General features: G+C 46.3%; 48 protein-coding genes and 1 riboswitch (2 of these 49 only partly in view). Of the genes, 23 read left to right on the forward strand and 25 right to left on the reverse strand.

Annotated features, from left to right (window positions below; translation table 11 throughout):
- The 8 genes from AAE250_RS03990 to AAE250_RS04025 form a co-directional block, all read left to right on the forward strand.
- Positions 1-1,220 carry the 3' portion of a nucleotide sugar dehydrogenase gene (locus AAE250_RS03990; protein ID WP_342288733.1) on the forward strand. 46 nt of this gene lie to the left of the window's left edge, so the window shows 1,220 of its 1,266 coding nt (coding positions 47-1,266); its start codon lies off the left edge, out of view; it ends in the stop codon at positions 1,218-1,220.
- A 22-nt stretch (positions 1,221-1,242) separates the two neighbouring features.
- Positions 1,243-2,403 (forward strand): glycosyltransferase family 4 protein, encoded by a 1,161-nt coding sequence (locus AAE250_RS03995; RefSeq protein WP_342288734.1) that lies wholly within the window; start codon positions 1,243-1,245, stop codon positions 2,401-2,403.
- A 98-nt stretch (positions 2,404-2,501) separates the two neighbouring features.
- Positions 2,502-3,575: a polysaccharide biosynthesis protein gene (locus AAE250_RS04000; RefSeq protein ID WP_342288735.1), complete on the forward strand. Its 1,074-nt coding sequence runs from the start codon at positions 2,502-2,504 to the stop codon at positions 3,573-3,575.
- Positions 3,576-3,592: 17 nt separating this feature from the next.
- Positions 3,593-4,741, forward strand: a complete 1,149-nt coding sequence (locus AAE250_RS04005) for a capsular polysaccharide biosynthesis protein CapF (protein WP_342288736.1) — start codon at positions 3,593-3,595, stop codon at positions 4,739-4,741.
- A gap of 31 nt (positions 4,742-4,772) precedes the next feature.
- Positions 4,773-5,957 (forward strand): non-hydrolyzing UDP-N-acetylglucosamine 2-epimerase, encoded by a 1,185-nt coding sequence (wecB, locus tag AAE250_RS04010; RefSeq protein WP_342288737.1) that lies wholly within the window; start codon positions 4,773-4,775, stop codon positions 5,955-5,957.
- Positions 5,958-5,960: 3 nt separating this feature from the next.
- Positions 5,961-7,193, forward strand: a complete 1,233-nt coding sequence (locus AAE250_RS04015; protein WP_342288738.1) for a glycosyltransferase family 4 protein — start codon at positions 5,961-5,963, stop codon at positions 7,191-7,193.
- Positions 7,190-8,197 (forward strand): NAD-dependent epimerase/dehydratase family protein, encoded by a 1,008-nt coding sequence (locus AAE250_RS04020; protein ID WP_342288739.1) that lies wholly within the window; start codon positions 7,190-7,192, stop codon positions 8,195-8,197. The genes AAE250_RS04015 and AAE250_RS04020 overlap by 4 nt, the downstream gene beginning before the upstream one ends.
- 30 nt (positions 8,198-8,227) lie before the next feature.
- Positions 8,228-9,178: an MraY family glycosyltransferase gene (locus AAE250_RS04025; RefSeq protein ID WP_294596937.1), complete on the forward strand. Its 951-nt coding sequence runs from the start codon at positions 8,228-8,230 to the stop codon at positions 9,176-9,178.
- Between the two features lie 81 nt (positions 9,179-9,259).
- On the opposite strand, the gene AAE250_RS04030 is transcribed toward AAE250_RS04025, so the two are convergent.
- From AAE250_RS04030 to AAE250_RS04045, 4 genes are all read right to left on the reverse strand, one after another.
- Positions 9,260-11,380: a dipeptidyl-peptidase 5 gene (locus AAE250_RS04030; protein ID WP_294596940.1), complete on the reverse strand. Its 2,121-nt coding sequence runs from the start codon at positions 11,378-11,380 to the stop codon at positions 9,260-9,262.
- A gap of 62 nt (positions 11,381-11,442) precedes the next feature.
- Positions 11,443-12,774: an MATE family efflux transporter gene (locus tag AAE250_RS04035; RefSeq protein WP_294596942.1), complete on the reverse strand. Its 1,332-nt coding sequence runs from the start codon at positions 12,772-12,774 to the stop codon at positions 11,443-11,445.
- 223 nt (positions 12,775-12,997) lie between these two features.
- Positions 12,998-14,851, reverse strand: coding sequence for a membrane protein insertase YidC (gene yidC / locus AAE250_RS04040; protein ID WP_294596944.1), 1,854 nt, complete (start codon positions 14,849-14,851; stop codon positions 12,998-13,000).
- 33 nt (positions 14,852-14,884) lie between these two features.
- Positions 14,885-16,504 carry a CTP synthase gene (locus AAE250_RS04045; RefSeq protein WP_294596947.1) on the reverse strand — a complete coding sequence of 540 codons (1,620 nt, stop codon included), beginning with the start codon at positions 16,502-16,504 and terminating at the stop codon, positions 14,885-14,887.
- Positions 16,505-16,767: 263 nt separating this feature from the next.
- Between AAE250_RS04045 and AAE250_RS04050 the strand changes: the two genes are divergently transcribed.
- From AAE250_RS04050 to galE, 9 genes are all read left to right on the forward strand, one after another.
- On the forward strand, positions 16,768-18,207 hold the full coding sequence (locus AAE250_RS04050) for a DUF3078 domain-containing protein (RefSeq protein ID WP_294596950.1): 1,440 nt from the start codon (positions 16,768-16,770) through the stop codon (positions 18,205-18,207).
- A 203-nt stretch (positions 18,208-18,410) separates the two neighbouring features.
- Entirely contained in the window at positions 18,411-18,830 is a 420-nt protein-coding gene (locus tag AAE250_RS04055; protein ID WP_294596953.1) for a SoxR reducing system RseC family protein, read from the forward strand.
- Between the two features lie 38 nt (positions 18,831-18,868).
- Positions 18,869-19,774 carry a Fe-S cluster domain-containing protein gene (locus tag AAE250_RS04060; RefSeq protein ID WP_294596955.1) on the forward strand — a complete coding sequence of 302 codons (906 nt, stop codon included), beginning with the start codon at positions 18,869-18,871 and terminating at the stop codon, positions 19,772-19,774.
- Between the two features lie 40 nt (positions 19,775-19,814).
- Positions 19,815-21,152 carry an electron transport complex subunit RsxC gene (gene rsxC, locus AAE250_RS04065; protein ID WP_294596958.1) on the forward strand — a complete coding sequence of 446 codons (1,338 nt, stop codon included), beginning with the start codon at positions 19,815-19,817 and terminating at the stop codon, positions 21,150-21,152.
- 6 nt (positions 21,153-21,158) lie between these two features.
- Positions 21,159-22,151 (forward strand): RnfABCDGE type electron transport complex subunit D, encoded by a 993-nt coding sequence (locus tag AAE250_RS04070; protein WP_294596960.1) that lies wholly within the window; start codon positions 21,159-21,161, stop codon positions 22,149-22,151.
- Entirely contained in the window at positions 22,148-22,813 is a 666-nt protein-coding gene (locus tag AAE250_RS04075; protein WP_294596963.1) for an RnfABCDGE type electron transport complex subunit G, read from the forward strand. Before AAE250_RS04070 ends, AAE250_RS04075 begins: the two co-directional genes overlap by 4 nt.
- A gap of 16 nt (positions 22,814-22,829) precedes the next feature.
- Positions 22,830-23,414 (forward strand): electron transport complex subunit RsxE, encoded by a 585-nt coding sequence (gene rsxE / locus AAE250_RS04080; protein WP_294596964.1) that lies wholly within the window; start codon positions 22,830-22,832, stop codon positions 23,412-23,414.
- Positions 23,415-23,424: 10 nt separating this feature from the next.
- Complete coding sequence (rsxA, locus tag AAE250_RS04085) at positions 23,425-24,003, forward strand: electron transport complex subunit RsxA (protein WP_294596965.1); 579 nt, start codon at positions 23,425-23,427, stop codon at positions 24,001-24,003.
- A 134-nt stretch (positions 24,004-24,137) separates the two neighbouring features.
- A complete protein-coding gene (gene galE / locus AAE250_RS04090; RefSeq protein WP_294596968.1) occupies positions 24,138-25,172 on the forward strand; it encodes a UDP-glucose 4-epimerase GalE in 1,035 nt (344 codons plus the stop codon).
- A gap of 232 nt (positions 25,173-25,404) precedes the next feature.
- Here the strand turns inward: galE and AAE250_RS04095 are convergent, their stop codons facing one another.
- The 10 genes from AAE250_RS04095 to fabD all read right to left on the reverse strand — a co-directional run bounded on the left by AAE250_RS04095 (position 25,405) and on the right by fabD (position 34,467).
- Positions 25,405-26,337 (reverse strand): DUF5106 domain-containing protein, encoded by a 933-nt coding sequence (locus AAE250_RS04095; protein ID WP_294596970.1) that lies wholly within the window; start codon positions 26,335-26,337, stop codon positions 25,405-25,407.
- Between the two features lie 91 nt (positions 26,338-26,428).
- Positions 26,429-27,244 carry a bifunctional hydroxymethylpyrimidine kinase/phosphomethylpyrimidine kinase gene (gene thiD / locus AAE250_RS04100; RefSeq protein WP_294596973.1) on the reverse strand — a complete coding sequence of 272 codons (816 nt, stop codon included), beginning with the start codon at positions 27,242-27,244 and terminating at the stop codon, positions 26,429-26,431.
- A 27-nt stretch (positions 27,245-27,271) separates the two neighbouring features.
- Positions 27,272-27,865 carry a thiamine phosphate synthase gene (locus AAE250_RS04105; protein WP_294596976.1) on the reverse strand — a complete coding sequence of 198 codons (594 nt, stop codon included), beginning with the start codon at positions 27,863-27,865 and terminating at the stop codon, positions 27,272-27,274.
- 45 nt (positions 27,866-27,910) lie between these two features.
- A complete protein-coding gene (locus AAE250_RS04110; RefSeq protein WP_294596977.1) occupies positions 27,911-28,606 on the reverse strand; it encodes a HesA/MoeB/ThiF family protein in 696 nt (231 codons plus the stop codon).
- Positions 28,603-29,742, reverse strand: a complete 1,140-nt coding sequence (gene thiH, locus AAE250_RS04115; protein WP_294597380.1) for a 2-iminoacetate synthase ThiH — start codon at positions 29,740-29,742, stop codon at positions 28,603-28,605. The genes AAE250_RS04110 and thiH overlap by 4 nt, the downstream gene beginning before the upstream one ends.
- 41 nt (positions 29,743-29,783) lie before the next feature.
- On the reverse strand, positions 29,784-31,475 hold the full coding sequence (gene thiC, locus AAE250_RS04120; protein ID WP_294596979.1) for a phosphomethylpyrimidine synthase ThiC: 1,692 nt from the start codon (positions 31,473-31,475) through the stop codon (positions 29,784-29,786).
- A gap of 182 nt (positions 31,476-31,657) precedes the next feature.
- Positions 31,658-32,434: a thiazole synthase gene (locus tag AAE250_RS04125; protein ID WP_294596981.1), complete on the reverse strand. Its 777-nt coding sequence runs from the start codon at positions 32,432-32,434 to the stop codon at positions 31,658-31,660.
- Positions 32,435-32,443: 9 nt separating this feature from the next.
- On the reverse strand, positions 32,444-33,064 hold the full coding sequence (locus AAE250_RS04130) for a thiamine phosphate synthase (RefSeq protein ID WP_294596982.1): 621 nt from the start codon (positions 33,062-33,064) through the stop codon (positions 32,444-32,446).
- A 3-nt stretch (positions 33,065-33,067) separates the two neighbouring features.
- The gene (gene thiS, locus AAE250_RS04135; protein WP_294596985.1) at positions 33,068-33,265 is read right to left on the reverse strand and encodes a sulfur carrier protein ThiS; all 198 of its coding nucleotides are present in this window, start codon (positions 33,263-33,265) and stop codon (positions 33,068-33,070) included.
- Positions 33,266-33,333: 68 nt separating this feature from the next.
- A riboswitch (TPP riboswitch) is annotated at positions 33,334-33,425 on the reverse strand.
- A 151-nt stretch (positions 33,426-33,576) separates the two neighbouring features.
- Positions 33,577-34,467 (reverse strand): ACP S-malonyltransferase, encoded by an 891-nt coding sequence (gene fabD / locus AAE250_RS04140; RefSeq protein WP_294596987.1) that lies wholly within the window; start codon positions 34,465-34,467, stop codon positions 33,577-33,579.
- Positions 34,468-34,861: 394 nt separating this feature from the next.
- Here fabD and AAE250_RS04145 point away from each other — a divergent pair, with 394 nt between their 5' ends.
- The 4 genes from AAE250_RS04145 to xylE all read left to right on the forward strand — a co-directional run bounded on the left by AAE250_RS04145 (position 34,862) and on the right by xylE (position 40,081).
- A complete protein-coding gene (locus tag AAE250_RS04145; protein WP_294596990.1) occupies positions 34,862-35,593 on the forward strand; it encodes an NUDIX hydrolase in 732 nt (243 codons plus the stop codon).
- Between the two features lie 48 nt (positions 35,594-35,641).
- Positions 35,642-37,132, forward strand: a complete 1,491-nt coding sequence (locus AAE250_RS04150; RefSeq protein WP_294596993.1) for a xylulokinase — start codon at positions 35,642-35,644, stop codon at positions 37,130-37,132.
- Between the two features lie 42 nt (positions 37,133-37,174).
- A complete protein-coding gene (gene xylA / locus AAE250_RS04155) occupies positions 37,175-38,491 on the forward strand; it encodes a xylose isomerase (RefSeq protein ID WP_294596995.1) in 1,317 nt (438 codons plus the stop codon).
- 114 nt (positions 38,492-38,605) lie between these two features.
- Positions 38,606-40,081: a D-xylose transporter XylE gene (xylE, locus tag AAE250_RS04160; protein ID WP_294596998.1), complete on the forward strand. Its 1,476-nt coding sequence runs from the start codon at positions 38,606-38,608 to the stop codon at positions 40,079-40,081.
- A 77-nt stretch (positions 40,082-40,158) separates the two neighbouring features.
- On the opposite strand, the gene AAE250_RS04165 is transcribed toward xylE, so the two are convergent.
- The 5 genes from AAE250_RS04165 to AAE250_RS04185 all read right to left on the reverse strand — a co-directional run bounded on the left by AAE250_RS04165 (position 40,159) and on the right by AAE250_RS04185 (position 47,383).
- Complete coding sequence (locus AAE250_RS04165; protein ID WP_294597001.1) at positions 40,159-41,355, reverse strand: alkaline phosphatase family protein; 1,197 nt, start codon at positions 41,353-41,355, stop codon at positions 40,159-40,161.
- Between the two features lie 183 nt (positions 41,356-41,538).
- Positions 41,539-42,801: a TolC family protein gene (locus tag AAE250_RS04170; protein WP_294597004.1), complete on the reverse strand. Its 1,263-nt coding sequence runs from the start codon at positions 42,799-42,801 to the stop codon at positions 41,539-41,541.
- The gene (locus AAE250_RS04175) at positions 42,798-45,890 is read right to left on the reverse strand and encodes an efflux RND transporter permease subunit (protein WP_294597006.1); all 3,093 of its coding nucleotides are present in this window, start codon (positions 45,888-45,890) and stop codon (positions 42,798-42,800) included. Before AAE250_RS04175 ends, AAE250_RS04170 begins: the two co-directional genes overlap by 4 nt.
- Before the next feature lie 14 nt (positions 45,891-45,904).
- The gene (locus AAE250_RS04180; protein WP_294597009.1) at positions 45,905-47,011 is read right to left on the reverse strand and encodes an efflux RND transporter periplasmic adaptor subunit; all 1,107 of its coding nucleotides are present in this window, start codon (positions 47,009-47,011) and stop codon (positions 45,905-45,907) included.
- A 54-nt stretch (positions 47,012-47,065) separates the two neighbouring features.
- Entirely contained in the window at positions 47,066-47,383 is a 318-nt protein-coding gene (locus tag AAE250_RS04185) for a hypothetical protein (RefSeq protein WP_294597011.1), read from the reverse strand.
- Positions 47,384-47,557: 174 nt separating this feature from the next.
- On the opposite strand from AAE250_RS04185, the gene AAE250_RS04190 reads away from it, so the two are divergent.
- Entirely contained in the window at positions 47,558-48,436 is an 879-nt protein-coding gene (locus AAE250_RS04190; protein ID WP_294597013.1) for a 3-keto-disaccharide hydrolase, read from the forward strand.
- Positions 48,437-48,622: 186 nt separating this feature from the next.
- Here AAE250_RS04190 and AAE250_RS04195 read toward each other — a convergent pair whose 3' ends face one another.
- The 6 genes from AAE250_RS04195 to AAE250_RS04220 all read right to left on the reverse strand — a co-directional run bounded on the left by AAE250_RS04195 (position 48,623) and on the right by AAE250_RS04220 (position 57,331).
- A complete protein-coding gene (locus AAE250_RS04195) occupies positions 48,623-49,177 on the reverse strand; it encodes a hypothetical protein (RefSeq protein ID WP_294597015.1) in 555 nt (184 codons plus the stop codon).
- A 17-nt stretch (positions 49,178-49,194) separates the two neighbouring features.
- Positions 49,195-50,355, reverse strand: a complete 1,161-nt coding sequence (locus AAE250_RS04200; RefSeq protein WP_342288740.1) for a clostripain-related cysteine peptidase — start codon at positions 50,353-50,355, stop codon at positions 49,195-49,197.
- 111 nt (positions 50,356-50,466) lie between these two features.
- Positions 50,467-54,096 (reverse strand): BACON domain-containing protein, encoded by a 3,630-nt coding sequence (locus AAE250_RS04205; protein ID WP_294597020.1) that lies wholly within the window; start codon positions 54,094-54,096, stop codon positions 50,467-50,469.
- A gap of 25 nt (positions 54,097-54,121) precedes the next feature.
- Positions 54,122-55,033 (reverse strand): FimB/Mfa2 family fimbrial subunit, encoded by a 912-nt coding sequence (locus AAE250_RS04210; protein ID WP_294597023.1) that lies wholly within the window; start codon positions 55,031-55,033, stop codon positions 54,122-54,124.
- Between the two features lie 97 nt (positions 55,034-55,130).
- Positions 55,131-56,516 carry an Mfa1 family fimbria major subunit gene (locus tag AAE250_RS04215; protein WP_294597025.1) on the reverse strand — a complete coding sequence of 462 codons (1,386 nt, stop codon included), beginning with the start codon at positions 56,514-56,516 and terminating at the stop codon, positions 55,131-55,133.
- A 221-nt stretch (positions 56,517-56,737) separates the two neighbouring features.
- Positions 56,738-57,331, reverse strand: coding sequence for a DUF3575 domain-containing protein (locus AAE250_RS04220; RefSeq protein WP_294597027.1), 594 nt, complete (start codon positions 57,329-57,331; stop codon positions 56,738-56,740).
- Positions 57,332-57,615: 284 nt separating this feature from the next.
- On the opposite strand from AAE250_RS04220, the gene AAE250_RS04225 reads away from it, so the two are divergent.
- Positions 57,616-57,671 carry the beginning of a helix-turn-helix domain-containing protein gene (locus tag AAE250_RS04225; protein ID WP_294597029.1) on the forward strand. Its footprint extends 838 nt past the window's final position, so 56 of the gene's 894 nt are visible here — the first part of the coding sequence; it begins with the start codon at positions 57,616-57,618; its stop codon lies off the right edge, out of view.

Genomic DNA, 57,671 nt, shown 5'->3' on the forward strand with positions numbered 1-57,671 from the left:
TTCCTTTGGCTCGTTTATTCTCTACTAAGTATGAAACAGTAGGTTTTGATATGAATAAGACGCGAGTGGATACTTTGATGGCAGGCCATGATACCACACTTGAAGTATCAGATGAATTGTTACAATCTGCAATTGCAAATGGGTTTAAATGTACAACTAATATTGAAGATATTTGTAACTGCAATTTTTATATTATAGCTGTTCCTACTCCTGTAGATGGTAATCATAATCCAGATTTAACTCCTTTGTATAGTGCAAGTACTACTGTAGGAAAAGTGATAACCAAAGGCGATATTGTGGTGTATGAATCGACTGTATATCCGGGTGTAACAGAGGATGAATGCATTCCTGTAGTAGAAAAAGTTTCAGGCCTAAAATTCAATATAGACTTTTTTGCTGGCTATTCTCCTGAACGCATAAATCCGGGTGATAAGCAGCATACAGTGGAGAGAATCAAGAAAGTAACTTCTGGCTCTACTCCCGAAATAGGTAAGAAAGTGAATGAGATTTATGCTTCTGTAATAACAGCAGGTACACATTTAGCACCTACAATGAAAGTGGCAGAAGCAGCGAAGGTTATTGAAAATTCACAGCGGGATATAAATATTGCTTTTGTTAATGAACTATCTAAAATATTTACTCGTATGAATATTGATACCCAGGATGTACTGGAGGCTGCAAGTACCAAGTGGAACTTTCTCCCTTTTAAACCGGGATTGGTTGGTGGACATTGTATCGGTGTAGATCCTTACTATTTGGCTCAGTGTGCACAGAACTATGGCTATAATCCTGAGATAATTTTGGCAGGTAGAAGAATGAATGATGGCATGGGAGAATATGTTGCTAATCAAGTGGTGAAGTTGATGCTGAAAAAAGGACTTCAAGTTTTAAATTCCAGTATACTGATACTTGGGTTTACTTTCAAGGAAAATTGTCCAGATGTTCGTAATACGAAAGTGATAGATATCTATAGAGCTTTGAAAGAATACAATCTGAATATAACTGTTTATGATCCTTGGGCAAACGTTGAAATTGTTAATCGAGAGTATAACTTAAACATAGAGTCTCAATTGTCCACACAAAATTTTGATACGGTTATTTTCGCTGTAGCTCATGATTGTTTTAAAAAAATAAATGTAAAAGAGATAGTTAAAAGTAAGCATGTTATATTTGATGTAAAAGGTTTTTGTGATAAAGGTTTGATAGACGGAAGACTATAAATATTTAGTTTTAATTACTACTATGAAGCTTGGCGTATACTTAGAAGCCAATTACCAATTTAAGAATGGCGATTTATATTGTAGTGATATATACACATTACTACTAAATCAATTATCCTTTGAATATAATTTATCTTTTCTGGGTCGTATTACAGATGACATAGAAGCTTCTTTATATAGCTATAAAATTGTGAAATATGATAAGTTTTACAAAGTGTCTACCTATCGAAATTTGGTGTGTTTGTGCTGTAAATATTTGATATATAGATATTTTAATAAAAAAATATTGGAGGAGTTTGTGGAAAGTTCAGACTGTTTATTGATAATGACTCCATCTCCGATTAGTATAGACTTAATTCATATCGCACAAAAATATGAAAAACCAATGAGACTCCTTGTTAGACAAGATACAAGAGCTGTTATTCCTCAGCGATTTAATGGAATAAAGAAAATTTTGGCTACTTGTGTTGCGAATTACTTAGAGCATTCAGTTGAGATGTTGACTCAAAAAAATGATTTAACAATTCTAGCTCTTGGACCTAGTATAGCTAAAAGGTATTGCAACTTTACTTCTAAATGTTCAATATTTATAAGTTCTAGATATAAAATCAATGATATTGTTCCTCTTTCGAGAATAGGTAATTTAAGCTTTAATAATACTGTAAATTTATTATTTGTTGGACGGATAGAAATAAATAAAGGATTATATGAATTGATTATTGCTTTATCGGAACAAGACTATTTTAACTATCATTTAACTATAGTTGGTGATGGAACATACAAAAAAGAAATGATAAATTTAGTAAAAAGAATAAATCTTGATAATAAGGTTACTTTGGTTGGTTATAAGACTTACGGAGAGGAATTATTGAATATATATCGTGCTAATGACATTTTTATTTTACCTAGTTACAGTGAAGGATTACCTCAAGTTATTTTAGAGGCAATGGCTAGTGGTTGTTTGGTCCTGTCAACATCTGTAGGGAGCATTCCGTATATAATTAATAATAGGAAGAACGGAGTTTTATTTAATCCTCATAGCATCTCGTCCTTGATCTCTGTATTTAAGGAATTAGTTACTATTGATGAGTGTGAACTATATAGAATGAGAAAATTAGGGCTTGAAACAGCAAGGCAGTATGCTTATGAAAATCAGATTGATGTGTTGAAATATACTCTCTAATATATTATTTATAGTAGTGTGGATTTAGCTAAAAAGAATAATTAGCTTAAAGTTGTACTTTTTCCATTTTATAGATTTTATAATTATAAAATATTATTATGTCCATTTTTAAAGATAAAGTTTTATTAATTACCGGTGGAACAGGTTCCTTCGGTAATGCTGTATTGCGTCGTTTTCTTGATTCTGATATCAAGGAAATCCGCATATTTAGCCGTGATGAAAAGAAGCAAGATGACATGCGTCATCACCTGCAAAATCCTAAAGTGAAATTTTACATCGGCAATGTGCGTGACCGTCAATCTATTGATAGTGCAATGGTGGGAGTGGATTACGTTTTTTCCGCTGCTGCCTTGAAGCAAGTGCCTAGTTGTGAATTCTTTCCCTTGCAGGCTGTACAGACCAATGTAATCGGTACAGATAACGTATTGGAATCGGCCATAGCCCATGGCGTAAAAAATGTAGTCGTACTTTCTACCGACAAAGCTGCCTATCCCATCAATGCCATGGGTATTAGCAAAGCGATGATGGAGAAGGTTGCAATAGCCAAAGGACGTGCTCTCGGCGATGGAGTTGGAACTACTATTTGTTGTACCCGTTACGGTAATGTGATGGCAAGCCGTGGTTCGGTAATTCCCCTTTGGGTGGAGCAGATAAAGAATGGTAAGCCCGTTACGATAACGGATCCCAACATGACCCGTTTCATGATGACCTTGGATGATGCCGTAGATTTGGTAATCTACGCATTTGAACATGGTCATAACGGGGACTTGTTCGTGCAGAAAGCTCCTGCCGCCACGCTGGATGTATTGGCCCAAGCTCTGAAAGAAACTTACGCGCAGATAAATCCAAAATATGGTGAGACGGAAGTGAAAACTATCGGTACCCGCCATGGTGAGAAACTGTACGAGACACTGGTGACCCGCGAGGAAATGGCTAAAGCCATTGATATGGGAGAATATTACCGTATCCCTTGTGATACCCGCGATTTGAATTATGACAAGTTCTTTACGGAGGGTAATGAGGATGTCGCTAAAATAGAAGACTACCACAGTCATAACACTGCCCGTCTGGATGTAGAAGGTATGAAAAAGCTTCTCTTGAAACTTCGTTTTATCCGTGAAGATCTTGGATTGGAGGAGAAAGCGAAAAGTACAGAGATCAAGAGTGAATAAATAACCCATTTGTCTTTATGAAAGTTTTAATAACCGGTGCCAAAGGGTTTATCGGCCGGAATCTTGTATCCCAATTGCATAATATTCAAAGCGGGAAAGCAAGGAACTATGGGCTATCAGGAGCTGAGTTGACAATCTATGCATATGATGTAGACAGTGATCCTTCGGAGCTGGATGTTTATTGTAAACAAGCAGATTTTGTTTTTAACCTGGCTGGTGTAAACCGTCCCAAAGAGCAGACAGAGTTTATGCAAGGTAATTTCGGCTTTGCTTCCACACTTCTTGCTACCTTGAAGAAATATGGAAATACGTGTCCGGTAATGATCTCCTCCTCTATACAAGCTACATTGGATAACCCCTACGGTGAATCGAAGCGTGCAGGCGAAGAGTTGATGTTTGATTACAGCAGGGAAACGGGTGCAAAGGTACTGGTTTATCGTTTTCCGAATGTCTTCGGTAAATGGTGTCGTCCCAACTATAACAGTGCGGTAGCTACGTTCTGCCATAACATTGCCCACGATTTGCCTATCCAGGTAAATGACCCTTCGGTTATGATGAGCCTGGTGTATATAGATGATGTAGTGGATGAGCTGATTGCTGCATTGGCTGGCAAGGAACATAGCGTAAGGAATTATTGTGAAGTTCCTACTGTGCATGCTGTCACCTTGGGAGAAATCGTTGACTTGATTTATTCATTCAAGGCGATGCCCGTTACTTTGTCCGTACCAGATTTGAGTAATGCCTTTACTAAGAAACTTTATTCCACCTATCTGTCCTATCTGCCCAAGGAAAAGTTTGTCTATCCTTTGAAGATGAATGTGGATGGTCGTGGAAGTTTTACAGAAATAATACGTACTACAGACCGTGGTCAGTTTTCAGTAAATATTTCCAAGCCGGGCATTACCAAAGGCCAGCACTGGCATCATACTAAAAATGAAAAGTTTGTAGTAGTAAGCGGCCATGGTTTGATTCAACTCCGCAAGATCGGCACTGAAGAGGTTGTTGACTTTGAAGTTTGTGGCGAAAAGATGGAAGTGGTGGAAATGATTCCCGGATATACGCATAATATCATCAATCTCTCTGAAACGGAAGATCTGGTGACGTTCATGTGGTGTAACGAGTGTTTTGACCCGGATAGGCCGGATACATATTTTGAAGAGGTTTGAAGACATAAGAACAAAAGGAAGAAAATAGAAAATGGAGATTCGATTGGATTATTCTGATATAAAGTTCCAGGAGAACGGTAAGCTGAAACTTTTGATAATCGTGGGTACCCGCCCGGAGATTATCCGCCTGGCTGCCGTGATTAATAAATGTCGCAAGTATTTTGACTGTATACTTGCCCATACGGGCCAGAATTATGATTATAACCTGAACGGGATTTTCTTTCGTGACTTGAAGCTGAAAGATCCTGATGTGTATATGAATGCAGTGGGTGATGATCTTGGTGCCACGATGGGAAATATTATCAATGCCAGCTATAAATTGATGGCGGAGACAAATCCTGATGCAGTGTTGGTGCTTGGTGATACCAATTCTTGTCTGAGCGTGATAGGTGCCAAACGGCTTCATATTCCTATTTTCCACATGGAGGCTGGTAACCGCTGTTTTGATGAATGCCTGCCGGAAGAAACCAACCGCAGGATAGTGGATATAATTTCTGATGTGAACCTTTGCTATTCGGAACATGCCCGTAGATATCTGAACGCTTCGGGTGTTGCCAAAGAACGTACTTATGTAACGGGTTCCCCGATGGCTGAAGTGCTGCATGAGAATTTAGCTGAGATAATGGCTTCGGATATTCACGCAAGATTGAATCTGCAGAAAGGACGTTATATCTTGCTTTCCGCGCATCGGGAGGAAAATATAGATACTGAAAAGAATTTCCTTTCATTGTTCAAGGCCATTAATACCTTGGCTGAGAGATATGACATGCCTATACTGTATAGTTGCCATCCCCGTAGTAGGAACCGCCTGGAAACAAGCTGTTTTCAATTAGACAAACGGGTTATCCGTCATGAACCTTTGGGCTTTCACGATTACAACTGTTTGCAAATGAACGCTTATGCCGTTGTAAGTGACAGCGGTACATTGCCTGAAGAGAGTAGTTTCTTTACTTCGGTAGGTTATTCATTCCCTGCCGTATGCATTCGTACTAGCACGGAACGTCCGGAAGCATTGGATAAGGGTTGTTTTATTTTGGCAGGCATTGATGAAAGATCTTTGTTGCAGGCAGTCGATACAGCTGTGGAAATGAACAATAACGGTGATAATGGCATTCCGGTTCCCAACTACACGGATGAGAATGTATCGACTAAGGTTGTGAAGTTGATACAAAGCTATACGGGGGTGGTAAATAAGATGGTTTGGAGGAAGTTATAGGATATGCCTAAGAGAATCTTGATACATAGCTTGATTTTTAGCCCTGATGGGGTTTCAACAGCATATCTTTATGATGATATTGCGTTGAAGTTCAAAGAGAGTAGTTATGAAGTAATAGTACTAACTACCACACCTCATTACAATGTAGTAGAATCGCAGTTGTCAGCACAACCGCTGAAATGGAAAATCTGGGGGATTTGTAAGGAAAGCTGTTTTCAAGGCATTAGAGTTGTTCATGTGCCGCAGAAAAAGTTTAAAAATACTTTTCTTCGGGTACTGGGATTTTTGTATTGGCATATAGTATCTTTTTTAGTAGGGTTATCTCTGAAAAATATAGGTGTCATCCTGTCACCTTCTCCTCCATTGACTATCGGTGTGATCAACCTTTGGTTGGCAAAAATCAAGGGTTGTAAGACTATATATAATGTTCAGGAGATATATCCGGATATACTGAAACGGAAAGACGGTTTTATTATATCCTTATTGCGTAAAATGGAACGGTATGTTTATAATCATTCAACAGCTGTTACGACGATAGATCAAGTCTTCTATAATACAATAGTCGGAAGGTTTAAGGATAAATCCAAACTCCATATAATACCTAACTTCGTAGACACAGAATTATATAATCCTCGAAAAGGAAACACGAAGTTCTTGGATGCTAATCTTTTTCCTGCAACGACTTCCTTGAAATTGCTTTATGCCGGAAACATAGGCTTTGCACAAGACTGGGAGCCTTTGATCTATTTAGCGGAAAAGACTCGTGGATGTCCTATTGAATATTTTATCATCGGTGAAGGGGTTATGAAACCTCTTCTGGAAAAAAGGGTTTGTGAGTTGGGATTGGGTAGCATACATATTTTGCCCTATCAGTCCAGAGATTTGATGCCGTCCATTCTTGCCTATTCGGATATTCAATTCATTTTTATGAATCCTGAAATGGAAATGCAAGGATTTCCTTCTAAGGTTTATACCATTATGGCCTGTGGCAAACCTTTGTTGGTTTGTTCGGGAAAAGATACTCCTATAGTTAACTTTTTGCAGGAATATAACTGTGCAAAGTTGATAACAGAAAAGGATATAGCAGAGAAAGTGGGAGAAATGGTGAATTGGTTGAATGAGGTTTCAAAAGATGAATTGGTTTCTTTGGGCCGGAATGGTGTAAATGTGATTGAACGGTTATATGCCAAGGATGTGGTGACTAAACAATATGTAGACTTGGTTAAATCTTTATGAATATACTTATTACCGGAGTTCATGGTTTTGTGGGCTCCAATCTTGTGGTTGCCTTAAAGGCACATCATAGCCTTTATGGGCTGGATATTGTTGCGCCTGAAAAGGTGGGTGTGATACAGACTTTTTCTTGGAAGGATATTGAGCCTGCTTCTTTTCCGGTGCAGAATCTTCCGAAGTTTGATGCTATTATTCATTTGGCAGGCAAGGCACATGATACGAAGAACCAGTCTGCTGCTCAGGCTTATTTTGATATCAATACTGGCTTAACACGAAAGATCTTTGATTTCTTTTTGGAATCATCTGCGAAGAAGTTTATTTTCTTTAGTTCTGTGAAGGCAGCGGCAGATAGTGTAGTGGGGGATGTACTGACGGAGGAGGTGATACCGACACCGGTTGGACCTTATGGGGAGAGTAAGATTGCTGCGGAAGAGTATATAAAGGAACATTTTATTTTACCTACCACCTCCCCCTGCGGGTACTCCTCCTCCCTAGAGGAGGAGAATAGAATACACTCGGATAAACAGGTGTATATCTTGCGTCCTTGTATGATTCATGGTCCCGGAAATAAAGGGAATCTGAATTTGCTTTATAATGTTGTGAAGAAAGGTATTCCTTGGCCTCTGGGAGACTTTGAGAACAGGAGGTCCTTTACTTCGATTGATAATCTTTGCTATGTGGTGGAGGGATTGTTGACGAAGGATGTTTCGAGTGGCATTTATCACATGGGTGATGATGAAGCTTTGTCTACGAATGAGTTGATAGCTTTGATGTGTGAGGTGTTGGGGCGTAAGCCGCATATCTGGAAGATGAATAAGCGTATGATGGAAGGTTGTGCCGGATTGGGCACCTTACTCCATTTGCCTTTGAATACGGAACGTTTGCGTAAGTTGACGGAAAACTATGTGGTGAGTAATGCAAAGATTAAGGCAGCTTTGGGAATTGATAGGATGCCGGTTAGGGCAGAGGAGGGGATAGTAAGAACGATAAAATCATTCATAAATTAACAATTAAAGATTAAAGAGGAAAATACTGTTATGTATTATCTGATTATATTAGTTCTGCTCTTTTTAGCAGAACTTTTTTATTTTAGGATAGCCGATAAGTGTAATATCATTGACAAACCCAATGAACGTAGTTCTCATACGAAAGTGACTTTGCGTGGTGGTGGAATTATCTTCTATTTCGGTGCATTGGCCTATTTCCTGACGAGTGGCTTTGAATATCCCTGGTTCCTGCTGGCCTTGACACTGGTGACGTTCATCAGTTTTGTGGATGACATAAAATCTACCCGACAAATGACAAGACTGCTTTTTCATTTCTCGGCTATGGCTTTGATGTTTTATCAGTGGGGACTGTTTTCCTTGTCGTGGTGGTGGATACTCATTGCCTTGATAGTCTGCACGGGCATTATCAATGCTTACAACTTTATGGATGGCATCAATGGAATAACTGGCGGTTATTCTCTGGTTATTCTTACTGCATTGGCTTATGTCAATAAGGAGGTGGTGACTTTTGTGGAAGCGGATTTCATCTATACCGTTATTTGTTCCGTTCTTGTCTTCTGCTTCTTCAATTTCCGTAAGAAGGCGAAGTGCTTTGCCGGTGATGTGGGTTCTGTGAGCATTGCCTTCATCCTTCTTTTCCTGATAGGCAGACTAATCATTCAGACTGGTGATTTCAGTTGGATTGTCTTATTGTCCGTTTATGGTGTAGATAGTGTTCTGACTATCATTCATCGGCTGATGCTCCATGAGAATATCGGTTTGCCGCATCGGAAGCATTTGTATCAGATTATGGCGAATGAGTTGAAATTACCTCATGTGCTGGTTTCCTCCATTTATATGCTGGTGCAAGCTATTATTATCATAGGATATATTTACTATCAAGAATATGCATATACGTATTTAATAGGTTGCGTTCTACTATTAAGTTTGGTTTACATTCTGTTTATGAAGAAATACTTCCGCCTTCATCTGAATAAGTAAACCTATAAAACATAACAGAACAGTCCCCGATTCTTAATGAAAGAATCGGGGACTGTCAGTTTATACCCTTTGAGAGTCTTTTTATTTACCCGGCTTCAGCCATTTATCCAACCACTCAAAGAAAGTGCGTTGCCACAGTACGCCATTCTGAGGTTTCAGCACCCAGTGATTTTCATCGGGATAGATCAGCAATTCGGCAGGAACACCACGCATCACGGCAGCATCGAAGGCAGCCATTGCCTGGTTGGCAAGGATACGGAAGTCCTTTTCGCCATGGATACAGAGGATAGGAGTATCCCATTTGTCGACGAAGAGATGCGGAGAGTTGGTAAAAGTACGTTGAGCCGTAGCGTTGTTCTTTTCCCAGTAAGCGCCGCCCATATCCCAGTTGGCAAACCATTTCTCTTCTGTTTCCAGATATTGCATTTCCATATTGAAGATACCATCGTGAGCGATGAAAGCCTTGAAACGTTTGTCGTGATGTCCGGCAAGCCAATATACGGAGAAACCTCCGAAGCTGGCGCCGACACAACCCAGACGGTCTTTATCCACAAAAGGCTCTTTGGCAACTTCGTCGATTGCAGTGAAATAATCCTTCATGCATTGACCACCATAATCGCCGCTGATAGCTTCGTTCCATTCTACACCAAAGCCCGGAAGACCGCGACGGTTGGGAGCTACGATAATATAATCGTTTGCCGCCATGATCTGGAAATTCCAACGATAGCTCCAGAACTGACTGACGGGGCTTTGAGGACCACCCTCGCAGAAGAGCAGGGTAGGATACTTCTTGTTCGGGTCGAACTGAGGCGGATAGATTACCCATGTTAGCATCTGCTTGCCGTCGGTAGTCTTCATCCAGCGGGCTTCCACTTTACCCATTTCCAGTTGGTCGTAGATTTGCTTGTTCTCGAAAGTCAACTGTGTAGCTTCGGCAAAAGCATCGCCGTTGCGGGAATTGGCTACGGCGTAGATTTCATCACCCATGCTCATGGAGTGACGTTTGGCAATCACTTTGTCGCCGCAGAGGGCAAGAGAAGCGTAGTCGTACATGCCATCGGTAAGCTGAGTCAGCTTATCGCTGTCGGTAAGGTTGATGTTGTAGATCTGTGTCTCACCGTGCCATACGCCGATGAAATAGATGCTTTGAGAGTCTTTATTCCACAAGAAAGCGTCTACATTTGATTCGAACGCCTTGCTGACGAAACGCTTTTCACCGGTCTCGAGGTTCATGATGAACAGACGGTTCAGATCGGCTTCGTAACCGTCGTGCTCCATACTCTGCCATGCAATGTATTTACCGTCGGGAGAATACTGCGGGTTGGTGTCGTAACCCTTGTTTTCTTCGGTGATATTTACGGTTTTCTTGCTGGCAAGGTCGTAGATGTAGATGTCGGAGTTCGTGGAGATGGCATACGCCAGCCCGGTCTTCTTACGACAAGTATAGGCTACTTTATCAGAAGACGGACTCCATGCCAGCTGCTCGATACCACCCCAAGGTTTCATCGGACTTTCGTAAGGTTCGCCTTCCAGAATATCGGTTACGTTATTGATGCCGTTATCGTCGAAGTCGGCAACGAAGGGGTGGGGGGCAGTCGTCACCCACTCGTCCCAATGTTTGTACATAAGGTCGGTTACGATGATACCGGTTGCCTTTGGCAGATCAGGATGTTTATCGGCAGTGCTCTTCACGGTCTTCACCTGGGCGATGAAGAGCAATTTCTTGCCGTCGGGAGAGAAGGAGAAGCCTTCGATATCTCCGTCATATTCGGTCAACTGTTTACGTCCGCTGCCGTCGGGATTCATTTCCCATACCTGACTGCTGCCGCTTTCGTTGCAAAGGAAAGCAATCTTCTTGCCGTCTTTAATCCAGGTAGGTTCTCCTTCTTGCCAGGCATCACGGGTAATTTGCGTATTACTGCTGCCGTCGGCATTCATAACGAATACTTCGCTGTTGCTTTTGTTCTGCGGTACACTGTAATAAGATACGGTGTAGGCAATCTGTTTCTCGTCGGGAGATACGGCTACGCTGCCAATGCGTCCCATCGCCCAAAGGGCTTCGGGTGTCATACTCTTGCCTTCGATCTTGATGTCCGAACGCTGGATAAGCGCTGCTGCATCCGGTTGCCCGGCATCTTTCGCTCCTCCGCAGGAGGCCAATGTCATTGCTGCTGACATAAACAATAGGTTTACTTGTTTCATATAATTAGTGTTTGATGAATATCCGTCGTATATTTATTATGTTGCGAAGATACAGAAATATTTTAAATCTTCTTCTGACTCCATTTCCCTTTCTTCATGTAGAAATAACAAAGCGTTAAAATACCGATGGAATATACATGCTCCGACGTCCATGCAAACGCAACATCGAGCTTCAGATAAGAGACGATGTACGTGATGTAACAGACGTAGATGGCAAGCGTTATCATTTCCAGCGCCAAGGCGGTACGTGTATTTCCGGTTCCCGATACCGACTGGAAGTAAACATTGGCAGGAACCAGGAACAGATATGCCGAACAAAGTACCCAGAGCGAGGGTACAGCAGCTTCCCTCAGTGCAGGAATGTCGGTATACACACTCAGAATCAGATTCGGGAACAATGCAAAGAACAGGGCAAACGGAAGTACAAACACATAAGCGATGCGTATGTGCTGGCGTATGGTGCCTTGAACATAGCGTATGTCTCCCGCACCGATAAGGTTACTTACCAACGAACCGCAGGTTGAAGCAAAGGCCATCATCACCATGAAAAGAATACCCGAAACATTACGGATGATATTGGTAATGGCCAGCGAACGTTCTCCCAGATGTTCTATATATAGGAAGAGCAGGAACCAGGTGGAGAGGGAGAAGAAGTTCTGTACCATCGTCCACAATGAAACGTTCAGCATTCGTTTCAGAATCTCCGGGCGGATGCCCGGTATCTTGTCTAGTCCATACTTTCGGATATCGATGCGATAACGGGTATACAGGATGAAGAATACCAGTGAAATCAACTCGGACAATGAAGAACCGATGGCTGCTCCGGCAATGCCGAGGGCAGGTACTCCGAACTTACCGAAGATAAGGATATAGTTGAGTACGACATTGCTCAATACCATCACGATAGAGTTCAGCGTCAAAGTCTTGGTCTGCGTGGTGCCCAGGAAGAATGCGCGGAACATAACTGCTGCAAAGGTAAAGAAGAAGCCGAAGATACGCCAGTTCAGGTAACTGATGGCGGCTTCGTAAATATGGTCGGACGAGACGATGCGTCGCAGTATCATCGGTGCAAGGCAATAGCATAGCAGGAACATGACTGTGGCCAGTCCCAGCTGGAAGTAGGTGCCTTGATAGAACAGATTACCGATTTCGCGGTATTGCTGCTCACCGTTGCGCCTTGCCATAAGTATCTGTGCCCCGATGCTGAAGCCGAATGCCACCATGAAGATGACTACGTAGAAGATGCCGGCAATAGCGGATGCTCCCAGCTCCACTTCGCCTACGCGCCCCAAAAAGGCGGTGTCTGTCATACCTATCATTTGCTCCATAAGCAGACTGATAAGGATAGGGTAGGCGATAAGCCAGATTTGTTTGTAGGTGTATTTAGTTTGCATAATCTATAAATCTTATATTATAATGAATGTAATTCAAGTGCTTTAAAAATAGATGATGTATCCGTTTCAAACAGATAATGCGTTTGACCCTAACAGATGATGCGTTTGACCTCAATAGACCATGCGTTTCAGCTCAACAGACCATCTGTTTTCTCCTTCAGATTAAAAAAGCCGAACAACATACATTGTCCGGCTTTCAGCAAAAGAATATATTGAATAGAGATTATCTCTTATTCTGTTTTTCTTTCATCATCTGCTCTTGCTGCTTTTGCATCGCTTCGAGGCGGGCAGCAAAACCGGTTTTCTTCATCTTCTTCGGGTCCTTCTTGTTGGCCTCCATTTGGGCAAGAAGTTTCTCTTCGTTGGTGGTTCGCCGCATGATGAGCGTTGTTACCACACTGATCAATGTAGAGATGAAGTAGTAATAGTTCAATCCCGAAGGATAGTCGTTCAAGATGAACAAGAACATAACGGGCATCAGGTACGACATCCACTTCATGGCTGCCATCTGAGGATTGGCTCCCGTATCTTGCTGTTGCATCATGTACTTCGTGTTCAATATATTGGTTGCCGTCATCAGCAAGCAGAACAAGCTGAGGTGGTTGCCCAAGAACGGGATATGGAACGGGAAGTTGATGAACGCATCGTATGTGGAGAGGTCATCCGCCCACAAGAAACTCTGCTGACGGAGTTCGATTGCACTCGGCACGAACATAAACAACGCCATCAGGATAGGGAACTGCAACAACATCGGAAGGCATCCTCCCATCGGACTGACACCGTACTGGCTGTATAGCCCCATCACTTCCTGTTGCTTCTTCATCGCATCCTCCTGCTTGGGATATTTCTTGCCAATCTCATCGATTTTCGGCTTCAGTACACGCATCTTGGCCGATGACATGTACGTCTTCCATGTTGCGGGGAATACTACAGCCTTTACAATCAGCGTCATCAGCAACAGCACGATACCCATGCTCAGACCCCAGCTGGACAACCAGTCGAAGATGTTGATAGTGAGCCATTTGTTTATCCAGCGGATAAGCGGCCAGCCCAGGTAAACCAAGCGGTTCAGCTCCCATTTCTCTGTGCGACCTTTATCGAGAGCAGTCAGCGTCTTGTAGTGATTCGGGCCAAAGTAGAAGAACAACTGTGTGGGTTCTTTGCCGGTCGGATCGAACTTTGTACTCATTTCTGCCGAGTAGTCCTTGATGTAACCGCTGCCTTGAGCCTCCATCTTTGAAGTCAGCTTGGTCTTTTCAAAATCGGCGTCGGCCAAGAATACCGTAGAGAAGAACTGGTTCTTGAAAGCAATCCAGTCCAAGCGTTCGGGAACTTCTTTCTCGTCGTTCTTGTTGGCGGACAAGTAGTCGGTGCCTTCTCCGGTCTTCTTATAGGTCAGTTCGGACAGACGGTTTTCGTACGTATAACCTTTCTCTATCTGGCGGGCTCGTTGTGCCCATTCAATGTCGACATAATTGTTGCTGGCTGCCAGCTTGCCTTCCATGTTGACTGCCTGGATGGTGAAGTCTATCAGGTAGGTGCCGTTGCGCATGGCATACGTAAAGTCGATGTAGCTGTTGCTGTCTGCCGACAGGCGCATGGTGACAGTGCTGTCCGTGCGGTTCACTGCGGTGAAGTAGTAGTCTTCCGTCTGAATGGTTTCCTTCTTATTATAGAAGAGAAAGTTCATGGAAGCATCGTCACCGCTGAATAATGTGACGGGAGTCTTCTTGTCTTGTCCCATATACTCTTTCAGCGTGGCCGAAGCAATGCGTCCGCCCTTTGTATCTACCGTAATCTCTGCCAGGTTGTTCTGGATGGTCACTTGCGAGTTGGTTCCTTGACGGGCGTCGAAGAAGAGGGTGGTGGAGTCAACTGCTACTTCTGTTCCTTTTTCGTTGGCCAGGGCTGCTTCCGATTTAGCTTTTAAGGCTTCTTCGCGTTGCTGCACCTGGGCAATGGAGTCATAGTAGTGCTGTTGGGCTTCCAGTTGCTCCTGGCTGGGACGGCTCAGAAAACTGAAACCTACTAACAAGATAGCTATTAAAACAAGACCTGTGATGGTGTTTTTGTCCATTCTCTGTTAATTACAAATTACTAATTACAAATTTTATTTATTATCGTTTTCGTTTTCGATGGCGGCTTTTACAAATGCTACGAACAACGGATGCGGGTTCAATACCGTACTGCTGTATTCGGGATGGAACTGCGTACCGATGAACCATTTCAATTCAGGTATCTCAACGATTTCTACCAGATCCGATTCGGGGTTGGTACCCACACACTTCATGCCGGCTGCTTCGTATTCGTCCTTATAGGCATTGTTGAACTCATAACGATGGCGGTGGCGTTCCTGAATGTGTTCGGTTCCGTATGCTTTGTATACTTTACTGCCTTTTTGCAATACGCATTCGTAAGCACCCAGACGCATGGTTCCACCCATGTTGGTGATAGACTTCTGCTCTTCCATGATGTCGATGACGTTATGGGGAGTCTTTTCATCCATTTCGCGTGAGTTGGCATCGGCATAGCCCAGCACGTTGCGGGCAAATTCGATAGCCATGCATTGCATACCCAGGCAAATGCCAAAAGTAGGAATGTTGTGCGTACGTGCATACTTGATGGCTACAAACTTGCCAGGAATACCGCGTTCGCCGAAGCCCGGTCCTATCAGTACGCCTGCCATGCCTTTCAATGCTTCTTCTACATTCTCTTCCGTCAGCTTTTCGCTGTTCACAAAGTCTACCGACACTTTGCGGTCGTTGTAAGTTCCGGCCTGCGACAGGGATTCGCGGATAGACTTGTATGCATCTTGCAGATCGTATTTACCTACCAGGGCAATGTGCAGTGGTTCTGTACTTTCTGCTTTATGACGACGTTCGAGGAAGGCACGCCATGGGCCCAAGCCCGGAGTATCGCCTACCGGAAGTCCCATTTTCTTCAGGATGGTAACATCCAGTCCTTGTTCCTGCATCATAATGGGCACCTCGTAAATGGTCGGGGCGTCATAGCTCTGCACAACTGCACTCTCGTCTACATTACAGAAGAGGGCTACTTTCTTGCGCAAATTGGTACTCAGATGGTGTTCTGCACGGAGTACCAGGACATCGGGCTGAACACCGGCACTTTGCAACTCTTTAACAGAATGCTGGGTAGGCTTGGTCTTCAACTCACCGGCAGCGGCAAGGTAGGGTACATAAGTAAGGTGTACGCACAGTGCATCTTTACCCAGTTCCCACTTCAACTGACGGATGCTTTCCAAGTACGGAAGGGACTCGATATCACCTACCGTACCACCGATTTCGGTAATAACAAAATCGAATTTATATTTGTTTCCCAGCAGCTTTACATTCCGCTTTATTTCATCCGTGATATGAGGGATAACCTGGATGGTCTTTCCCAGATAGTCACCCCGGCGCTCTTTGTCGATGACGCTTTTGTAGATACGTCCGGTTGTAATATTATTGGCCTTAGTGGTTTGAATACCTAAAAAACGTTCGTAGTGTCCTAAGTCGAGATCGGCTTCATGGCCATCTACCGTTACGTAGCATTCACCGTGTTCATAAGGGTTCAGCGTGCCCGGGTCGATGTTGATATACGGGTCAAACTTCTGGATGGTTACTTTATAACCTCTTGCTTGCAGCAACTTACCGATGGAGGATGAGATGATACCTTTACCTAATGAAGAGGCAACGCCACCGGTGACGAAAATATACTTTGTTTCTCCCACAACTATATTGTTTTATTAATTGTTACTCATTGTAAATGTACCCGTTGGTACACAACAGACTTAAAAAGCGCAAAATTATAAAAAAAAGAGGAAGTACAGAAAGTTTCGGTAAAACAATTATTAAAAAATACGATTTCATCGAAGAAGCACTCTTCCGTTTTTCATTTAGTTTTCGATACGTTTCTTCGGTTTTCTAATTGTTTTTCTATGTATTCTAAACATTTTCAGCTAAATTTGCACTCAAATCATAGGTTTTAGGAATTATGAAGAATAGACACATCTCAATTTGGGTGATTGCCGCAATGATTTCTTCGTCGATGATGGCGCAGGATGTGGCGGAGCCCGCCATAAAGAATGTAAAACAGAAAACAACCGCTAAGGCTGATACTTTATCAGGGATAATGAGTGAATATATGATCTTGAAACTGAAGCCGGAAGGTACTCGTTATAGGCTGGATACAGTTTCGGTGTTGTATGAAAAACATATTGGCGTTTTGGATTATCTGAACGATCCTACTACACCGGAGCGTTATATAACTCTCAGTCCTGATTACTATCGCTTATTCCTTCCCCTTACTTATTATTATGCTCCCATGAGGCGCTATTCCAAGCTGAGATGGAGCTTTCAGAAGCCTGATACGGTTCCGGCTCTGACACGTGAGTTGTTACCGATAGATACGTTGAGCTTCACCTCGAAGAAAAGGGCCAATAAGATTGTGGATCGTACTTTGCTGGGCACTTATGTAGATTATCCTAATCTGGTGGTAAGAACCGAAAGAGAGATAATGAAGCGCCGCAGCTATAGGGATAATATAGAGAAAGAGGTTTCTTCTAAACCATCCGTCGTAAAATTGTTTGGAAAAGAAGACATGATAAGGGTAAAAGAGGACGCGGAAGTCATAATCCACAAACCCAACTGGTGGGTGACGGGTGGAAACGGTTCGCTGCAATTTACTCAGAACTACATTTCCGACAACTGGTATAAGGGTGGGGAGAGCACGAATGCTCTGCTTGCCAATCTGCAGTTGTTTGCCAATTACAACGACCAGGAGAAGATTCAATGGGAGAATTTGCTGGATGCCAAGTTAGGTTTCAGTTCGGCACCGTCGGATGAGTACCATAACTATTTGGTAAGTACCGACCAACTCCGGTTGTATAGTAAGATAGGTATTCAGGCTGCATCGAAGTGGTACTATACAATTACTACGGAATTTAAGACTCAGTTCGTTAACGGTTACAAAGCGAATAGCGAAGAACTGGTTTCTGCTTTCTTTGCTCCGGCCGACTGGACAAGCAGTATCGGTATGGACTACAAGTTGAAGAAGAAGAAATTCAGTTTGTCTGTTTTCATGGCTCCCTTGACGTATATGATGCGCTATATAGGAAACAAGGATGTAAACGAAGTCAGTTTTGGTCTGGACGAAGGTAAGAGTGTGAAGCATAACTTCGGTTCGCAGGTGCAACCGACGCTTTCGTGGACCATCATTCCTACTATTGTGTTGGATTCTCGCCTGGATTTCCAGACCAGTTATGAATGGACGCGCATCGAGTGGGAAAATACTGTAAACTTTGTGCTGAACCGTTATCTTTCTACCAAGCTCTACGTACATGCCCGCTATGATGATAGTTCCCGCCCGACAGAAGGAGATAGCTATTTTCAGGTAAAAGAATTATTAAGCTTCGGCATCAATTACAAATGGTAACTATACAGGTCGTTAATAAATAAAAAGAACGCTCCGTTGGATGACAATGGGGCGTTTTTTATGTCTTTTAATAGAAAAAATGAAGAAAAACCTCATAAAAAAGGGAAAAAGAACGTTTACGTGCACATAAAAAGTATTCGAAAGGTTTGCAGTTCATAAATAATGCGTAAATTTGCCGCGATTTGTAATGCTCACTTTGCAAAATGGCGAATACTATAAGACATCAAGGTATTGTGGAAAACATAAATGGTTCTCATCTGAAGGTGAGAATAATCCAAACTTCAGCATGCGCTTCATGTAGTGTAAAGGGGCATTGTAGCTCTGCTGATACCAAAGAAAAACTTATTGATATAACAGATGCTGATGCTGCTTCGTATCAACCCGGCGACCGCGTATGGGTGGTAGGAGAACTCTCGATGGGGGCAATGGCGGTATTGTTGGCTTTCGTATTTCCTTTCCTCGTTTTAATTGTCTCTTTATTCATTTTTATGGTTATTTGGAATGACGAGTTGCGTTCTGCGCTTTGCTCGTTGGCGCTTCTTATACCTTATTATTATATATTGTGGCTGAACAAGTCACGATTGGGAAAGAAGTTCTCATTTTCAATACAACCGATGAACTAGCTAATACATAAAACAAATAATTAATAAACAACTAATTTATGAATGTAATTCTGATTGCAGTGATTTCATTGGGAGTTATAGCGCTGGTAGCTGCCGCTATCCTTTATATGGCTTCCAAGAAATTTGCCGTGTATGAAGATCCGCGAATTGCGCAGGTGGCAGAAGTCTTGCCCCAGGCAAACTGCGGAGGATGTGGTTACCCCGGTTGTGGCGGATTTGCAGACGCTTGTGTGAAGGCGGGTTCGCTGGAAGGCAAGTTTTGTCCGGTAGGCGGGCAGGCTGTCATGACGCAGGTTGCTGAAATCCTGGGTTTGGATGCTGCTGCTTCCGAGCCTATGGTTGCAGTGGTGAGATGTAATGGAACTTGTGCTAATCGCCCTCGTGTGAATCAATACGATGGAGCAAAGAGTTGCGCTATTGCCGCTTCTCTTTATGGTGGTGAGACAGGTTGTAGTTTTGGTTGCTTAGGCTGTGGTGACTGTGTGGCTGCCTGCCAGTTCGATGCTATCCACATGAACCCCGAAACCGGTCTTCCTGAAGTGGACGAAGCAAAGTGTACGGCTTGTGGAGCATGCGTCAAGGCTTGTCCGAAGTCTATTATCGAAATTCGTCCGCAAGGCAAGAAGTCACGTCGCGTATATGTGCAGTGTGTAAATAAGGATAAGGGTGCTGTAGCACGCAAGGCTTGTACCGTGGCTTGTATCGGTTGTGGCAAGTGTGTGAAGGTATGTCCGTTCGAAGCTATTACGCTGGAAAACAATCTGGCTTATATTGATCCCAACAAGTGTAAATCTTGTCGCAAGTGCGAGGAGGTTTGTCCGCAAAACACAATCATTGCGCTCAATTTCCCGCCACGCAAACCGAAGGCTGATGATGCTGCTCCGGCTGCAAAGAAAGTAGAAGCAACTCCGAAGGTAGCAGAAGCTCCGAAAGCAGAGGCATAAATTAATAAGTAAATAAAACGACTATAAAATACAGAATTGTATGTTGAAGACATTTTCAATTGGTGGAGTTCATCCACACGAAAATAAACTTTCAGCACATCAGCCTATCATTAAGGCAGAGGTTCCGGCAAAGGCCGTTATCCTGTTGGGGCAGCATATCGGTGCTCCAGCCAAGCCTGTTGTAGCCAAAGGTGATGTAGTGAAAGTGGGTACAAAGCTTGCCGAACCCGGTGGTTTTGTATCAGCAGCTATCCATTCGTCTGTCAGCGGAAAGGTCGCTAAGATTGACACGATTGTCGATGCCAGCGGTTATGCCAAACCCGCTATCTTCATTGACGTGGAAGGTGATGAATGGGAAGAAAGTATTGACCGCACCGATACACTGGTGAAGGAATGCAATCTGACAGCCGAGGAGATTGTGAAGAAGATAGCCGATGCCGGTATCGTAGGTTTGGGTGGCGCTTGTTTCCCTACACAGGTGAAGTTGTGTCCTCCTCCCGCATTTAAGGCCGAGTGTGTTATTATCAATGCTGTAGAGTGCGAACCCTATCTGACTGCCGACCATCAGTTGATGTTGGAACATGCCGAAGAAATCATGGTAGGCATATCCATTCTGATGAAAGCTGTAAAGGTGAACAAGGCATTTATCGGTATCGAAAATAATAAGCCTGATGCTATTCAGTTGATGACGAAAGTCGCTTCCAGCTATGCAGGCATCGAGGTGGTTCCTTTGAAAGTACAATATCCGCAGGGGGGTGAAAAGCAGTTGATCGATGCTGTTATCAGTCGCCAGGTAGCTGCCGGTGCACTTCCTATCTCTACCGGAGCTGTTGTTCAGAATGTAGGTACGGCGTTTGCGGTTTATGAAGCAGTTCAGAAGAACAAACCTTTGTTCGAGCGCGTCATTACCGTGACGGGCAAGTCACTGGCAAAACCTTCTAACTTCCTGGCACGTATCGGTACGCCGATGAAACAGTTGATTGATGCTTGCGGTGGTCTGCCCGAAGATACGGGTAAGATTATCGGCGGTGGTCCGATGATGGGTAAGGCCTTGGTTAATACGGATGTGCCGACTGCTAAAGGTAGTTCCGGTATTCTCATCATGAACGACAAGGAAGCCAAGCGCGGTGAAATACAGCCTTGCATCCGTTGTGCCAAGTGTGTGGGAGCCTGCCCGATGGGATTGGAACCTTACCTGCTTGCCACGGTTTCGGCTCATGGAGATTTTGAAAGAGTAGAGAAAGAAGACATTATGTCGTGTATCGAATGCGGCTCATGCCAGTTCACTTGTCCTTCCAACCGCCCGATGCTGGATTACATCCGTTTGGGCAAGGGTAAAGTGGGAGCAATGATCCGTGCACGTCAAGCTAAAAAATAACGAAGTATGAATAAATTAATCGTATCCCTTTCACCCCACGTTCATGGTGGTGACAGCGTGAAGAAGAATATGTACGGCGTGCTTATTGCATTGATTCCGGCATTCCTTGTATCGCTTTACTTTTTCGGACTGGGTGCGCTGATTGTTACGGCTACCTCCGTACTGGCCTGCTTGTTCTTTGAATGGGCCATCGGCAAATTCCTGCTGAAGAAAGCAACCACGACCATCTGCGATGGCTCTGCCATCATTACCGGTGTGTTGTTGGCATTCAATTTACCTTCCAACCTGCCTATCTGGATTATTATCCTGGGCGCCTTGTTTGCTATCGGTGTGGGCAAGATGTCATTCGGTGGTTTAGGTTGCAATCCTTTTAATCCTGCATTGCTGGGACGTGTGTTCCTGCTGCTCTCTTTCCCTGTGCAGATGACGACTTGGCCGGCTGTGGGCCAGTTGACTGCCTACACAGATGCCACTACGGCTGCTACGCCGCTGGCTATTATGAAGGGGGTTATCAATGGTGCTCCGGGTGTGTCGCTGAGTGACCTTCCGGGAGCCTTCGACTTGTTGATAGGCAACAACGGCGGATGTCTTGGTGAAGTCAGCGCACTGGCTCTGCTGCTGGGACTGGCTTATATGTTATGGAAGAAGATTATTACCTGGCATGTTCCTGTATCCATCTTGGCTACAGTGTTTATATTCTCCGGCATCATGTATCTGGTTAATCCGGCACTTTATGTATCTCCGGTGGTACAGTTGCTTTCCGGTGGTCTGATGCTGGGCGCCATCTTCATGGCTACGGATTATGTTACTTCTCCGATGAGTCATCGAGGTATGCTGATCTATGGTGTCTGCATCGGTATCCTGACGGTGGTTATCCGTCTGTTCGGTGCATATCCCGAAGGTATGTCGTTCGCTATTCTGATAATGAATGCGTTCACTCCGCTGATTAATACGTATGTCAAACCTAAACGCTTTGGGGAGGTAGCGAAGAAGAAATGAAAAAGTTAGAATCATCCTTAAAGAATATGTTGCTGGTGCTTACGGGAGTCACGGCTATCTCCGTAGCATTGCTGGCTTTTGTGAATGAACTGACGAAGGAACCCATTGCGCAAGCCAATGCCAAGACATTGAGCGATGCCGTCAGTGCGGTGGTTCCGGGCTTCGATAACGACCCGATTGCAGAAAAGAAGGTGCAGGAGGTGAACGGTATCGAGTATTCCGTATATCCTGCTACCAAAGGCGGTGAGTATATCGGTGCAGCCGTAGAAGCTACTTCAATGGGTTTTGGCGGTGAACTGAAGGTGCTGGTAGGCTTCGATGCCAATGGCAAGATTATAGATTATTCCCTGTTGTCTCATGCTGAGACTCCGGGATTGGGCTCCAAAGCTGCCGATTGGTTTAAGAAAGGTAGTAAGGGCGACATTACGGGTATGAATCCGGGTGAAGCTGCTTTGACAGTAAGTAAGGATGGCGGTCAGGTAGATGCCATTACTGCTTCTACCATTACTTCACGTGCTTTTTTGAATGCTGTGAATGCAGCTTATGCCGCTTATGCCGGTCAGGAAACTTCCGACGGCAATACGGGCGCTTCTCAAAAGATTGTTGAACAACCTGCTGATGCCACAGCTGCCGAAGCTGCGGATACACTCAGTGTTAATTAAGAAAGGAGTAGAAGATATGAATAATTTTAAAGTTATGATGAATGGGATTATCAAAGAGAATCCTACATTTGTGCTTCTGCTTGGTATGTGTCCTACATTGGGTACCACTTCTTCTGCTGTCAACGGTATGGGGATGGGATTGGCTACGATGTTTGTGTTGATTTGTTCTAATGTAGTGATCTCTGCTATTAAGAACTTGATTCCTGATATGGTGCGTATTCCTTCGTTCATCGTGGTGATTGCATCGTTCGTAACGCTGTTGCAGATGGTGATGCAGGCTTATGTACCTTCGCTGTATGCTACGTTGGGACTGTTCATTCCGTTGATTGTTGTAAACTGTATCGTGCTGGGGCGTGCCGAGGCATTTGCTGCTAAGAACAGTCCGATTTCCTCTTTCTTTGACGGTCTGGGCATGGGCTTAGGTTTTACTATCGCCTTGACACTGCTGGGTGCTGTACGCGAATTCCTGGGAACAGGCAAAATCTTCAATCTGACGATTCTTCCCGAAGAATACGGTATGTTGGTCTTCGTCCTCGCCCCGGGTGCATTTATCGCTTTGGGTTACCTCATTGCTTTGATTAACAGCTTCAAGAAAGCATAATTTGTAAACTATGGAATATATATTGATATTTATCTCGGCAATCTTTGTAAACAACATCGTATTGTCGCAATTCTTGGGAATCTGTCCGTTCCTTGGGGTTTCCAAGAAAGTGGAGACGGCGTTGGGTATGTCTGCTGCAGTGGCATTCGTACTTACCATCGCTACTATTGTGACGTTCCTCATACAGAAGTTCGTGCTCGATGCTTTCGACTTGGGTTACTTGCAGACTATTACCTTCATTCTGGTGATTGCTGCTCTGGTGCAGATGGTAGAAATCGTTCTGAAGAAAGTTTCTCCTTCTTTATATCAGGCTTTAGGTGTATTCCTGCCGTTGATTACTACCAACTGTTGTATTCTCGGTGTGGCTATCCTTGTCATCCAGAAAGATTATGATTTGCTGACGGGAGTTGTTTACGCATTCTCTACTGCTATTGGTTTTGGTCTGGCATTGACTCTGTTTGCCGGCTTGCGCGAGCAAATGAGCCTGGTTAACATCCCGAAAGGTATGCGCGGAACTCCGATCGCTCTGATTACTGCCGGCCTGCTTGCTATGGCATTCATGGGCTTCTCAGGGGTAGTGAAAATCTAAATAAGGAAAAGCTCCAAAAAAAAAGTGAAAGGGAATAAGCTAATTTTTATTCCCTTTTTCTGTTTTTCTTAATTTATTTCCTTACATTTGTAGCGTATTGATAACCTAAAAGCTAAATTGTCTATATTTTTAACATGAAAGAGAAAATCTTAGTTACTGGCGGAACCGGCTATATAGGTTCTCATACAGTAGTCGAACTTCAAAACGCAGGTTATGAAGTTGTTATTATTGATAATTTGTCAAACTCCAGCGCAGACGTTGTAGATAACATTGAAAAAGTATCTGGCATCCGTCCTGCTTTCGAGAAAATAGATTGCTTGGATTTTGCCGGTCTTGACGCTGTGTTTACCAAATATGAAGGCATTAAAGCTATCATTCACTTTGCAGCGAGCAAAGCTGTAGGTGAGTCGGTTCAGAAACCGTTGCTTTACTATCGTAACAATCTGGTTTCACTGATCAACTTACTTGAATTGATGCCGAAGCATGGAGTAGAGGGAATTGTATTCTCATCTTCTTGTACCGTATACGGTCAGCCGGACGAACTTCCGGTAACGGAGCAAGCTCCTATCAAGAAGGCGGAATCACCTTATGGAAACACGAAGCAGATCAACGAAGAAATCGTTCGTGATACAGTTGCTTCCGGTGCTCCGATAAATGCCATCTTATTGCGTTACTTCAATCCGATTGGCGCACATCCCACTGCATTGCTGGGTGAGTTGCCTAACGGTGTACCGCAGAACCTTATACCATACCTCACTCAGACTGCAATCGGTATCCGTGAGAAACTGAGTGTCTTTGGTGATGATTATGATACGCCCGACGGTTCTTGTATCCGCGACTTCATTAATGTAGTCGATCTGGCGAAAGCGCACGTAGTTGCTATCAACCGTATTCTGGAGAAGAAACAGAAAGAAAAAGTAGAAGTCTTCAACATCGGTACGGGTCGTGGTCTTTCCGTTTTGGAGTTGATCAGTGCTTTTGAAAAAGCTACAGGTGTGAAGCTGAACTATCAGATTGTAGGTCGTCGTGCCGGTGATATCGAAAAGGTATGGGCTAACCCTGAATTGGCAAACAATGAATTGGGTTGGAAAGCTGAAACCAGCATTGAAGAAACACTGCTTTCTGCATGGAAGTGGCAGTTGAAGCTTCGTGAGAGAGGCATTCAATAACAAATGAATTTGTGTTTTTTAACAAATAGGAAATAAACAAATGCCTCCCCGCATTTGTTTATAAATTGCAAATCAGCCTGACGCTGTTTATGTATATGTGAATATCCGTAATATGGTACTTATGCCTCCCCGGCATAGACAGGTAAGATTGCATAGTAGTTTTGTCGTGTTTTATTTTGTGTTTGTGTTGTGAATAAGCCCTGTCGAGAGACAGGGCTTATTTTTTTGTTCGCTACTTCAAAAGATATTGGTCAATCTCTGTGGCTGTAACATCTTTCAGTAATACCTTTTTGTCTTTATCCAGCAGGTAAAGGGTAGGGATAGCTTTTAGGTCGTACAGGTTCTTTTCTTTGATGACCTGCTTGGCATCGTAGCCGTTGATCCATTCGGCAGGAAAGTCGGAGAGGTGTCTTTTCCATTCATCCAGTTCCTCGTCAGGGTAAAGGGAGAGTATTTTCAGTTTATTGTCCGAGATGGCACGGTTGATGGCAGGAGCATGTTTCATAGCTTCGATTGTTTCTGCGCAGGCATGGCAGCCGGGGTTGTTGATGAACAGTAATGTGTAGGGAGCATTCAAGGCATATAGTGTACTTTGTTTTCCGGAGGATAGCGTGTAAGTGAAGTCGAGAGCTTGCGTTCCTATGCGGTTTTTCTGTGCCAGTTCGCGGCGTGCTTGCGGACGTATCTTTTCAGTATCATCCAGAATGGGAGAGGCGATAAGGGCATCCAGTACGGAGATGTACAGTTCCTCGTTGCGCATTGGGGAGTTGGGATCGTACAGATACTTGTCTGCCAGTTCCGCCATATAGAGATAACAGACTTTTTCTTTTTCCGCTTTGGCAAACATCTCCTTTATGGCAGTTTCGGCAGTCTTTGCCGGAACAAGTTTCAGTATGTCGATGTAATCTACCCAAGCCTGTTCCGTGATTTCCGGATGGTGCACATAGTTGCTGTCGGCAAAGTTTATGTTTTCCCAGTAATGCCGCACCAGGTAGTCGGCACGCAGTTCGGGAGTATTCAGCATAGGGGGAATGGATGGCAGGACAAATGTGGTGATGGTATCGGCAGGAGTTTCTACTGCCTGTATACTACTTTTGGCTTTGCTGTTGTTGCATGCTGTGCAGAGGCATAAAAGCAATAGGAGGGGAGAGGATTTGTATCTCATGATTTTTACTGGTATATTTGAGTTAGACATATTTGTTTCAATTCATACTTTGTGCAAAAATAGCATCTTTTCGCAAGATATTGTGTATCTCTTATTGAGAGAAATGCCACAAAGGTCCGTTTCCGTGTCCTATTCTCAAATTACTTCCGTTACTGATGGCTGTGCTGATGTATGCTTTAGCTCGTCGGATGGCTTCGTCAAGATTGTGGCCATAAGCCAGGAAGGTGGCGATGGCAGAGGAAAGGGTACAACCGGTGCCGTGCAGGTTTGTACTTTCTATCTTGGGAGAAGTATGGAATGTACAGTTCGATAACGAAGCTGTGTTTTGCAGGGAAAAATGGTTGAAAAGCACATCGCACATTTCGTTTCCCGATAGATGTCCGCCTTTTATGAGGATGGAAGTATGATATCGGCGGGACAACTCTTGGGCGGCTTGCTCCATATCTGTAATGGTGGCGATATTCTGTTCGCTCAGCAGGGTAGCTTCGCTCAGATTGGGGGTTATTAATGTGCATAGAGGGAAGAGTTCTTCCTTGATGGCAAGAATAGTTTCTTCCGTCATCAACCGTCGCCCGCTGGTAGAAATCATTACGGGGTCGTAGACGATGAATTCGGGACGATATTTTTGCAGGCATTCTGCAATCGTATGTACGATGTCGGCATTGTGGACCATGCCTATTTTTATGGCGGCAGGTTGCAGGTCGTCCATGACAGAGGCTATCTGGGTGCGGACTATGTCGGCAGGGAGGGGATGCACGGCTTGTACGCCCAGCGTGTTCTGTGCAGTGACAGCAGTAATGACAGAGGCGGCGTAGCCACCTAAGGCGGATATAGTCTTGATGTCGGCTTGGATGCCGGCACCGCCGGAACAGTCGGAACCGGCAATGGAGAGGATGATGGGAGGCATAAATAATGAATAATTAATAATGAAAAGTTAGAGGGGGGAGGTGAGGGCTTGGAGTTGCCGGAAGTGGGGGATGAGGTCGCTTTCGGAGCACTGCCAGATGTCTCCTAAGAGGGCGGCACCGCCGAAGCCGAGGGCTTTGACTTCCGGAAGATGCCGGGAAGAGATACCGCCCAAGGCAATGACACGGGAGTCGATGATACCGGCTTGCCGGGCTTGTTGCAGGCTCTCGCGGGAATGGGCGGAGGGATAGCCTTCTTTGGAAATACTGTCGTAGATGGGACTGAGAAAGACGTAATTGCAGGCAGGCTTGTGCTCCATCACTTCGCTGAGGTAGTGGCAGGAGCAACTGATGTGTCCTTGGTAATCGTTAGAAGCATGCGGATTGCGCCCGTTCAGGTGAATGCCTTTCAGACCAAAAGCGGATACCAGCTGGAAATGTTCGTGGGTAACGATGCGGGACAGATATTCGGCAGGTAGTTGGCGGAGCAAGTGAGACAGTTCTTCAGCAGAAGCTCCCGGCTTGCGGAGGTGAAGGATTTCGAGTCCGGCACGGAAGAGGGAGGTGATGGCCGCGGCTTCGCCTTCGAAGAACTGAGGGGTGGTGATGACTATCAGTTTCATAATCTATTTGTGATAAGATGAATTCATTCGGTAGAATAATATTATTTAGAAAGAAAGGATATACGATTGCATCGTCCTTAAATCAATCGTCCAGAGTTTCCCTGTTAATGGTTCGCCGTAGCCACAGACCAGTTTCAGGGTTTCGTTTGCTTCCACGCTGCCTACGATAGCAGGGGTGACCCCGATCACTGATTTGTCGGGAGGGGGCATGCGGAGTGTTTCTGCCTCGTCGGGATAAAGATCACGATAGGTCTTGGGGCGTTCACCGCAACCGAAGACGGAGACTTGGCCCTCGAAGCCTTGGATAGCACCGTAGACATAAGGTTTGCTAAGTGCACTGCACGTGTCGCTGAGTAGGTAGCGGGTGGCGAAGTTATCGCAGCCGTCTACAATGATATCATACTCCTTTATTACGTCGGAAATGTTTTCGCTATTGAGACGGAAAGGATAGGCTTGCACGTTAATCTCGCTGTTCAGCGCTCGCAGTCGCCGGGCAGCACAGTGCACTTTGGGTTGCCCAACTTCTACCTCGGTGTATAGTACTTGGCGTTGCAGATTGCTGATGCTGACGGTATCATCATCTACAAGTCCCAACGTGCCTATACCGGCACCGGCCAGGTAGAGGGCGATAGGAGAACTGAGTCCTCCTACACCCACTATCAGCACTTTGGCATCGTGCAGTTTCTGTTGTCCTTCTTCTCCTATTTCGGGAAGGGAGAGTTGACGATTGTATCTGTTCATTGTCTTCCTGCATAATGCTTTAAATCAAAACTTGCATCCCAATCTTTCCACACCGGCTCGCGTCCCAAGCGCTTCAACGCAGCATTTACTTCCACCGCCTTGCGCTCATCACTTACATGAAACTGTTCCAGCGTCTGTGGATAACTGTAATACCCGCCCGGTTCCGTTTTGCTTTCGGCGCTCATAGTGGTTACGCCGAGCGTAGCCATGTGGTCGCGTATGGAGGCAGGTTCGCGGGTGGAGTAGGAGATATCCACATCGTGGTCGAAGATGCGCATGGCGAAAGTGACTTGTGCCAGTTCGCGGTCGTTCATGATGACGTTGGGCTGGAAGCCACCATTCTCCGATGGGCGCATACGCGGGAAGTTGACGCTGTACTTTGTCTTCCAATAATGCTTCTGCAGGTAGCGCAGGTGGTGAGCCATCATCGTAATGTCCGTCCGCCATTCTTTTTCCAGACCGATGAGTACACCCATGCCGATGGAATGCACACCGGCCTGTCCCATGCGGTCGAAACCGTTGACACGCCACTCGAACCTGGACTTCATGCCGCGGGGGTGATAAATATTGTAATTCGCCTTGTGGTAGGTTTCCTGAAAACAGATGACACCGTTCATGCCATGCTCTTTCAGTTCGGCATACTCTTCGGCTTTCAGGGGCATTACCTCGATCTTCAGATTGCTGAAATAAGGCTTTGCCAAGTCCAGTGCACGGGCAATGTAAGGAACACCGGCTTTGGCAGGATTCTCTCCCGTCACCAGCAGCAGGTTTTCGAAGGGGGCCAGGCGCTTGATGGCTTTGTATTCATTTACAATTTCTTCTTCCGTCAGGATGGTACGCGGCATGGGGTTGCTGATGTGGAAACCGCAATACACGCAGGAGTTGGTGCAAGAGTTCGTGATGTACAGAGGTACAAACATAGAGATAGTCTTACCGAAGCGTTCCTCGGTGTACTTCTTGCTCAAGCGCGCCATCGTCTCCAAGTAGGGGATGGCGGCAGGGGAGATGAGCGCCATGAAGTCTTCTACATCACAACGCTCGCGGGAGAGGGCACGGCGCACGTCGGCATCGGTCTTAGCATGGATGCGCTCCGTGGTTTCCTCCCAGGATATTTGTTCTAATTCGTCTGAAAACATGTTGTTTAGTTTATAGTTGATAATGAAAAGTTGAGTTTTCATTATTCATTTTTCACTGAATTAAGCTCTCTTGATAACCGCATTGCACAGAAGTTCGGTCCGCACATCGTGCAATACTCTCCGTCCGTATGATGTCCGGCACGGAAATAGCTCAGTGCACGTTCGGGGTCGAGGGAGAGGTCGAACTGGTCTTTCCAGCGGAACTCGTAGCGAGCCTTGCTCAAAGCGTTGTCACGAACCTGTGCACCGGGATGGCCTTTGGCAAGGTCGGCGGCATGGGCGGCTATCTTGTAGGTGATGACGCCTACGCGCACATCCTCCTTGTCCGGCAAACCAAGGTGCTCCTTCGGCGTGACGTAGCATAGCATTGCCGTGCCCAGCCACCCGATTTGTGCGGCACCGATGGCAGAGGTGATGTGATCGTAGCCCGGAGCAATGTCCGTCACCAACGGGCCAAGAGTATAGAAAGGGGCATCGTGGCATTTCTCAATCTGTCGTTCCATATTTTCCTTGATTTTGTGCATAGGTACGTGTCCGGGACCTTCGATGAACGCCTGCACGTTCTTGTCCCAGGCACGCAGCACGAGTTCACCCATCGTATCGAGTTCGGCAAACTGGGCTTTGTCGTTGGCATCGTGCGTAGAGCCGGGACGCAGACCGTCGCCCAGGGAGACGGCTACATCGTATTGTGCCAATATATCGCAGATATCATCGAAATGCTCGTACAAGAAACTTTCGCGGTCGTGCATCAGACACCACTTGCTCATGATGCTGCCGCCACGGCTCACGATGCCGCACAGACGGTCGTCTGCCAAGTGCACGTTGTGCCGGCGGATGCCGGCATGGATGGTGAAGTAATCCACGCCTTGCTCGCACTGCTCTATCAGGGTGTCGCGGTATATCTCCCAAGTAAGGTCTTCCACCTTTCCGTCCACCTTCTCCAATGCCTGGTAGATGGGGACGGTGCCTACGGGGACAGGGCAATTGCGGATAATCCATTCGCGCGTCTCGTGGATGTTCTCTCCGGTAGAAAGATCCATCAGCGTGTCGCCGCCCCACTTGCAGCTCCACACGGCTTTTTCCACTTCTTCGTCAATGCTCGAGGTGGTGGCGGAGTTGCCGATGTTGGTGTTGATCTTCACGAGGAAGTTACGGCCGATAATCATCGGTTCGGCTTCGGGGTGGTTGATGTTGGCAGGCAGTACGGCACGGCCTGCGGCTATCTCTTGGCGGACAAACTCGGGGGTAATATGAGTTTCTATGCCCAGCTCGGCACAATTCATGTTTTCGCGGATGGAGACGTACTCCATTTCGGGGGTGATGATGCCTTGCTTGGCATAGGCCATTTGGGTGATATGCTTTCCCTGCTTAGCCCGGTAAGGCAGAGTGATATGCTCGAAACGCAGCGGGTCGAGGGACTTATCGTCACGACGCATGCGGCCGTATTCGGAAGTGATTTCGGGCAGTTGCTCCACATCGTCGCGACGCAATATCCAAGGTTCGCGCAGGCGGGGAAGTCCTTTCTCCAGATCGATCTCTATATCCGGGTCACTGAACGGACCACTGGTATCATAAATGTAAATCTCCGGGTTGGGAGTGATAACCTTTTCTCCATTGATGAAGTTGGTGCTGGGCACTTGCTCTACTTTACGCATAGCCACGCGCAATTCGGGATGCAGTGTCCCCGGCAGATATACTTTCTGGGAACGGGGGAATTTTATCTTTTGATTCATATTTCAGTTCTTTATTCTAAATTCTGATTGTTAATAGGTAACGGAGAGTTTAGTGCAATTTCATTTCTGTTTTTCCTTTTATCTCATTATTCGAATGATTTCAGAAATCATTGCAGCAATCATTTCAGAAGTCATTAGAGCAATGATTTCTGAAATCATTCAAAACAGCCTATAGCGCTCCTCTATTCATTGAGAAACGCCGTCAGCGGAGAACTTGCTTCTGCCACAAAACTATCTGCCTGCATACCCAAACCAGCTTCGTATGCCATGCGTCCTGCTTCTACCGCTTGCCTGAAGGCAACAGCCATGGCTACGGGATCGCCGGCTACGGCTATTGCCGTATTCACCAAGCATGCCGAAGCTCCCATCTCCATCGCTTCCGCTGCATGGCTCGGGGCACCGATGCCGGCATCTACCACAACGGGGATATTGGCTTGTTCGATGATAATCCGCAGGAAATCGCGGGTTTGCAATCCCTTGTTCGTACCGATAGGTGCACCCAACGGCATGACGGTAGCTGCACCGGCTTCTTCGAGGCGTTTGCACAGCGTAGGATCGGCTTGACAGTAGGGAAGTACGACAAAGCCCAGTTTTACAAGCTCTTCCGTGGCCTTCAATGTCTCAACGGAATCCGGCAACAAGTAACGGGGATCGGGATGTATTTCCAGCTTCAGCCAGTTTGTGCCGAAAGCCTCGCGTGCCATTTGTGCGGCAAAGACAGCTTCTTCGGCATTGCGCACGCCCGAAGTATTCGGCAAGAGCTGGATGTGCGGATGGCGGATATGCACCAACATATCGTCTTCTTTATTATCCAGTTCGATGCGCTTCATCGCTACCGTCACCATCTCCGTTCCGGAGGCCAGGATGGACTGCTCCATCGCTTCATTAGAATTGAACTTTCCCGTTCCCAGGAACAAGCGGGAGTTGAACTCACGTCCCGCAATGACTAATTTTTCCATTGTATATTATTATTTCATTTGATTTATAACTCTTCGCATCTCACTCACCGGATTATCTGCCCGCAGTACTGTGCCGGAGAGAGCTATGCCACTTACGCCGGTCTGAATAATCTTCGGAATGTCTTCTACCGTGATTCCGCCAATAGCCACTATCGGAAGGTGTATATCCGCTTCCTGCATCTGCCGGACGATACGTTCGTATCCTTCCAGTCCCAAAATCGGGCTGAGATTCTTCTTTGTAGTGGTGTAGCGGAAAGGGCCGCATCCTATGTAATCGGCACCTGCCTCGTAGTGCATCCGCACATCTTCGAAGGTATTGGCTGTGCCGCCTATCAGATACTTCTTGCCAAGCAGGCGGCGTGCATCGGCCACGGGCATATCTGTCTTTCCCAGATGTACCCCGTCGGCATGCACCCGCCGTACAAGCTCCACGTGGTCATCGATGATAAAGGTAGCCTTGTATGCGCGGCAAAGGGTGTATACATTCAGTGCCATGGATTCTATTTCCTCTATGGATGCATCTTTCATTCGCAACTGAATCCACCGGCATCCTCCTTCGAGGGCTATGACTACAGAATCCAGATACGAATACTTATCCGTATAATGGGTGATAAACTGAACCTGTGCCATGCTTTATCCTCCGCATGCCGCTTTAATAATAACAATGGACATTCCCGAAGTCAGGGCATAATCGCCCCACTTTGCACGCGGAACCATACTGTTGTTTACAGCGATGGCAACGCCCACGAGTGGCAGGGACAATTCTTCTGCAAGTTGTAAAAGGGTGGTAGAGTAGGTTTCCACTTCTTTGTTGTTGACTGATACTTTCATCTTTCTGTTTTTTAAGATAAAACAATGAGAAGTAAATACAAAGAAGCGCCGATGCGGCAAACTTAGTGAAGAAAACAATATCCAATTCCTACGGCAGTACTAACTGCATCAGGTTCGAGGGTATGATCTCAGCCCGTAGAGGGCACCCCTTTGTCTTTACGGTGACAAAGGTAAGGGAAAATAAGAAATAACAAACAAAAGAGTGTGTTTTTATTTTATACGCAGATAAATTAAAGAAAAAGGTTATATCAAAATAATGCTTTCGCTATCATTTTGATACAACCTTTCAGGTGATTATCTTTAGTCAAAGATTATGCAATGCCGTGAGCAGATACTTCTGCCGGTGCAATCTTCTTTACCAAGCCTTGCAGCACTGCACCGGGACCACATTCGGTAAAGTCGGTAGCACCATCGGCAACCATGTTCTTTACAGTCTGAGTCCAGCGTACTGAAGCCGTCAGCTGGGCAACGAGGTTCTTCTTGATTTCTGCAGGATCGGTATGGGGAAGAGCGTCCACATTCTGATAAACAGGACACTTCGGCGTGTGGATTTCCGTAGCATTGATAGCTGCTTCGAGTTCTACCTTGGCAGGATTCATCAGCGGAGAGTGGAATGCACCGCCTACTTTCAGAGGCAAAGCACGTTTGGCTCCGGCAGCTTTCATCAGTTCGCAAGCCTTGTTGATGCCTTCGATAGAACCGGAAATAACGATTTGTCCCGGGCAGTTATAGTTGGCAGCTACACAAACATCGCCTTCTGCACTTACTTGTGCACAGATTTCTTCTACTTTTTCATCCGGCAGGGCGATGATAGCAGCCATTGTAGAGGGTTGTGCTTCGCAAGCCTTCTGCATAGCCATGGCACGGGCATAAACCAACTTCAAGCCATCTTCAAAGCTCAGTGCACCGGCAGCAACCAATGCAGAGAATTCGCCCAATGAGTGACCGGCAGTCATTTCAGGTTTGAAGTCATCACCCATGCACAGCGCAGAGATAACGGAGTGAAGGAATACGGCAGGCTGGGTAACCTTAGTCTGGCGCAGGTCTTCGTCCGTACCGTTGAACATAATATCTGTAATGCGATATCCAAGGATATCATTTGCCTTCTCAAAAAGCTCTTTGGCTAAAGCCGAACTTTCGTACAAGTCTTTTCCCATTCCTACGAATTGGGCACCTTGACCCGGAAATACAAATGCTTTCATCTTTATTTGTTTTTAGTGTTTAAATAAAAAGTGGTGCAAAGGTAGAGGTTTTTCTGATATTCACCGCACAAATGCACGTTTTTTGTGCAATAGGCTCTTCTCATGCATATCAGGAATACAATATGAACCGGGTTCGCATTACGGACCACTGCAAACTGAATTCCTTAAAAATTAGGCACTTTATAGTTATCGTATCTGATACAATTACTACTTTCTTTCCCATCATTAAATTACATATTGTATTTTATACGATAACATACAAAAGTGATATTGTACAATGTATGATATGTATTTGTTTGAAAAATAATGCTTTATAACATAGTAAAAATATTCTTTTTCTATATTGCATATTAGAAAAACCTCTTTATATTTGCAGCGCTTAAACAAGTATATTATGCAAAACATGGAACAAACAATGCCGTTGGCAAACAATCACATCTCTGTAGACTGTGTTGTGATTGGCTTTGATGGAGAACAACTGAAGGTTCTGTTGATCAGACGTGCGGGCGAGGAGAAAGGAGAAATCTTCCATGATATGAAACTTCCCGGAAGTTTGATTTATATGGACGAGGACCTGGACGAAGCAGCCAAAAGGGTGCTGAATGAATTGACGGGATTGAAGAATGTGAATCTGATGCAATTCAAGGCATTCGGTTCCAAGAACCGTACGAAGGACCCCAAAGACGTTCATTGGTTGGAGCGTGCCATGCAGTCCAAGGTAGAACGTATTGTCACCATAGCCTATCTTTCATTGGTAAAGATAGACCGGGCGTTAAACCGCGACCTGGACGATTATCAGGCCAGCTGGGTGGCTATGCCGGACATCAAGACGTTGGCATTCGACCACAACCTGATAATAAAGGAGGCTATGACTTACGTCCGTCAGTACGTAGAGTTCAATCCTTCGTCCTTATTCGATTTGCTGCCGCGCAAGTTCACCGCTGCACAATTGCGTACATTGTACGAACTGGTGTACGGAAAGCAGTACGATGTGCGCAACTTCCATAAGAAAATAGCCCTTATGGAGTACGTCGTTCCACTGGAAGAAAAGCAGCAGGGCGTAGCCCACCGGGCAGCACGCTATTATCGCTTCGACAAGAAGATATATAATAAGGTGAGACGCTGAGAAGATTAGAATAAAATAAATCATAAATCAAAAATCATAAATTGAACCATGTATCTATTAGGTTATGACATCGGAAGCTCGTCCGTCAAAGCGAGTTTGGTAAACGCAGAAAGCGGTAAGTGCGTATCGTCTGCTTTCTTTCCGAAGACAGAAGCGGCTATCATCGCCGTAAAACCGGGGTGGGCGGAACAGAATCCCGAAACCTGGTGGGAGAACTTGAAACTGGCCACACAAGCTGTCATGGCCGAGTCGGGTGCTAACGCGGCCGAAATCAAGGCAATCGGTATCTCTTATCAGATGCACGGGCTGGTATGTGTAGATAAGGATCAGAATGTACTGCGTCCTTCTATCATCTGGTGCGACTCGCGTGCTGTTCCTTACGGACAGAAAGCATTCGAAACGCTGGGCGAGAAGCATTGTCTTTCACACCTGCTGAACTCTCCGGGTAACTTTACCGCTTCCAAACTGGCATGGATTAAGGAGAACGAACCGGCAATCTTTGAGAAAATCTATAAGATCATGCTTCCGGGTGATTATATCGCCATGAAGTTGAGCGGTGATATCTGCACAACGGTTTCCGGTCTTTCCGAAGGCATGTTCTGGGACTTCAAGAACAATCGTGTAGCCGACTTCCTGATGGATTACTACGGTTTCGACCATTCCCTGATTGCCGATATCAAGCCGACCTTCTCCGAGCAAGGCCGCGTAAATGCTGCTGCTGCAAAAGAACTGGGACTGAAAGAAGACACCCCGATTACTTACCGTGCCGGCGACCAACCGAACAATGCCTTGTCACTGAATGTATTCAATCCGGGTGAAATTGCCTCTACGGCAGGAACTTCCGGTGTGGTCTACGGTGTGAACGGTGAAGTGAACTACGATCCGAAATCGCGTGTCAACACATTTGCCCACGTCAATCATACGGACGAACAGACACGCCTGGGTGTTCTCTTGTGCATCAACGGTACAGGTATTCTTAACTCATGGGTGAAACGTACCATCGCTCCCGAAGGCATCTCTTACAACGAAATGAATGTACTGGCATCGCAAGCTCCTATCGGCAGTGCAGGCATCAGCATCCTGCCCTTCGGCAACGGTGCGGAGCGCATGCTCGAAAATAAAGAAATCAACTGCTCCATCCGTGGCTTGAACTTTAACCTGCACGGCAAGCAGCACATTGTCCGTGCAGCGCAAGAGGGCATCGTGTTCTCGTTCAAATATGGTATAGACATTATGGAAGGTATGGGTATTCCCGTACAGAAAATCCATGCAGGACATGCCAATATGTTCCTCAGTTCCATCTTCCGCGATACGCTGGCAGGGGTTACCGGAGCAGTCATCGAACTGTATGACACCGACGGATCGGTGGGCGCTGCCAAAGGTGCCGGCATCGGTGCAGGTATCTACAAAGACAACAACGAAGCGTTTGCAACACTCGAAAAGCTGGATGTCATTGAACCTAACCAGGCGAAGCGTCAGGAATATGCCGATGCGTATGCACGCTGGAAGCATCGTTTGGAGAAATCAATGGCGAAATAAGATAAACATTAATAATTAACCCTTTAAAAATAAATTAAGATTATGGCAACAAAAGAGTATTTTCCCGGAATAGGAAAGATTAAATTCGAAGGTAAAGAGAGTATGAACCCGATGGCATATCGTTACTACGATGCCGAGAAGGTTATCATGGGTAAGAAGATGAAGGACTGGTTGAAGTTTGCCATGGCATGGTGGCATACACTCTGTGCAGAAGGTGGCGACCAGTTTGGTGGCGGTACCAAGCAATTCCCCTGGAACGGTGATGCCGATGCACTGCAGGCAGCCAAGAACAAGATGGATGCCGGCTTTGAATTCATGCAGAAGATGGGTATCGAATACTACTGCTTCCACGATGTAGACCTTTGCAACGAAGCCGATACCATCGAAGAATATGAAGCTAACCTGAAAGCGATCGTAGCATACGCCAAACAAAAACAAGCTGAAACCGGTATCAAACTGTTGTGGGGTACTGCCAACGTATTCGGTCATGCACGCTACATGAACGGTGCTGCAACCAATCCCGATTTCGACGTAGTGGCACGCGCTGCCGTTCAAATCAAGAACGCTATCGATGCAACCATCGAACTGGGTGGCACGAACTACGTATTCTGGGGTGGCCGCGAAGGCTATATGTCTTTGCTGAACACTGACCAGAAGCGTGAAAAAGACCATCTGGCACAGATGCTGACCATCGCCCGCGACTATGCCCGTGCACGTGGCTTCAAAGGCACATTCCTCATCGAACCGAAACCGATGGAACCGACCAAACATCAATATGACGTAGATACCGAAACCGTTATCGGCTTCCTGAAAGCTCACGGCTTGGACAAGGACTTCAAGGTAAACATCGAAGTAAACCATGCTACCCTCGCAGGCCACACCTTCGAACACGAACTGGCTGTAGCTGTAGACAACGGTATGCTGGGTTCTATCGATGCCAATCGCGGTGACTATCAGAATGGCTGGGATACCGACCAATTCCCTATCGACAACTACGAACTGACCCAGGCTATGATGCAAATCATCCGTAACGGTGGTTTGGGCAATGGTGGTACCAACTTCGACGCCAAGACCCGTCGTAACTCTACTGACTTGGAAGACATCTTCATCGCTCACATTGCAGGTATGGATGCTATGGCACGTGCTTTGGAAAGCGCAGCCAAGTTGTTGGAAGAATCTCCTTACAAAAAGATGCTCGCCGACCGCTACGCTTCCTTCGACAGCGGCAAGGGCAAAGAATTCGAAGAAGGCAAGCTGACCCTGGAAGACGTTGTGGCATACGCAAAAGCCAACGGCGAACCGAAACAAACCAGTGGCAAGCAAGAATTGTACGAGGCAATCGTTAACATGTATTGCTAACATAAAAAGGTGATGGGGTGATAAAGTGATAGGGTGATGGAGTAATATTACTTTAGCACCTTATCACCCTTACCACTTTACCGCACTTATTAATCCTCTTAATCTTATATTATCATGAATTATACAGAAAAAGGTAGCAGAGTCTACCTCTTCTCCATCGTGCTTGTGGCCGTTATCGGTGGCTTGCTGTTCGGATACGACACGGCAGTGATTTCCGGTGCGGAGAAAGGTCTCCAGGCATTCTTCATGGGAGCCGACTTTCAATATACGGACGCGATGCATGGCATTACCTCTTCCAGCGCACTGATCGGATGTATCCTGGGTAGTGCTATTTCAGGATTCTTTGCTTCCAGACTGGGGCGTAAAAATTCTCTTTTTATGGCAGGTATCATGTTTTTCCTGTCGGCACTGGGTTCATACAACCCCGAGTTCCTGTTCTTTGAGCATGGCGTTCCTTCCTATTCATTATTAGTTGCATTCAATCTTTATCGCGTATTGGGCGGTATCGGTGTAGGCTTGGCATCTGCCATCTGTCCGATGTATATTGCCGAGATCGCCCCGAGTAATATCCGCGGAACACTGGTTTCGTGGAATCAGTTTGCCATTATCTTCGGTCAGTTGGTGGTTTACTTCGTGAACTTCATGATCCTGGGCAGCCATGCCAATCCGGTAATCGACCTGGTGAACGGAGTCAATCAGATTATGAATCCGGAAGCTGCTTCCTGGACTATCGAAACCGGTTGGCGCTTGATGTTTGCCAGTGAGGCTGTGCCCGCAGGTCTGTTCACTATATTAGTCTTGTTTGTGCCCGAAACGCCGCGTTACCTCGCCATGTCCGGCAAGGACGAGAAGGCACTGAGCGTATTGAGCCGTATCAACGGTCTGGCTCAGGCCAAGGTTATCCTGGCAGAAATCAAGGAAACTGCCGAAGAAAAGACAGAACGCCTCTTCACTTACGGATGGATGGTTATCTTCATCGGCATCATGCTGAGCGTATTCCAGCAAGCTGTAGGTATCAATGCCGTACTTTATTTTGCTCCTCGTATATTCGAGACGATGGGCATGGGTAACCCGATGGTACAGACAGTACTTATGGGTGTTATCAATATTCTGTTCACCTTGCTGGCTGTGTTCACTGTAGAGAAGTGGGGCCGCAAACCGTTGCTCATTTCTGGTTCCATCGGTATGGCTATAGGAGCATTCGGTGTGGCTATGTGCAACCTCGTGGGCGGTCTTCCTCCTATGGTATCCGTTATCAGCATCATGGTCTACAGTGCATCGTTCATGTTCAGTTGGGGACCGATCTGCTGGGTACTGATTGCCGAAATCTTCCCGAACACTATTCGTGGTACGGCGGTTGCCATTGCAGTGGCTTTCCAATGGATTTTCAACTTTATCGTTTCGTCCACGTTCCTGCCGATGTACAATATGCGACTCGGAGAAATGGGAGATAAGTTCGGACACATGTTTGCTTATGCCCTCTATGGCATTATTTGTGTGGTAGCGGCTATCTTCGTTTGGAAGCTTGTTCCTGAGACGAAGGGCAAGACGCTGGAGGATATGACTAAGCTTTGGAAAAAGAAGAAATAAGTATTCTCTATTAAATAAGAAAGGTGTAGTCGACATTTCATCGGCTACACCTTTCTTATTTAATAGAGGTGACAGAGTTATTTCAGAATATCCTTTATCCGTTCAAACTTCCCATCCGTCTTTTCCGGAACGATTTGCAGAAGGTAGGAGAGAAGGGGATAGATGTCTACATTGACAAAGCCTTCGGAAGTATACCCCTTCTTGAAGTCCGGTCCGATGGCACGGAAAATGACCTGCATTTCGGGGCTTTGCGGGAAGTAACCGTGGGCGCCCTTGTTGTTGCGTGCCACGTCCGTAAACTGCCAGCCCAGTTCGGGGGCAACCACTATGTCGCCAACACGGCTGCTACTACCGTAATTCAGTTCGGCAGGAATCTCTTCTTTCTTCCAGACGTGGATGTGGGCCACATCTTTCAGTGCATTGTAGATGGAATCGCGATAGCCGGCTTTGGAAAAGATGGAAGTCGGTGTACGTCCGTCTACTACTTCACACCATTCAGGCTTTAAATACTTGTTCATATCCACTACACGTTCCGGACTGATTTCGGCCATACCGTGATCTGAAGTTACAATCAGATTGATATCTGCGCCAAAAGGAAGACTTTCTATTCTTGCCCGCAACACTCCCATCAAGCTGTCCATGTGCTGAACCACGGCACCCGTTTCTTTGCTGACAGGTCCGTTGCGATGTCCGCTTCCGTCGGGCTCTTCAAAGTAGAGCATTACCAGCCGGGGGCGTTCGGCTTCGGGCTTCTGTAACCAGGTGAGAACACTGTCTATCCGCTGTTCGAAGGTTAGGAAAGGCTTTGCATTCCACATCCGGTAATGCGTGGGATAGGTGCCTTTGATAGCGATGTCGGAGCCTACCCAGTACATATTTGCCGTCTTCAGGCCTTGTTTCTGTGCAGTCACCCAAATGGGCTCGCCCAAGTAGTAATCGGGATTATAGCGGCTGGCGGAGTCGCCCATCGAGTATTGGCGGTGGTTCTCTGCATCCCAAAAGGTATTGTTGATGATACCGTTATGGTCGGGCACCAATCCCGTAGCAAGGGTGTAATGGTTCGGGAAAGTAGAGGCAGGGAAAGAGGGTAGCATCACTGCTTTTACGCCATCTTGTCCCATCCGGTCCAAATTGGGAGTTTTGTACATCGTGGGGTAATCCCAGCGGAAGCCATCGAGTGAAACGATAACAGTGTAATGCCGGTCGGGTGTTTGGGCATTCAGCGAAACGAGGAAAAGCAAAAGGCTGAATGCGGTCATAATAAGTTTACGCATATTATAATAATGTTTATTGTTTGTTAGATGGAATTTGCGGGTAAAGGTATTCTTTTCTTCTCAAAGCAGGAACATTACGGGACGTATTTTTTCTCTCTTCAAAACGCATCATCCGTTGGGGCAAAACAGATGGTCTGTTAAGGGCAAACAGACCATCTGTTCGGGTCAAACGCATCATCTGTTTCAGGGCAATGGATGATGCATTCCGCAACTGCGTTCCAACTCTACCAGCGCCGCATTGTAATTGAACAGTGTCTCAATGTATTGCGCCTGCACATCGTCGTATGTGCGCTGTGCATTCAGAATCTCAAGCAGGGACACTTCACCGCGGTTGTAGCTGTATATCTTCCCATCGAGTACCGTCTGCGCTTGCTGCAAGATGCCGTGTTCGTAATGCTTTATCTGCTGCGTTTGTGATTGGAACTGCTGATAAGCCTCCATCACTTCGCGTTGCACTTGCAGGCACATCTGGTTGTATTGCAACTCTGCCTGCTTGGCACGGAACCGGGCTGCATTCACTGCTCCCCGGTTCAGGGACGAGAAGTTCAGCGGAATAGCGATGCCCGCACTTACTCCGTCGAATGCCGGTGCGGGGGCTTCTTCGTTATGCACCCTCGTGTTGTGGCTCCATCCTACGGACAGTTCCACGTCGGGACGCTTCTCGCGTTTGGCAAGTGTCAACTCGCGGCGTGCCACTTCGGTATTCTTCAGAGCTGCCCGCAAGTCAGTGCGGCGCTCGATGGCGGACTGCATCAGATCGCCCAGTATAAACTCTTTTTCCGGCTGCTCCAATTCCTCTACGGGGTGGAAAAGGGTGTCGGTCACTGCTGTCCCTATATAGGGAGAAAGCTGTGTATAGGCTTGCTCCAACTCCGTTCCTGCCTGCAACAAGTCGTTGTACATAATGTCCGCTTCCAACTTGCTCTGAACAGCTTCCATCTCCATTATCTTACCCGCTGCCAGGCGGATGCTATCGCTCTTGGCAAGGTCGTACATATTGCTCCAGGCACTCTTCTTGATGTCGTAAAGTTGCTTCTGCTTCATTACTTCCAGGTAGGCGAGGGTGGCATCTGCCTGTAAGTTACGGAAGTAGTCATCCAGTACGATTTCCGCCAACTCACTTTGACTGCGTGCCAGCTTGATGCCCGCCCCGCGTCGGCCCAGCGTGATGTTCTGAGACAGCCCCAGTTCATAACTCTGGCCCATCTGCAACGTATGGTCCTCATTGTTGGAGTAGGTGAAGGAGAGCGACGGATCATCGAACACCTTGGCGGCGATCACGTCTGCACGGGCGGCACTCACGTTCATCTTCTCGGCGGCATATTCCAGGTTGTCCGTACTTACCTTGTGCATATACTGCTTGTAAGTAATTGGTGCCACTGTCTGCGCCTGTATCGGGCAGGCGGCAGCGGCGACAAGTAACAGTGCTATCTTATATCTTTTCATTTTCCAGCGTCTTGTTTTTTATCTTCCATTCTTTTCTCTATCAGATAGTAGATGGCGGGGAGGATGTACAACGTCACCACCGTGGCAAACAGCAATCCGTAAACAATCACTGTGGCCAGCGGGCGCTGCACGTCCGAACCGATGCCTGTGCTCAGCGATGCCGGTAGCAATCCCAGTACGGCAACCGTGGCCGTCATCAGGATGGGGCGGAAACGATGCTTCACACCGGTAATCACCGAGTCGCGCAAGTCGCGTCCACGGCTGCGCAGGTTGTTGATGTGCGAAATCATAATCACTCCGTTCTGTATCGCCACACCGATCAGTGCAATAAATCCCACGGCAGACGATACATTCAGCGTCATCCCCCGCACATTCAGCGCCAGCATACCGCCAAAGAGCGCCAACGGAATGACGCTCATCAGCAATGCCGCCTGACGGAACTTGCCCAGCGCTGCAAACAGCAACACCAGCATGATGCCCAGCGCCAGCGGAACCACCACTCCCAGTCGGCTGTAAGCGCGGTGCTGATTCTCGAATTGTCCCGCCCACTTCAGATGCGTTGTTTCGTGGTCGTACTTCACCTGCTCGTCAATCATCCGGTTGGCCTTCTGCAAGAATGAAGTCAGGTCGATGCCGCGCAAATTGATGTGGATGGTCAGATGCCGCTTGTTCATCTCGCGGGAGATGGTGCTGGCACCGGTCGTCATCTTGATGTCCGCTACCTGGCTCAAAGGTATCTTGGCGCCCGAACCGGAGGTCAGCATCAGGTTGCCGATATTCTCCGGAGTATTGCGTGTCTCCTCGCTGAAGCGGCAGATAACGTCGTAGGACTTGCTGCCTACAAATATCTGCGAAATGGCTTTCCCACCGATGGCAAGCTCTATCAGGTCGGCTACATCCGAGACATTCAGTCCGTATTGGGCAATGCGGTCGCGGTCGGCTACAATCTGTAACTGGGGCAGGGGCGGTTCCTGGTCTACGGCAACGTCCGTGGCACCCGGAATCTGCTTGACTACGTTTACTATCCTGTCGGCAATGTGGCGGGTTTCTGTGATGTCTTCCCCATAGATTTTCAGGGCAAGGTCACTGTGCGCACCGGCTATCTGATCCATCACCATGTCGATGATGGGCTGCGAGAATCCTACGGAGTAGCCCGGCAGTTTCATCAGCGAGTCGTTCATGGCTTCTATCAATCGGGCCTTGTTGCGTCCCGTGGTCCAGGTGTTGTATGGCTTCAGTCCGACGCCGCATTCCACGTGCGAGAGGGAGAAGGCTTCGGCCCCTTCATCATCGCGTCCCACCTGCGTCATGACATAGGACACTTCGGGGAATCCGCTCAACACCTTTCTCAACTCGGCTCCCATCTTCTTGGAACGTTCTATGGAGATGCCCGGAGGCAACTGCACCTGAATCCAGATGGCCCCCTCGTCCAGCGGAGGAAGGAAGTCTTTCCCTACCGTATAACTCAATACGCCCGCCAGCAGCAGGATGCCTGCCAGTACGCCAATCACGGCTTTGGGACAGTCGATGACGCGAACCACCTGGGCGTGATACAACGTTTGCAACTTCTCCAACCAGCGGTTGTGATACGTCTTTCGGGGATTGCGGTAAGCCATATAGGCGAGTCCCGGAATCAATATCAAAGCCACGCACAAAGCACCTATCAACGCATAGCCTACGGTATAGGCCATCGGCGTGAACAGTTTCTTTTCGATATGCTCGAAGGCAAACAGCGGCAGGTAGGCGGTGATAATGATAAGGGTGGAGAAGAAGATGGGACGCGCCACCTCCGTAGTGCGTCGCAGGATGGAGTCCTCGGTCAGCACCTCGTCGGGATGCCGTTCGCGTTTCTTCAAGATGGTCTCCATCATCACGATGGAACCGTCCACCAGTATACCGAAGTCGATGGCACCCAGCGAAAGCAAGTTGGCAGGAATGTCGGTGACGTGCATCAGGATAAAGGCTATCAGTAGGGAGAGGGGAATGGTGAGTGCCACCAGCAGAGCGCCGCGCCAGTTGCCCAGGAAGAGAATCAGTACGAGCACTACCAGTACCATACCCATAAATAAGGTGTGCGAAACCGTGTGCAGCGTCATGTCCACCAGGTTGGTGCGGTCCATAAAGGGATGGATACAGGTGCCTTTGGGCAACACTTCGTTGTTCAGCTCGTCAATAGCAGCATGCACACCTTCGAGCACTTGCGACGGGTTCTGTCCGCGCAGCATCTGCACGATACCTTCCACGCCGTCGGAGTAATTGCGTTTGCCGTCGTAGAAGCCCAGTACGCCCTTGCGTTCCAGATTGCCGTATTTCAGTTTGCCTATGTCGTTCAGGTAAACGGGCACTCCGTTCTCGGTCTTGATGACGATGCGTCCCAGGTCTTCCAGGTCTTTCACCAAGCCGATGCCACGGATTACATAGCTCAGTTCGCCCCGGCTCAGCATGCTGCCGCCGGCATTTACATTGTTCATTTCCACTTTCTCGGTTACGTCAGCAAGGGAAATGCCGTATTCTTCCATCTTGTGCGGGTCCAGTTCAATCTGATATTGCGTGGTGATGCCGCCGTAGTTGCTTACATCTGCCACGCCCGTCACTTGTTTCAGGCGGGGGATGATGACCCACTTGTGCAGGTCGGTGATTTCGCGCAAGTCCAGGTTTTCACTGTCGATGACGTAGCGGTATATCTCTCCGGTAGGAGAGGTCAGCGGATTCAGTCCCGGCACGGCGTCATAAGGCAGCTCTACGTCTACCAGACGCTCCTGCACACGCTGGCGTGCCCAGTAGTCGTCAATTCCGTCATCAAATACCAGCACCACGGTGCTCAGTCCGAAGGTGTTCTTGCTTCGCATCACGTTCAGACCCGGCATGCCGTTCACGGCACGCTCAATGGGGATGGTGATTTGCTGTTCTATTTCCTCGGCTGCCAGTCCGGGCACTTGGGTTACAATCTGTACGGTGGTATCTGCAATGTCGGGATAAGCGTCGATGGCAAGCCTTGTCCACGAATAATAACCCACTGCTGCAATGAAGGCAAACAATACGATCATCAGTCCCCGACGATGTATCGCCAGATAAATAAGTTTCTTCATACGTCGTGCGGTGTTTAGTTAGCATTCAGCAGATAGAAGGCACCGTCGGACACATATTTGTCTCCCGGTTGCAGTCCGGAGGTGATGATGCTTCTGTCGCCATCGGTGGCAGAAGTTTCTATTTTCTGTTTCAGGAACTTGTTATCTCCTAAAGACACCAGTACATACGCCTGGTTTTCTTCCTGTAAGATGGCTGCTGTAGGAATCAGTATCGTTTCGGCGGCTTCGTCAGTCAACTTTACCGAGGCATACATGGCAGGCTTCATCAGCCGTTCTTTGTTGTCGCAGGCTATCAGCACTTCTACCGAGCGCGTGTTTTCGTCCAGCAGTTCGCTGACGTGGTAGATGCTGCCGCTGAAGGTGCGGTTAAGCTGTGATACCAGTGATATCTCCACTTGCTTCAGGGCAGAGAGTAGCGGCATGTCTTTCTCCTTTACGTTGGCGGCTACCCACACTTCGTTCAGATCGGCAATCACGGCAACGGGGTCGGCATCTTCTTTCATAAACTGGCCGATGACGATGTCGTTCTTCACCACTTCGCCCACGATGGGGGAGCGGACAATCATAGGCTGTCCCAGCACCAGTTGGTCCGGTTCTATCTGGAACACTTTCAGGGCGGCCAGCGCATTCTCGTAATCTTTCTTTTTTAGTTCGTAGTTCACTTCTGCCTCTTCCACTTCTTTCTGTGCGCTGACTTTGTGCGCATACAAGTCCTTTTCGCGACGCAGGTTCTTGGAGGCAAGTTCCATTTCTTGCTTGGCCTGATAGTATGCCTTGCCGGTTTCAAAGAAGTCGGGCGAACTGATTTCGAACAGCGGGCTGCCCTTGCTCACTTTCTGTCCCAGGCGGATAAAGGAGCGGGTGACGCGTCCGGCAAAGGGGGATGCTATTTCTGCATAATGGCTTGGGATGGCTTTTACCACGCCCGATACGTTGAAAGTCGTCTGGTGCAGTTCCCGGGCGGCTTCGCTTATTTTCAGTTTTCCGGCTATGGGAGATTGGGGAGATACCAGAATCGTGTCTCCCGAGACAGAAAAATCTTGTGTTTCCTGCTCTTCGCGCTGACCGGCACATGCATAGCACAGCATGCCGACCAGACACAATAAACCTATATGTTTCATTGTTATTGTCGTTATGTATGAATAATCCGGTAATTGTTTGTTTACCAATGCTGGTTATGCACAACGACGGGGAGGGGCACGCAAATAGTATAAGCAAAAACACCTTGCGGCAGTCCTTACTTTGTTTTGCGAATATATGAAACCTAAAAAGAACAGTATGAAAGGCACCACCGGCATGTAGGACGAAGCGTCCATACATATCGCGTTGAACATGGAAACTGTTTCCAAGTTCGTTTCGCTATGCGAATGGTGTGCCCAGGGGAAAAACGGATGCGAGTGGGTGACGAGGTAATCGTCGACGATATGCGTATGGATAAAGGCTGTATTCCCCACATAGTAATATGCGAATACTACTATCAGGAGATACTTCATACTATTGATAAACAGCCTTTTCACATGTATTGCGTTTATTTGGCGGCAAAGTTACTATAAAATTCTCTTTATTCTCCTACAATTCATTTTTTTCATTTACTATCCGCAGAAGTTAAATATAAAATCTTATATTTGTTCGATATCTAATTGTACTATCAAATAACACAGGGACTTATGAAAGGATTTTATTTTATTGTATCAAGTAGTATTCTGTTACTTTTTGCATCGTGTGCACCGAAAAATGAAGGATGGACTTCCTTATTAGACAAAGAGCTCTCACAGTGGCGTATTTACCAGAGTTACGCATTTCCCGAAACTTTCAACGGACAGCGGCCTGTAGATGAAGAAGGCCAGACAATTACTCCCATCGGCTATGACAAGAACGAACAAAATGTGTTCAGCGTTATTGAGGAAGATGGAGAACCGGTGCTTCATATCACCGGAGAAACGTATGGTTGTGTCTTTACAAAACAAGATTATAAGAACTACCATTTCAGACTGAAGACCCGTTTTGGTACAAAGCGCTCGAATCCACGAACTGATAAAGCACTGGACTCCGGTATTCTGTATCATTCGCAAGGCGAGGCAGGCGTGGACTATTGGTACTCATGGATGCGCAGCCTTGAATTCCAAGTGATGGATGGTGGAACCGATGAAGGCGTTTCGGGTGACTTTTGGAGCGTTGCCGGTACGCGTGCGGACATCAGAGCCTCCAAATCGGATAAGGATTATTTCTACAATCCGGAAGGACAAGCCTGTACTTTTGGCGCAAAGGGTGTTGCATCGCAGTGTCGTGCTGCCGATTATACCAGTCCCACACACGAATGGACCACGATGGAACTGATCTGTTATGAAGGAAAGAGTTTGTATATCGTGAACGGCAACGTTGCCATGGCGCTTGAGAACCTCCGCTACTGGGACGGAGAAAAAGATATTCCTCTGGTTGAAGGCAAAATACAGTTGCAGAGCGAAGCTGGTGAGGTGTTCTACAAGGATATAGAAATCAAACAGATAGAAGGAATACCTGCGCAGTACGCGAAATATTTCAACTAAAAAAGAGGTAACTTTGTGTAGGTATTTTTTGCTTTCTCTTTTATACATTATTCATCAATTCCGGTAGTACTAAATCGTCTCTTTTGCAGGGCTACACCCTTTCTTCCGAATGGTGTAGCCATCACCTCCAAAGGGTGTAACCATCCGAAGGAAAGGGTGTAGCCCTATAAAACCCCTATTAATCGGTCATTGCAGCATGGGAGACAACAACGATACCAATTCCTCAGGTGTATATAAAATTCGCAAAATGACAAACAAAGTATCATAAATATCCGGATATTGATACTCATTGCAAGTATAGGTAGCAAAGTTGTACAGTATTGTATCAAGCTGCTCTCGAATAGGTAATGAAGTTACGGACGCAAGGGAGCTGCAGGAGGCATTTCTCAGTTCTTCCATAAAAGACTGATTACCGGTACTGCTCAGACCGGTACAAGTTACAATCAGATAGCGCGACCGGGTCAATGACGCGCAGCTGATCGGGCAGTCCGGTGGAAGCAACGAGAAATTGCCACCATACAGCAAGTATTTCTCCATGCCTTCATTTCTCAAAAACACCTTGCCTTCCATTAGAAAGAGCAGACGGTAGTTGCTGTTGCTTGCCAGGTCTTCGATGCATCCTTGCCGGAGCTCATTATAAAGCACTCCTTTCATAGTCTCCTGATGAGCTTTAAAAGAGGGTAGTAACTGTTGTAGCAACCAAGACAATTCGGCATTGTTATCTGTCATATCTGTATTCATAATGTATTCCTTTCAAATTAATGTTTATGGGTTATTGATTTATACCATTTAAATTCTTTGTAAACGTCGTTTAAACGGTTATAATCTTGCTGTGGAATGTAAGTAGTCAAACCGCAATGCGCCCGTATATTAAAGCCACCGTAGGTTGGCATAAAGGCTGGTGTAGCTGTCTTCCACTTTACACAGTCTTTGATAGCTGTTCGGATTGCGGCTTGTTGTTTCACTGATTTCGAATAGCAATCTTCCAAATCGAAAAACAGAGTACCGCTACCCCTGTCGAAGGTCTGAATGCCAACTCCATTATTGGGAAAAGAGGAACTCGATTCCCGAACGATGGAGGCAAGAGCATCCAATCCTTTGGTATCTATCAAACTCAAAGTGAGCGATGAATAGTCATCCGGGCGGGTGGCATAATCTTTCTCGATAGCTCGACAGAAGCCTTGAAGATCCACCTTCTGCTGATAGAGCAGGGGCAGGGCTTCGGCATAACAGCGGGAGAGCCCCGGCGATACGATCTCGGCTGAAGAGGCAACGATAGAGCGCGCTTTGTCTTTCAGTTCATAAGCAACTTCAACACTTGCCATGTAGCAAGCTTCAAAGACAATGAAATCGAACATACCGTCGGGGATTGCAGCAGCAAAAGCGGGAATCTCCATTTCGGAATTACCATCTAAAAGTATCGAACGACTTTCGAAGTTTCGGGAACTGCTGGAAGGATTATTATAAGTACCTTCCGGTAGCCATCCCGTAGCGTGGGAAAACAATACCAGTCCGTATGAAGAAGACGGGTAATGCTCCCTGATTTCAGACAATACGGAAGAAAAGATTTCTGCATCTGCAGAGTTGCTCTCCGGATATTCACGTAAAGTCTTTAAGATATTACCTCCTGAAGTTGTAGAGATTTCTAAAAGCTGCGGAAAGTCGTCTTTAGTATCTGTGTATATCAATACACGGCTGTAAGGCGAAATCTTTACGCTTTTCAGTTGCTCAATCTTTGAATTTACTTCTGATGAAAGATTGTTGTCACCACCCATATAAAACAAGATTGTTCGTATAGGAGTGTTTTTGGCTTCTAATACGTGATAATTATCGCAGGCTGCCAGCGATAGGTATATCCATAAAAAAAGTATATAGGAAAATGGACAGATTGCTAATGTATATATATTATTTTCCTTCATTCTTATTGTTTTTAAGGAGAGACAAATAAACACTGATCACTTATATTAAGCAGGTTTACACTTGTTTCTTATACTTTGCAATTAAAAAATTTGCTCCATATCATAATGTCGTCATGGCCAACGTACACATCTTACAAAGTATGTCCCGTTTTTGCTAACTCTACCTCCGTTAATTCCGCGTGCACGTGCGGCACCGTCAGAAGGTCCATCTTCAGTACAACTCCAGTATCCCTTGCTTGCAGCTACTGAAGCCCAATTATTCGCAGCTATTTCGTCTACTTCATCAATCGTAGGGAGACGCCAAGTCCCTGCAGGATATCCAGGCTCTGAATAGCTCCCGCAACCAGTTGGCATGTTCGGTGTATAATACATACCCCCTCCAAATAATTTATAAGTATACTCTGCAGGAATTCCCATTGCATCAGTCCATGTCATTGTTGCGCTACCATACATACTGGGAATATCTTGCAAAGCGACTATACGCCCTGTAGTAAGTACATAATTTCCTTCGGGCTGCACAAAAGGACTTCCTAAATTAGTCCACCCATATATCGGATGATAATATTGCACCTGTACCTCACGTGCACCAGGAGGAGGATTGTTTCCTATTGTCAGCGTTTGCGTTCGTAAGTTCGTTGTACCGCCAGCAATTGTCGGTTGAGTTGTACTAACAACAGTACCGCCTGAAATTGCCCTCAATTGAAGGTTGGGAAGATAGGATTGAGCTCTAACAGTTATTACAAACCCACCACCTATAGGCGTTACATTATCACGAGAAAGTCCAGTAGTCGAATATCCCTCTTGAGTCACATCTCCTCCAACAGGAGTCCATCCGTTTACAGGATGTTGGTACTGTATTCGTAGCACACGATTCGCCCAAGTTGCGTTTGCTGCAACAGAAATATTATTTGAAGTCCCCGCACCACTTTCCCGAGCTGCAATAGTTGTAGCCGCAAGTTGGGCATTGGCCGTTACGTTCAAAACTCGCACATTCATTTGTGGATAAGCACCGGTCAATGTGATATTAGCATTTGTAGCTACTGACGGAGAAGGGGCAAAATTTCGTGAAGCTGCAGAAATATAGTATCCTGTTTGTGTCACTGCAAACGAACCTTTGGCTGTGGATATGGACGAAGTGTTGATACCATATTTTGTTGATACCGTAACAGTCCTACTGGCCCAAGTCGTATTAGCCGGAATATTGATATTCACCGATCTGGTGCCATACGCCGCCGGAGCTTGAGCAGCAATCGACGTTCCGGCAGTAGAAGTAGCATTCCATGCCGCATTTGTACTGACATTAACTGCGATATTCTGTCCTGCACGGGCAGCACTCGTATTGCCGGTATTCAGTGTGAAGAATGCAGGAACCGTCCGGTTGATAGTCAAGTTGGCTGTAGATGCCGTGGCAGGGTCGTGGTCCGTAGTCGTAAACTGGAGCCCCACTGCCGTAGTGTTTCCTGACGCAGGCGTACCCGCAGCTGCAGTCCATGCTTTAGGGGTAAATGTCACGGTATTTGTACCGGTAGTAGTCTGATAGGTATGGTTTCCGCTCTCTGTTCCGGCAGCGACAGAGGCAGTAGCTACTGTATTAGCCCAGTTACCCGTACTAACGGCATACTTCCATTTCGCATTGGAGGTCACTGTAACGCTTTTCGAGTCTCCGGAGGTTCCGAAATCAAGTGCATTTACATTTAGTTTGATCGTAGGATTGGCATGCCCTTGGATTATCACAATCTCCTGGCCGGCAAAGTCCGGATCGGAAGAGGCAACCTTAAATATCGCCTTACGGTTGTCCCAGGTCTCGTTAATAGTAAGGTCAAATGAATAGGTCGTCACTCCCTTGTCGTTATTTGTATTGCTCCAGTTACTGACTACACCGGTGCCAAGATCGTCTACGCTGTATACATACCAGTCCGTATCAGAATCTACCGAGAAAGTATTCGTTCCTGCCGTCTCAGGGTAATAATCCTGTTTCGTCACATTGAACAACAAGTCAGTGGCAAGCTGCATGATATCAATTGTCTTCGAAGCTCTCGTACCGTCGGGTCCCATTACATAGACTATGACTGAAGTCGTTTTGGACGAGCCCGATTCATTTTTCGCAGGCTTGAAAACATAAGTCGTGATATTGGCATACCCGCTGTCCGGGAAGCCACCGCTGGCCCAGTCTATCGCATTGCTACCCGGAACCTCGGTGAAGTAGACATTCGCATCATTGGGATAAGTCGTTACAATAATGGATTTACCGCCACTGCTTCCCGATTTGCGGAATACAAGTGAGTTCTTGTTTACATCGATCGTCAGCTCTGGCGTTACCGTCTGAACAACCTTGATCTTCTGTTTGAACCGACCAGCCGTTATATAGAAATAAGACTCACGGTCGTCCATCGGTATCGTATGAGGATCGGCCGTAACTTGGATATCTACCTTATCACCTGCCGCACCACTTGAGGGAGTTACGGTTAGCCAGGATGGCAGGTCTTCGATGGTCCAGCCATCAGGATAGTCCGTATATACTTTCAGCTCCCGGGCCCGGCCTTCGCTATAGAAGTAGAGAGAGTCCTTGTTTACAGTGAGTTGGTAATGTCCGTCGAAAATGGAATTATTCATACCGGAATCATCCCATTCCTGAACTTCGGCTTCCATATTGAAAGATTTGGATTTGAAAGCTTTATCAGGAGTATCGTAACCGCTGCCGGTCACACTCTGAATATTCATCACGTACTTATGATTACGGAGAATATCGCGATAATAGGTATCGGTAGATTCTTTCTTCAAAAAGTCCAGCCGGTAATAGGTTGTCTTACCATCTGTGCCATACGTACCGCCAACAACCACACAAGTAGCCTTCGACGATTCGTTTTCGTCCTTGCCTTTGGCTTCAAACAGGTAGATTGTTCTTTCAAACGCCGTATTCATGGAAGAGGGGACTTCATAAAAGAGCGGAGTATCATTGTTGATGCTTCCGGTTGGTTCGGTGGCTGCTTTCACCTTCGACAAGCTTTCCAAGTTGCCAGGCTCGGGAACAATGCGGCCCTGATTCTTGCTGTTGTAGACATAAACTTCATCCAGCGTGAAATTTCCGGCTGTAACCACGGCATTATCCAGCACCACATCAAAGCGGGCAATGGCTCTCAGTAACTTCACGTCACTGATCCGGGTCACGGCGTCGGTAAGGGTTGCTTCAACTTCGCCCCACATGGGGAAGGAGTCAAAGTTTTTGTCTGACGCATCTTCGTCCTTATCATTATTCGCATTCCAACTGCCAGCTCTGGAGTAGAGGAGTCTGGCAAGCAGTTCGTCCTTGTCGGCGCCTTTACCGATTTCACCCAAAGCCGTAAGTTCCGAACGCACATTGGCAAGGATGACAAAGGTCTGCGGAGCATCACTCTTGATAAGTTTTACAGTAAACTGTTTCTTTGATTTGGTAGGGTTACTCTCTGCTACATCCTGGATAGTATGTCCTTGGGCACTGTACGAGAAGACCCACTTGGAAGGATCGACACCATCCGGTTCAAAAGCCAGGACATCAATCTCTTCGACAAGGTTTTCGTCTACCTCGGATATCGCACGCGTTTTAGGTGAGGCGGCAGGCATCTGGAACAATACCTGCACATCAATCTCTTTACCCGTTCCGGAGGTATGACCGCTGTAATTTTCGTCCTCGGCAGAACACGAGGAAAAGATGGCGGCAGACACTACCAGCCAAAAGAGTAATTTCATTTTAAGACTATTCATATTGCTCTATTTTTATTGTATCTTGTTAATTCAATCCGATTTCGCCATCTTTGACAACCCACCAGCCGTTGATGCTGACGGAAACGTCCAGCCCGAACTTCAAGTGTATATCGTAGACATGGACAGTATCGTAAGTGGCAGTGCCGATTTCATTGATCAGGGCGACAAGGTCGGCACGGTAAAGCGTGGTACCTTGCGTTACATTAGTTATTTCAAATATAGGACTTCTGCCGTCGGCAAGTTTAAGGATATTAAGGCTGGCAGACAGTTGCCCCGTGGCATCCCTAACGCATGGGGCAGTATATATGAGGTCGCCGCAGTCGGCGAAAGTATAGTCAAAGTTGTATGTACCGTTATTGTCGTAAATACGCATACGGTAGGTGTCACCGCTTTGGGATAAGCCTTCCGTAGTTAGGTTGACGGTATTGTAGGCCTGTTCTAACGGCAGGAAAAGGGTTTGGCCCCGCTGGCTGCTTACATGGGCGGGAAGATGGGAATGGAAAATCGGTAAAACACCGTTCAGAACTTCAGTTTCATAGTCGAGATAAAGCAGCGCTTCACTCAGCTTGGTCCGGCCCGGTACCATTTCGGAAGGGCCGAATTTGTAATAGGTGGGAACGCCACACCAGGCAACGAAAGTATAGTCGCCCGAAGGAAGGTCATTGATTGTCATAAAGTAGTCGGAAGACAAGGAGGGGCTTTCATCTGTATATACGGCACGTAAAATACCACCGGCATCGAATACGAAAAGGTCAATCTTCTCCACTTCTGATTCATTGATACCCGTACGGGCATAAGTAGCCGGTTCGTAGGTAAAATAAAGTTTCATCCCTGCAGGACAGTCCGAAAGGTCTTCTTTGATGCAGCCCGACAAAGCAGGAAAGAGCAGGCAGAGAAAGAAAAGCCTGAGCAGGTATTTGCGTATATATAGTTTCATTATTGAATATTTAAGTTGTGGAAGATAAAGGAAGGAAGCAGGGATCGAAATCCCGCTTCCATCCGATTGGTTTTATAACTGGATCTATGAGGCAATTTTACAAATCATAGTTATCTGAAACAACAGCCCAAGGTTCTACCTGAACATCTACCATAAGAGTTGTCTCTTCTGCTACACCACCCTTGTCGGTGGCAGAGCCCGGAGCCTTGATGCTCTTAACAACCATATCGTAGAAATTATTACGCAGTACGTCGAACTTGGCAGCTGTGGAGCCGGAAATATTGCTGTCGGCCGTACCGTTCTTGTTGATGTAGGCACGGAAATAGCAGAGGCCGTCTACATATTCGTCGCTCTTGGTGTAAGTAGGATTGGCAGCCAGGAAAGTGTCGGCATCTGCTTCAACATCAAAATAATAGATGGATCCGTCTGTTGCTACAACAGTCCAGAATGATTTGGCAGCAGCAGTATTCGGGCCTTTGCTGGTTCCATCATCCTCACAGAAAAATTCAGGAGCGTATTGGGCACGCACTGAAACATAAGTCAGGTTGTCACCACTTGCAGGATGAGTTGCGGCAGTATTCTCAGGAGCATAGACGGCCGTGGCATCAAGGGCTGTAGCGGCAACTGATACATTCTCAATGTTATCGTAAGCTGTGGAGCCGGGAGCATAACTGCTAATAGAGAAGAAATCACCGGCTGCAAAACTGGACCAGTTGGGATCCTGAACAACGATAGCAGGAGAAGTACCCACACGCTTCTGCAAAGGATAAATACTCTTGTTGGCGTTGCCAAGGGCAAATTCAAGATTGGTAAGTTCACCGCCTTGGCTCATTATCTTACCGCTGCCATCGCGTGTGATATCCTCACGTACTGTAACCTTGGCTACAAGACGTTTTACGCCTACCGTTATCTGGTTGGCAGCCGGAGTAACACCCGGAGTTGTTTCAGCAACCAGCGTTGCAAGCTTTTCTTCCGCGCTGAACATGGTGAAACCGTTGGAATAAAGCTCATCGGCGCTTGATAACGAATGAGTAAAATTAGCGAGGCTGGTAAGAGGACTGTTAACGGCGGGAAGAGCAGCAGGAGTGGGATAGTTCATTGCCACAAAGATTTTCTTGTTGCCGGTAGTAGTAGCAATCTCTTTGCCTGACTTGAGCTTATAAGTATCAGGCGTACCCGTAACTGCATCAAAGTCGTCCACAACAAGCGAGGCATTCTTCTCAAGAATGTAACTGCCGGGAATGGACGTTTCGGAGTAAATCAATACGTTAATTGTCTTCAGTTCGATCTCGTCGTCAGTGGCATTGCCATCGGTGGAAAGACCATAGGTACGGGGAACTGCCGGAGTAGAAATAGTAAGTCCCATGGCGGTGGGTTGTCCCAATTCAACCGGTTGGCCGGTCATTGCATCGTCATTTGTACAGCTTGTTAAGCCCAAAGTAAGGGCGGCGAAAGCCATAGTCGCAAATTTAAATTTGTTCATTTGTTTAATTTTAAATTAGAAATACTTATTAATTGATTTATATCCTATTGATTCATTATCAATAGATTTACTTGTTATCATTCTTATTTAATACATTATACTTTCTTTTATTCCATAGGCAGCCTTTCATTATCGTTAAAACTATTAATTCACAATCTCTATCGATAAGGGAGAGAGAAACATAGCCGGAAACTATCTCCCATATATTTTATAACTACAGATTATTTAATGATATAGATAAAGGAGACGGCAGCTTTCGTCGGACCGAAATAATGCTTATGCTCATCCCCCTTGTAATCCCCGCAGGTCTTACAGGAATAGCGTTTATAATCGAGATAGGCGTAGCCGACACCGGCGGATAACTCCAGGTTCCAGCTTCGGCCCATATTAAACTGATACCCGTAAGTGAACCCACCGCCAACGAGCCATCCCTGAAAACGGTTAGCTTTCATGTAGTGGTTGCCGATACCTCCGACATTGTAATAACCATAATGTGTATGCAGTCCGAGGAAATGACCGGAGAAAGGAGAACAGAACCATCGGCGGAGTTCAGGTTGAAAAAGAATATGTTTCCATTTCTTATTATCAGAAAAAGAAAAAGGATTGTAACTAACGGGAAGCCCAAGAGTTAGTCTGGAGCCAACCTTGAATTCTACACCGAGGTTAAAACTGGAAGTAGCATCATAAAGAAGGTTGCTGCTGATAGACAGGGAAGGAGTGGCGCTTTTCTGCTCCTGCCCCTTTAGTGAAGGGCACAGAAGGATACTAAACAGAAGAACGGCAAAGAGCCGGGATGTTTCATTAATCATTCTCATTCGATCTATTTTTACGTGGGTTTAGTAAATGGTTTCAAATCCGACACTTGCAAAGTGCCGGATGGACGAAAAAAAGATTTCTTTTTCGCTGATTTTCTTGAAGTTAGAAGCATATCGTTCGTGAACAAAACAGTCTTGTAGAACATTTGTAAAACAAGGGGAAGGAGCAGAAAAGAATAAATGACGTGGAAAAGGATGATTTACAAGAAATTGAAAGAGAAGACAAAGACAAGAAGAAAAGAGAAATGTAGAACATTTGTAAAACGGTTGAATAACAATATATTATGGAATTGACATACAAAGGTGAGCACGAGAGATGCCAACACTCGGAGCAGACAGC

Origin of the sequence: Bacteroides sp. GD17 (assembly GCF_038448625.1) — a bacterium.
GTDB lineage: Bacteria > Bacteroidota > Bacteroidia > Bacteroidales > Bacteroidaceae > Bacteroides.

What these genes read in the sequence shown, in the direction of transcription:
- AAE250_RS04145 (WP_294596990.1), top strand. Translation starts at nt 34,862, where the DNA reads ATGCAAAACATGGAACAAACAATGCCGTTGGCAAACAATCACATCTCT.
- AAE250_RS04170 (WP_294597004.1), bottom strand. Translation starts at nt 42,801, where the DNA reads ATGAAAAGATATAAGATAGCACTGTTACTTGTCGCCGCTGCCGCCTGC.
- AAE250_RS04165 (WP_294597001.1), bottom strand. Translation starts at nt 41,355, where the DNA reads ATGCGTAAACTTATTATGACCGCATTCAGCCTTTTGCTTTTCCTCGTT.
- AAE250_RS04150 (WP_294596993.1), top strand. Translation starts at nt 35,642, where the DNA reads ATGTATCTATTAGGTTATGACATCGGAAGCTCGTCCGTCAAAGCGAGT.
- AAE250_RS04125 (WP_294596981.1), bottom strand. Translation starts at nt 32,434, where the DNA reads ATGGAAAAATTAGTCATTGCGGGACGTGAGTTCAACTCCCGCTTGTTC.
- xylE (WP_294596998.1), top strand. Translation starts at nt 38,606, where the DNA reads ATGAATTATACAGAAAAAGGTAGCAGAGTCTACCTCTTCTCCATCGTG.
- thiC (WP_294596979.1), bottom strand. Translation starts at nt 31,475, where the DNA reads ATGAATCAAAAGATAAAATTCCCCCGTTCCCAGAAAGTATATCTGCCG.
- AAE250_RS04180 (WP_294597009.1), bottom strand. Translation starts at nt 47,011, where the DNA reads ATGAAACATATAGGTTTATTGTGTCTGGTCGGCATGCTGTGCTATGCA.
- AAE250_RS04095 (WP_294596970.1), bottom strand. Translation starts at nt 26,337, where the DNA reads ATGAGATACAAATCCTCTCCCCTCCTATTGCTTTTATGCCTCTGCACA.
- rsxA (WP_294596965.1), top strand. Translation starts at nt 23,425, where the DNA reads ATGGAATATATATTGATATTTATCTCGGCAATCTTTGTAAACAACATC.
- wecB (WP_342288737.1), top strand. Translation starts at nt 4,773, where the DNA reads ATGGAGATTCGATTGGATTATTCTGATATAAAGTTCCAGGAGAACGGT.
- xylA (WP_294596995.1), top strand. Translation starts at nt 37,175, where the DNA reads ATGGCAACAAAAGAGTATTTTCCCGGAATAGGAAAGATTAAATTCGAA.
- AAE250_RS04055 (WP_294596953.1), top strand. Translation starts at nt 18,411, where the DNA reads ATGGCGAATACTATAAGACATCAAGGTATTGTGGAAAACATAAATGGT.
- thiH (WP_294597380.1), bottom strand. Translation starts at nt 29,742, where the DNA reads ATGTTTTCAGACGAATTAGAACAAATATCCTGGGAGGAAACCACGGAG.
- rsxE (WP_294596964.1), top strand. Translation starts at nt 22,830, where the DNA reads ATGAATAATTTTAAAGTTATGATGAATGGGATTATCAAAGAGAATCCT.
- AAE250_RS04025 (WP_294596937.1), top strand. Translation starts at nt 8,228, where the DNA reads ATGTATTATCTGATTATATTAGTTCTGCTCTTTTTAGCAGAACTTTTT.
- AAE250_RS04105 (WP_294596976.1), bottom strand. Translation starts at nt 27,865, where the DNA reads ATGAAACTGATAGTCATCACCACCCCTCAGTTCTTCGAAGGCGAAGCC.
- rsxC (WP_294596958.1), top strand. Translation starts at nt 19,815, where the DNA reads ATGTTGAAGACATTTTCAATTGGTGGAGTTCATCCACACGAAAATAAA.
- AAE250_RS04210 (WP_294597023.1), bottom strand. Translation starts at nt 55,033, where the DNA reads ATGAAACTATATATACGCAAATACCTGCTCAGGCTTTTCTTTCTCTGC.
- AAE250_RS04190 (WP_294597013.1), top strand. Translation starts at nt 47,558, where the DNA reads ATGAAAGGATTTTATTTTATTGTATCAAGTAGTATTCTGTTACTTTTT.
- yidC (WP_294596944.1), bottom strand. Translation starts at nt 14,851, where the DNA reads ATGGACAAAAACACCATCACAGGTCTTGTTTTAATAGCTATCTTGTTA.
- AAE250_RS04220 (WP_294597027.1), bottom strand. Translation starts at nt 57,331, where the DNA reads ATGAGAATGATTAATGAAACATCCCGGCTCTTTGCCGTTCTTCTGTTT.
- AAE250_RS04185 (WP_294597011.1), bottom strand. Translation starts at nt 47,383, where the DNA reads ATGAAGTATCTCCTGATAGTAGTATTCGCATATTACTATGTGGGGAAT.
- AAE250_RS04195 (WP_294597015.1), bottom strand. Translation starts at nt 49,177, where the DNA reads ATGAATACAGATATGACAGATAACAATGCCGAATTGTCTTGGTTGCTA.
- AAE250_RS04030 (WP_294596940.1), bottom strand. Translation starts at nt 11,380, where the DNA reads ATGAAACAAGTAAACCTATTGTTTATGTCAGCAGCAATGACATTGGCC.
- AAE250_RS04015 (WP_342288738.1), top strand. Translation starts at nt 5,961, where the DNA reads ATGCCTAAGAGAATCTTGATACATAGCTTGATTTTTAGCCCTGATGGG.
- AAE250_RS04175 (WP_294597006.1), bottom strand. Translation starts at nt 45,890, where the DNA reads ATGAAGAAACTTATTTATCTGGCGATACATCGTCGGGGACTGATGATC.
- galE (WP_294596968.1), top strand. Translation starts at nt 24,138, where the DNA reads ATGAAAGAGAAAATCTTAGTTACTGGCGGAACCGGCTATATAGGTTCT.
- AAE250_RS04205 (WP_294597020.1), bottom strand. Translation starts at nt 54,096, where the DNA reads ATGAATAGTCTTAAAATGAAATTACTCTTTTGGCTGGTAGTGTCTGCC.
- AAE250_RS04000 (WP_342288735.1), top strand. Translation starts at nt 2,502, where the DNA reads ATGTCCATTTTTAAAGATAAAGTTTTATTAATTACCGGTGGAACAGGT.
- thiD (WP_294596973.1), bottom strand. Translation starts at nt 27,244, where the DNA reads ATGCCTCCCATCATCCTCTCCATTGCCGGTTCCGACTGTTCCGGCGGT.
- AAE250_RS04110 (WP_294596977.1), bottom strand. Translation starts at nt 28,606, where the DNA reads ATGAACAGATACAATCGTCAACTCTCCCTTCCCGAAATAGGAGAAGAA.
- AAE250_RS04075 (WP_294596963.1), top strand. Translation starts at nt 22,148, where the DNA reads ATGAAAAAGTTAGAATCATCCTTAAAGAATATGTTGCTGGTGCTTACG.
- AAE250_RS04035 (WP_294596942.1), bottom strand. Translation starts at nt 12,774, where the DNA reads ATGCAAACTAAATACACCTACAAACAAATCTGGCTTATCGCCTACCCT.
- fabD (WP_294596987.1), bottom strand. Translation starts at nt 34,467, where the DNA reads ATGAAAGCATTTGTATTTCCGGGTCAAGGTGCCCAATTCGTAGGAATG.
- AAE250_RS04060 (WP_294596955.1), top strand. Translation starts at nt 18,869, where the DNA reads ATGAATGTAATTCTGATTGCAGTGATTTCATTGGGAGTTATAGCGCTG.
- AAE250_RS04020 (WP_342288739.1), top strand. Translation starts at nt 7,190, where the DNA reads ATGAATATACTTATTACCGGAGTTCATGGTTTTGTGGGCTCCAATCTT.
- AAE250_RS04070 (WP_294596960.1), top strand. Translation starts at nt 21,159, where the DNA reads ATGAATAAATTAATCGTATCCCTTTCACCCCACGTTCATGGTGGTGAC.
- AAE250_RS04050 (WP_294596950.1), top strand. Translation starts at nt 16,768, where the DNA reads ATGAAGAATAGACACATCTCAATTTGGGTGATTGCCGCAATGATTTCT.
- AAE250_RS03995 (WP_342288734.1), top strand. Translation starts at nt 1,243, where the DNA reads ATGAAGCTTGGCGTATACTTAGAAGCCAATTACCAATTTAAGAATGGC.
- AAE250_RS04215 (WP_294597025.1), bottom strand. Translation starts at nt 56,516, where the DNA reads ATGAACAAATTTAAATTTGCGACTATGGCTTTCGCCGCCCTTACTTTG.
- AAE250_RS04200 (WP_342288740.1), bottom strand. Translation starts at nt 50,355, where the DNA reads ATGAAGGAAAATAATATATATACATTAGCAATCTGTCCATTTTCCTAT.
- thiS (WP_294596985.1), bottom strand. Translation starts at nt 33,265, where the DNA reads ATGAAAGTATCAGTCAACAACAAAGAAGTGGAAACCTACTCTACCACC.
- AAE250_RS04130 (WP_294596982.1), bottom strand. Translation starts at nt 33,064, where the DNA reads ATGGCACAGGTTCAGTTTATCACCCATTATACGGATAAGTATTCGTAT.
- AAE250_RS04005 (WP_342288736.1), top strand. Translation starts at nt 3,593, where the DNA reads ATGAAAGTTTTAATAACCGGTGCCAAAGGGTTTATCGGCCGGAATCTT.